This window comes from Gordonia rhizosphera NBRC 16068 (genome assembly GCF_000298195.1).
Lineage (GTDB): Bacteria > Actinomycetota > Actinomycetes > Mycobacteriales > Mycobacteriaceae > Gordonia > Gordonia rhizosphera.
The window spans coordinates 1-41,741 of record NZ_BAHC01000085.1 but is presented as its reverse complement, the minus strand read 5'-3'; the positions used below and the strand labels follow the sequence as shown (position 1 = coordinate 41,741).

Here is a 41,741-nt window from a genome sequence, read left to right as displayed (position 1 = left end):
GTGAGGGTTGATCTGCCTACGCGGACACCAGGTGCGGCTGGTGCAGGTCGTAGTACGCCACGTCGCCCATCAGCTGCATTTCCTCTTCGAACAGCGACCGTATGTCGTCGGGGATCTCCATCTTCTCGGCCTCGCGTGCTGCGGCTTCGGAGGTGAAGTACACCGCCTCGATATATGAGTCGCCATCGTCGGCACACAACAGGCCGCCGATGATTTCCGGGCGAGCTTCGTGGACACGGTCGGCGCTCTGATCGAGGAGCTCACGCATCCGGCCGATGTTGGTGGTGTGTCCCTCCATGATCTGGACGAAGCCGGCGTCATCGGAGCCGCCGCCCAGCCATTCCGTCACGTTCGGGCAATCCATGAACGTAACCGGACCCGCGAAGCATTTCTCCGTCTCGGCCCACCATTCGCCCTGTTCGGGGCGATCACTGTTGCGTCGCGCCGCCTCCGCGGATTCGAAGCGGGCCAGCGCGACCAGCGTGCCGTCGTCAGTGGTGCCGTAGGTGGTTCCGAGGTATCCGGTGGCGCCCGGCTTCAGATCCGTATCCCACCGATCGAGACACTTCTGGAGCCCGTCGGCGTCGCCGACCTTTCCTTGAATGAGTTGGATAAACATGGTTGCCTCCTTGCGGACCGCGCCCGCAGTGAGATCATCGGCGGTGGCCGACCCGTCGCAGGTCCCGTCGGCAACCGACGGCCCGTGGCCGCAGCCACTCCATGGATAATCGTGCGCCCCGGTTGGGTGAGGCGCAAGGGTGCGGTGCGGGGTGATCTCGACTGGGAAGTAGTGGCCCGAGCCTTCCGCGGAACGCAGTGCAGGATGGACCCGAACGGCTGATCGACCGCGTGCGTCCGCAACGCGACGGATGCCCATCCGAGAATCGGATCCTCGGATGGGCATCGCCGACCGTGAGTCGGTGGTCGGTCAGACTGCCGCCGGTACCGGTTCGGTCTCGGCGACCGCAACCGGCGGCACGATCACGGCCTCGACGACACCATCGGCGTTAACCCCGGCGCGAAACGCCGATGCAGGATGGGTGTCGAGCGTGCGCTTGTGGCCCGGGTAGAGCTTCTCGCGCAGCGTGACCGGGGCCTGGTCGGCCGTGCGGGCCGGCGTGACGATGCCCTCGGCGCGCAGCACCGGCAGCGCCTTCTCGATGAACTCCTCCCAGCTGGCCGGCTTGGTGGTGTAACTCAGGTTGATTCCGTCGATACCGGCTTCGTCACGCCAGCGACGCAATTCTGCAGCCACGGTCTGTGGTGATCCGACGATGGTGGAACCGGTGCCGCCGATGGCGAGGTACTCGGCGATCTGTCGCGGGGTCCACTCGCGGTCGGGGTCGGCCTTGGAGAACATGTCGACGATGGACTGCACGCCGCGGCCGTCGACCGAACGCAGCGGGATGTCGAGGTCATAGCCGGACATGTCGATCCCGGTCCAGCCGCTGAAGCGTCCCAGCGTCCCTTCGATGGTGGCGTTGTCCATATAGTGCGCGTACTTGGCCTGCGCCTCCTCGTCGGTGTCGGCGACGACGACGGTGATCAGTGCGACGACCTTGATGTCGTCGGCGCCGCGCCCGGCGGCCACGGCTGCCTCGCGGATCTTGTCCACACTGCGCTTGGCCTGGGCCACCGACGTCGTATTGATGAACGCGGCCTCCGCGTGCTTGCCGCCGAACGCCATTCCCTTGGGGGAGGCGCCGGCCTGAAAGAGCACCGGGGTGCGCTGCGGCGACGGTTCACAGAGGTGGGCGCCGGGCACCTCGAAGTACTCGCCGGAGTGGTTGATCGGATGCACCTTGGACGGGTCGATGTAAGCGGCGCCTGCAGCATCCCGAATCACGGCATCCTCCTCGAAGGAGCCCTCCCACAGTTTGTACACGACGTCCATGTACTCGTCGGCGAGGTCGTAGCGGGCATCATGACCGATCTGTTCGACCTTGCCGAGGTTCCGCGCGGCCGACTCGGAGTACGACGTCACGATGTTCCAGCCCACCCGGCCGCTGGTCAGGTGGTCGAGGCTCGTGTAGCGGCGGGCCAGCAGATAGGGCTGCTCGTAGGTCAACGAGCAGGTCACGCCGAACGTGAGGTGCTCGGTCACCGCGGCCATCCCGCTGATCAGCACGGTCGGATCGTTGATCGGGAACTGGGCGGCGTCATGCATCGCCGCATCCGCGGTACCGGCGTAGACGTCGTGAATACCGACGGTGTCGGCGAAGAAGATGCCGTCGAAGCTCGCGTCCTCGAGCATGCGGGCGACATCGATCCAGTACCGCAAATCCGTGTAGCGATGGCCCTGGTCATTCGCCTCACGCCACGATCCGGCGGTGAGGTGCGCGGGTGCGAAGACGTCGAAGGCGAAGAGGCTCAGCGGTGAATTCTTCTGGGGAGCGTTACTCATGGTGAGAGTTCTTCCTTGAATCGGGCCGGTAGAACGATGGCCGGCCGGGAATGATGTTCACTTAATGAACAGCACGTTCAGAATAGGATGTGAGCCCGATCACCGTCAAGGGTCGATTTTCGGCCCCTGAGTTGCGTGGAACCTATTGACAGCCGAATGTGGGCCATGCCATATTTTGACCACCACGTTCATTTATTGAACGTTGGCCCCCTCCATCACTGGCGACCCGCGCCGGGTCCATCAGTCTCGACGGCGCAGACAACCTCGACATCCGTCACAGCAAGGAACCTCCGTGAGCAATACACCCGTATCTCCATCTGCCCCGGCTGCGTCCGGCAATCCACGTGCAGCCCAAGACCCGCGCAAACGGCGCTTTCTGATCAAGCTCAGCGCGGTCATCGCCGGTGGCATGTTCATCGACGGTTTCATCCTCGGCGGTATCGGCCTTGTGATGCCGTCGCTGAGCGATGACCTCGGGCTCTCGGCCACCTGGCAGGGGCTGATCGGTGCATCCGCCCTGATCGGCATCTTCTTCGGCGGACCAATCGGCGGTCTGCTCGCCGACAAGGTCGGCCGCAAGCCGATGTTCACCGTGGACCTCGCGATCTTCCTGATCGGATCGGTGGCCCAGTTCTTCGTTGGCGAGGCCTGGCAGCTGTTCGTGATCCGCTTCGTGATGGGTCTGGCGATCGGAGCCGACTACGCCATTGGATGGCCGATGCTCGCCGAGTTCTCGCCGGCCCGAATTCGTGGGAAGCTGTTGGCATTCCAGGAAGTCGCCTGGTACATCGGCTACCTCGTGTCCTATGCAGTCGGCTACTTCATGCTCTCCTCGCTGCACCTGGACTGGCGCCTGATCCTCGGGATGAGCACAGTGCCGTCGCTGATCGTGTTCCTGATGCGTCTCGGCACACCGGAATCGCCACGCTGGCTCATCAGCAAGGGGCGCGCGGAAGAAGGTCACGCCATCGCCGAAGAGTTCATGGAGCCCGAGGAGGCCGCCGAGATGCATCAGGAGGCGCAGCGGTCGGCCGGCTTCATGGCGCTGTTCTCGAAAGCGAACCGCCGTGCCACCGCCTTCACCTCTCTCTACTGGGCCTGCAACGTGACCCCTTATTTCGCCATCGCCACCTTCGCACCGATCGTGCTGGAAAGCCTTGGCGTGCAGGATGGTCTGGCCGGAGCGCTGCTGCTGAACAGCGTGGTGGTCGCCGGTGCCGTCGCCGCGATGTTCCTCATCGAACGTGTCGGCCGACGCATGCTCGCCATCCCGCCGATGTGGATCGGGTCGGTGGCACTCGTCATCATCGGCCTGTTCGCACATGTCTCGCCGCTGATCATCCTGACCTGCTTCGTGGTGTTCTCCTTCGCCAACGCGGTGTCGACGGCGCTGACCGGGGTGTTCCCCGGTGAGGTCTTCCCGACCGAGGTGCGCGGCGCCGGCGTCGGCTTCGCCACTGCGGTGTCCCGGATCGGTGCGGCGGCAGGCACTTTCATTCTCCCGCTCGCTGTCGATGGCCTCGGTGTGGGCACGACGATGCTCATCGCCGCCGCGATCTGTGCCGTCGGTGCGGTCATCGCCTACTACCTTGCCCCGGAGACCAAGGGCGTCAGCCTCCATGCGGTGTCGGTGCCACATGTCGCGGTGGACCGGAGCGCACCGGAACCCAACCGGCTCTCCGCGGTGATCGCCGACTGAGAGTCACCGCCACCCCTCGGTAGCGCGAAGCGCAACACACAGGGCGCCCCGACCGGATCTCCCGGTCGGGGCGCCCTGCCTCGTCCACCTGCGACGAAACCGACCGTGACCGCCCAGCGGGACCCATATGAACGCGACGTCCGATATGTGAATATTATGGGGAGGCGACCACCGAAACTGTCGCTGTGTGACGTTGTCATTGATGCGAACCTGGGGAGTTCAAGGATGTCGGAGAGTCAAGGCGCGGAACCCGCCGTGGACGTCGGTGCCGAGGATTCGGCGGGCCTCACCAACAAGTCGGTTCTGAAGGCCACCGTGTTGCTCGGCGAGCTGGGCCGGCATCGGCCCGGCCTGACCGCGACGGAGATCGCGCAGGCGGTGGGTATGACCAGGCCGACCGCCTTCCGTCTGCTGCTGACCCTCGAGCAGGCCGGATTCGTTGACCGCGTCGACAACCGCTACACCCTTGGTTGGCAGATCGCACGGCTGGGCCGGCTCGCCGATCCGTACTCCGGCGCGGTCGCGCGCATACAGCCGGTGCTCGATGACTACGCCCGCAAGCTGAACGAGACGCTGAGCTTCGCGATGCTGCGCGGCGCCACCGAGTACGACATCGTCGCCGAGGGTTCGAGTAGCCGCTTCCTGAACGCGTCGCAGCGCTACGTCGGCGGTAAGTTTCCCCTGTATGCCAGTGCCACCGGCAAGGTCATGCTTGCCGAACTCGACGACGCGAGCGTGCGACAGGTGCTCCCGGAGCGGCTAGACCCGCTGACCGCGCACACGATCACCAGCGTCGACGAGTTCCTTGCAGAGCTGGCCAAGGTTCGTGAACAAGGCTATGCCCAACTCGACAACGAGCTCGAAGAGGGACTGTTCAGCGTCGCGTGCGGGGTTCGCGACAAGGTCGGTGCGCTGATCGGGATCGTCTCGATCAGCGGGCCGGTGGAGCGTCTGAAATCCGACCGCCTGCCCTACACGGTCGTCCAACTACGACAAGCGGCCGAGGAGATCGCCGAAGCTCTCTCCTGACGGCCGCCTGCCTGTGCGCGGGTCCCTCAGATCGCGTGACCTGCCTTGAGTCCGTCGAGCACGGCCTCCTCGACGGTGCGGGGTGCCAGGCAGTCGCCCACTGCGGTGTACGGGATGCCGGCGGCGTCCAGTTCGCAGAGCAGTCCGTCGTTCTGCTGCTGGCCAAGCGCCAGAACCAGGCCGGCGACACCGTCGAGGATGATCGGTTCACCGGTGACGGTGTCGACGAGGTACACGGTGTCGTCATCGGCGCCGAAGAGACGTGCGGTCGGGACGATCTTCACCTTCGCGTCCGCGGCGGCCCGCAGCATCGAGATCCGGGTGAACCGCTGTAGGTTCTCGCCGGCGGCGAATCCGTTGACACACAGCGTGACCCGACGGCCCGGCCGGGCCAGCATCTCCGCCACCCCGAGTCCGGTCCAGTCGCAGCGCCAATCGGCGACGACGAGCTCACCCTTCGGTGTGTTCGCGCCGTTGTCCCTGATCACGTCCCACGCCTCGAACACCGGCAGGTCGCCGTCGAGTTCGAGTGGGGGCCGGTACGGCGTCGCACCGGTGGCGACGATGACGTGATCGGGCCGCTGTGCGCCGATCATCGCCGCGTCGACCTCGACGTGGGTCTTGACGATCACGCCGTAGCGGTCGAGTTCGGCCTGAAGGTTCGTACTCGCGCCACCGAACTCCGAACGGCCGGGTAGCAATTCGGCCAGCCGTATCTGTCCGCCGACGCGGCCGGACGCCTCGAACAAGGTCACCCGGTGCCCGCGCTGCGCGGCGACCGAGGCCGCCTTCATGCCGGCCGGCCCACCGCCGACGACCATCACGTCCTTGGGTTTCGGTGTGATCGTCAGCGTGCCGAACTCTCGTTCCCGGCCGGTTTCCGGGCGCTGGATGCAGGAGATCGGGTACCCCGACTGGAAGTGTCCGATGCAGGCCTGATTACAGCCGATGCAGGCGCGGATGTCGTCGGGGCGCTCTGCCGCCGCCTTGGTGGGCATGTCGGGGTCGCAGATCAGCGCGCGGGTCATCGCACAGGCGTCGGCCTGCCCGGCCGCGATGACGATCTCGGCTTCTTGGGGCTGGTTGATGCGTCCGGCCACGAGCACCGGGATCGACACCGCAGCGGTGACCGCAGCCGCGCCGGCGGCGGTGTAGGCGGCCGCCTCGCTCATCGGCGGCACGATATGCATCGACCCGCCGATGCTTGCCGAACTGCCCTCGGTGATGCCGATGTAGTCGAGCAGCCCGTCGTCGTCGAGACATCGGCACACCTCGACGACGTCGGTGACGTCCTCCTCGGCGAAGTTGTGGTCGGTGCTCGAGAGCCGCACGCCGACGGCGAAGTCGGGGCCGACCGCCGCCCGCACTGCCGCGATGGCCTCGCGCAGGAACCGCATCCGGCCGTCGAGATCGCCGCCGTAGGCATCGGTCCGCAGATTGACTGTGGGACTGAGGAACTGGGCAGGCAGGTAGCCGTGGCTCGCGACGATCTCCACCCCGTCGAGTCCGGCCTGCTGCAGACGGCGCGCTCCGGCGGCGTAGCCGGCGATCACCTCGGCGATCATCGCCGACGACATCGGCCGCGGCATCACCCGGAAGCGTTCATTGGGTACCGCCGACGGGGCATAGGCGACCGGCAGCGCTCCGTCCTGCGATTCCATGATCTCGCGGCCCGGGTGGAACACCTGGCCGAACAGGGCACACCCGTGCGGATGCACCGCGTCGGCGACGCGACGGTAGCCCTCGATGCAGCTGTCGTCGGTGGCCATCAACACGTGCGAGGTGTAGTGGGCGGTTTCGTGGATGCCCGCCACCTGCATGATGATCAACCCGGCACCACCTATCGCGCGGGCCCGGTGGTACTCGACGAGCTGATCGGTGACCGTGCCGTCGTGCACCATCACGGTGTCGTGGCCGGAGGAGAAGATCCGGTTCTTCACCGTGACGCCGCCGATCTGCAGCGGCGCCAACAGATGGGGAAAGAGATTGTTAGACATGGAGATCCCAGACTGTACTGAAGGTGAGCAGGAGGTGGTGGGGGTCAGGTCACCCGACGTGCACGCGCCGCCCGCCGACGGTGGCGATGGCATCCATCTCGATGCGCATGCCCTCGACCAGCAGTGCGTTGTGCACGGCGGTCACCGCGGGCCATGGGCTGGTGAAGAACTCGGCACGGACCTTCTTGAACGCCTCGAAGTCGTCGCGGTCGGCGAGGTAGGCGGTCAGTTTCACCACGGAGTCCAGTGAGGCGCCGTGCTGCTCGAGTACGGCCTTGATGTTGGTCAGCACCTGGCGCGCCTGCGCTTCGAAACCGCCCTCGACGAGGTTCCCGGCGTCGTCGTAGCCGGCCTGCCCGGAGGTGAACACGAGATCGCCGGCGCGGGTGCCCTGGCTGTATTGCGCGGACTGCGCCCAGGTGAACGGGGCGGGGCGGGTCTCGACGACGTTCTCGACGGTGGTGGTCATGGGGATGTCCTTTCGGTTGGTCATGCGGTGGGGGTATTGCAGTGGAGCGGGGTGATGTATGAGCTCGGATATCAGCCGAGACGTCTCAGCGTGTGGCCGAGGCGATCACGCTTGGCCACCAGATAGGGGCGGTTGTGGGCGGTGGGTGCGGATTCGTGGGCGATCTGTTCGACCACGCGGATGCCGTGGTCGGTGAGTGCGTCGACCTTGTCGGGGTTGTTGGTCAGCAGGCGCAGCGAACGCACGTCGAGGTCGTCGAGGATGTCGCAGGCGTCGTCGTAGCTGCGGGTGTCGATGGGCAGTCCCAGCCGCAGATTGGCGTCGATGGTGTCGAGCCCTTCATACTGCTGCAGCTCGTAGGCCCGCAGTTTATGTCCGAGACCGATGCCGCGGCCCTCGTGTCCGCGCAGGTAGATCAGCACTCCTGAGCCGGCTTCGGCGATCGCGGCCAGGGCGTTGCGGAACTGGGCCCCGCAGTCACAGCGCAGCGACCCGGCGAGGTCACCGGTGATGCATTCGCTGTGGATGCGGACCAGGGGAGCGGAGTCGGACGCTGGATCGCCCATCACCAGGGCCATGTGTTCGACGTTGCGGGCGCGGTAGGCGACCGCGTCGAAGGTCCCCAGGTCGGTGGGCAGTGTGCTCTGTCCGGTCCGTTCGGCGACCGCCGGGCGTGTGGTGATGCGGGGTCGGAATTCGGCGACCTCGGCGGACTCGACGCTGCGGCGATACGTGCGCAGTGCATCGATGGTGATCATCGGGATGTCGTGGGCGGCGGCGAACGCGACGAGGTCGTCGCCGCGCATCATCTCGCGGCGATCCGGGGTGACGATCTCGCACAGCAGCGCGGCGCCGCTGAGGCCGGCCAACCGGCACAGGTCGACGCCGGCCTCGGTGTGGCCGGGACGTTCGAGCACGCCGCCGGGTTTGGCGAGCAGCGGCATGACGTGCCCGGGGCGGGCCAGGTCGGTGGGGGCGAGTCGAGGATCGGCCAGTGCACGCACGGTGGCGGCGCGGTCGGATGCACTGATGCCGGTGGTGGTGCCGTGCTGGTAGTCGACGCTGACCAGAAACGCGGTGGAGTGCCGTTCGGTGTTGTCGGGGACCATCAGTCCGAGTTCCAGGCGCCGGGCGCGGGCCTCGTCGATGGACACGCACAGGAAGCCGGAGGTGTGTTCGAGGAAGAACGCCACCGATTCGGTGGTGGCGTGCTCGGCGGCCATGATCAGGTCGCCTTCGTTCTCCCGGTCCTCGTCGTCGACGACGAGGATGGCCTTTCCCTCGGCGAGGGCACGGGCCGCTTCGGTGACGGTCGACATGATGCTGCTCCTTGCGTGGACTCGGGCCCAGGCGACCGGCACAAGTCCGTCGCGGATGGCTGCCCAGGTAATAAAAATGCGTTCAGTAAGTGAACGTCATGGTCAAAAGTGTGACACGGACCTCATGCGGCGTCAATAGGGCCCCGCGGATTGTCTACCGCGGGATTTATGGCCACCTGCCGGCAAGATGACGAAATCGGTACTTGACAGAGTGTGATCCGCGTCGCACGATCGGGGTGTCCAAAATGAACACAACGTTCAAAAAATGAACGAAAGAAGCCGTGCCATGACCGCCACGTTGCCCCTCGCTTCCGACATCACCACTCAGATCGACCAGTTGCACTACCGAACCGTGATGGGCCATCTACCCACCGGAGTGGTGGTGCTGGCAGTGATGAACTCCGACTACGACCACCCGTGTGGGCTCGTCGTCGGCACCTTCCAGTCGTTGTCGCTGGACCCGGCGCTGGTCACCTTCAGCGTGGCGCACACCTCCACGAGCTGGCCGAAGGTACGGGCCGCGGGTCGGCTGAGCGCCAGCGTCCTGGCCGCCGGGCAGGAACCGGTGTGCGGCGCGTTGTCGCGCAAGCAGACCGACAAGTTCGACGGCGTGGATTGGGCGTTGTCGGACAACGGCTCACCGCGGATCGCCGGCGCACACGCCTGGATCGACTGCGAGGTCGCCCACGAGTTCGACGGCGGTGATCACGTCATCGTGATCGCGCGGGTGCTGTCGATGGACGTCGGTATCGACAGCGAACCGCTCGTCTTCCACAGGGGCCGTCTCGGCGGCCTCCGCGACGCTGTCGCCTGACCGCTCCACTCCCGTATCACCGCATCAACCGCGTAGAAGGACACCAATGACCGCCACCGACACCATGACCGTCGACGCACTTCTTTCCGACACCACCACCGCTGAACTGGAGGCAGTGCTCACCGCGGCCGCCGATTGCGCGCCGCACTGGGAATCGGTTGCCCCCCGGGACCGCGCGCGAGTGCTCAACGTCGTCGCCGATGCTCTCGAGGCCCACACCGATCGACTGGTACGCGTGGCCCAGGTCGAAACCGGGCTGCCCGAGGCCAGGCTGTCGGGTGAGGTGAAGCGAACCTGCGTCCAGCTGCGGATGTTCGCCGACGAATTGATCGACGGCGGTTTCCTGGACGTCATCGTCGACCACGCCGATCCCGACTTCGCGCTCGGTCCGCGACCCGACCTGCGTCGCTACCAGATCCCGATCGGTCCGGTGCTGGTTTTCGCCGCGAGCAACTTTCCGTTTGCCTTCTCGGTGGCGGGCACAGACACCGCCTCGGCCCTGGCCGCCGGATGCCCGGTGATCATCAAGGCCCACCCGGGGCACCCGCAGACCTCGGCCGACACCGCGGCCGTGGTCACCGACGCCCTGCGCTCCGCCGGGGCACCCGACGGTGTGTTCGCGCTCATCGCCGGTGTCGACGCGGGTGTTGCGGCGCTGCAGGACAATCGGATCACCGCCGCTGCATTCACCGGATCGGTCGCCGGGGGACGCGCACTGTTCGACATCGCCGCCGCCCGCCCCATCCCGATAACATTTTTCGGTGAACTCGGCAGCGTCAATCCCGTTATCGTGACCGCGGGCGCACTGCACGAGCGCGCCGCCGAGATCGCCGACGGATTCGTCGGCTCGTTCACCCTCGGCGCCGGCCAGTTCTGCACCAAGCCGGGCATTCTGCTGGTACCCGCCGGGTCGACGATTGTGGACGCGATTGTCGAACGCACCCAGCAGGTTTCGCCGGCCCGCATGCTCACGAGCCGGATCGTCGACGGCTACCGGCAGCGACTCGAAACGGTCACCGCGATCCCGGTTGTCACCGTCCTGGTGGAGGGCCGCGAGCTGCCGCACCACAGCGGTGTTGCGCAGGTGAGTCCGACGCTGCTGGCGGTGTCGGTCGACAGGCTGGTCGCCGAGGCGGACACCCTGTTCGAGGAAACCTTCGGCCCCACGGCCATCGTCGTGGAGTATCACGACGACGGCGACCTGTGCCGGGTGCTGCAGCGCCTGCACGGAACTCTGACCGTCACGGTGCACACTCGTACCGAGCCGACCGAGACCGAGCGCGCACATCTGCAGCGCATCATCTCGCTGGCCGCGAGCCGGGCCGGACGGCTGGTGTTCAACGGATGGCCCACCGGTGTGGCCGTGACGGCCGCGCAACATCACGGTGGTCCGTATCCGGCGACGACCGCCGTGGCCCACACCTCGGTCGGGACCACCGCGATGCGACGCTTCCTGCGGCCCATCACCTATCAGGACGCCCCGGTCGGGTTGCTGCCGGACGCATTGCGCTAGAAACACTAGGTTCACGTCCGTTCTCACGAGGTTGGCGGAGAGCCGCACCGCGTTCCACGGAACGCGGTGCGGGATTGACCCGATCGGGCGATAGACCACGCGACACGACGCCGATAACGTCGATCCATGTTCGAATGTCCGCGAAAGCGCGTTGTGTAGTCGCAGGCGAATAGATGTCTTTCGGCGGCAGCAGAGACGGCGGCATCCCTCCTCCGGATGACCGCAAGCTCCTCCTTGACTGGATGGAGTGGCGGCCCGCCGAATCCGCGCCGGCGCAGCCCGAACGGGCCGAACCACCTGCCCCCGACGTGCCCACCGAATCGTTCGTCGCCGAGACTGCGACAACGCGATTCGCCAACGATGCGGAGCCCACCCAGCGCATCTTTGTTTCGGGGCCCACCCAGCGCATCTTCGTTCCGAAGCCCACCCCAAGCACCAGTGCTCCGAAGGTCACGCCGCCCACCCAGCCCACACCGATGGTCGGTGCATGGGCCCCGTACGGCGAGCCGTCCACGTACCCGCCGCCGGCACCGCCGCCCTGGCCGGGTGCGCCCGGACCGCGGCGGGCCGACCGGTTCCCGATCCTCGTCGGCGCCGCGGTCGTCGTCATCCTCCTGGCGATCGGCGCCGCGACCTGGGCGCTCACGATCGGGCCCCTCAAGGACTGGGGGAGTTCGGACTCCAATGTCGCGGGCGGAGGGTCAGGATCCGGAACCGTCACCGCGTGCGCGACGCCGCCGACGATGACCCCGCGCAGCGTGTCGCTCACACCGTCCGGACTCGCGGTGACGGTGACCGCGACCAGTCCGTGCGCCGACGGCGACGTCCTGTCCAACTCGGCCACCCAGGTCGCGGTCTCGTCGTCGTCGGGCCTGGTGGCGTCCGGGTCCTTCGACTTCTCGTCGACACCGATCGCCATCCCGGGCGCGGGGACGGCGGGCCGCGACATCACGATGACCTTCCCGTCGGGCAGCTACTTCGGCCTGCCCGGGCCCGGTGTGGTGGGGATGTCGGTGAGCGTCGACCCGGTCGGTACCGCGACGACCCAGGAGCTGCCCGCAGCCTCGGCATCCGCACCGGTCTCGGTGTCGCCGTCGCAGACCTATGTCCCTGCGGGCACCGACACCGACCAGGCGGTCGTCCAATCTCTCCGCGCGCAGGCCGCCGCCGACCGCACAGAAATCCTCGCGTCCAGCAACAACACGTGGGTCGCCCAGCTGAGTTCGAAGCAGCCAGGTCTCGTCGCGGACGGCAAGGCCTGGACGAATCAGGACATCCTCGACGAATTCGCCTCGAACTACCAGCGGTTCTCGGGAACACGCCTGCTCTGGAGCGACGACTGGCCGGTGTTCAGCTCATCCGGCTGGTGGGTGACGATCACGTCGCAGACCTTCCCGTCGGGGCAGGCGGCCGTGTCCTGGTGCGCGCAACAGGGTTTCGACCGCGACCACTGCATCGGCAAGCTGATCTCCAGTACCTCCGGCCCCGCAGGGACCACGGTGTATCTGCCGTGACCCCGCCGAACACTCCCGCGATCCGACGACCAACCAGAAGAGGTGTTCGATGACCACAGCAACCCCGCCCGCTCTCCTCGCCGGTGAAGTCGTGCGATACCAGGGACAGTTCACCCCGCACCTGATCCTGACGCATATCAAGACGACGGTCACCATCACCGACCGCCGCGTCATCGTGCACGACCCGCACCTGCTGTTCGGGTTCATCCCGCACGGCTACATCCAGCACGAGGCTCCGCTGCGTCATATCAGCCAGATCTCAAGCGGCAACGCGACGTCGGGCAGGCACATCTTCTACGGCGTGGGCTTGGTCATCGTGGCGCTGTGGATGTTCACGACGGACTTCTTGGGTGGCCCTTTCATGATTCTGCAGGTACTTCTGGGATTGGTGTTCCTTATCATGGCTGCCCTGCTGTTCTTCACCGCGTCGACGACCGGCATCTTCTTCCACAGCACTGGTGGCGGCCGACTCGTCGCCGCAGGGTCCAGGTCCGAGCTCCCGGAGATCCAGCGGGCGGGCCACGAGATCGGGCAGTTGCTGTTCAGTTGACCGAGATGGATCAGTTGACCGAGATGGAGCTGCCGAAACACTTCGTGAGTGTCGCCGGGGTCGTGATCGACGACTACGGCCGAATTCTGGTGATCAAACGCCGCGACGACGGTACGTGGCAAATCCCCGGTGGCGTCCTCGAATTGGACGAATCCATCGAGGATGGAGTCAAGCGGGAAATCGAGGAGGAGTCCGGAATCGTTGTGCGCGTAGGCCGTCTGAGTGGTGTCTACAAGAACCTGACGCGCGGTGTGGTCTCACTCGTCTACCTTTGCGAACCAATCGGAGGCCACGGGCGGTTGTCCGAAGAGTCTTGCGCGGTCGAGTGGGTCCGCGTCGACGAGGCGCGCAGGAGGCTCGACGAGATGTTCTGGCTCCGGGTTGCGGATGCGCTGTCGGGGCAGGTGCGGACGCGGGCGCACGACGGTCGACGCGAGGTCGGGGACCGTCCGTCTGTCCACGTTCCCCGCCCTGGCGATGAGTAGGTGTCGAACGGCGCCGCGACGTGGTTCTCCGCCTTTTCTCGGGTGCATCCTGATCTCCTCGGTACCTGACCGGACGAGGGCTGCAGAGTCGAGTGAGGGGATAGTCTCTTGTCCGAATATTCCGTGCATGGAATAATCTCTGCGTGATCGCCGACATGCTCCGAGAGGTTCCTCGTGTCGGCGCCCGAGTTGACGCGGTGATAGAGGGATCGATTCTCAAGAGCGAAGGTGAGTGGAATCGATGACCGAGAACAATAAGGCGCGCCGGTCGTTTCGGCGCGGCAACGAGCGCATCGCGCAAGTGGCGGCGAACCCGGCGATCGCCGAACAGGTCGAGCAGGTGCGTGAGGCGACCGCGCGAACGGACCTAGTGTTTGTGCAAACACTCGCCGAGATCCGCAAGGCCGGCGATCTGACCCAGACTGATGTGGCCCGGGCAATGGGGGTGGAGCAGGCTGCTGTGTCGAAGATCGAACGCCGCCATGACCTGTTGCTCTCGACGTTGCGCGAATATCTGGCCGCAACCGGTGCGCAGCACGCCCGCATCGTCGTCGAGAAGGACGGTGTCGAGGTGTCCTTAGACCTGGATACCTTCGCCGACCGGCCCTGACTCCCTGACGTCGTGGGCGAACCGACCCGCATGAACGCCGAGGACTTCATCGCCATCTCTCCCGACGGACGGTTGATGACGGTCAACAGCAAGGCGTCGGCGAGTCGGCGTTCGTGTCGGATCACGGTGAGCGGTGACCTGTCGCGACCACGCGTGGCACGCGGTCAGGCAAGCATCGAGTACGCGACCAAACGGGCGAAGCTCATCTCACCGCTCGACGGGGACGCCTTCTCGCAGGTCGTGAAGGTCGACCTCATCCACATGCTCGCCCAGGTCTTCGAGGTCGACGACCACCAACGCATGTCGGCAGCCGGACCGCCGCACGACGTGGCCGAGTTGGCTGCCGACGTCCTACGCGAGCACCCCGACGACATTCCCGCTCCGCAGGCATGGGATCTGATGGAATGAACGACGACACCGCTGTGCGGGTACGCGGGTGATTGAAGCAGAACGGGAGAGGGCACCGATGCCCGACGACGACACTGTCCCGCAGCCACGCAACCTGGTGATCTGCCTCGACGGCACGACCAACGAACCTGAAACGGGATTCACCAATGTGGCGCGGATGTTCGACGTGTGCGTCAAGGACGATCAGCAGCTGGTCTACTACGACCCCGGTGTGGGCACGATGGGCTCGCGGGCCGCCGTCACCCAACTTGGTCGATCGGCCACGCGAGTGGCGGGCATGGTCGCCGGGCACGGCATCCGCGACAACATCGAGGAGGCGTACGGGTGGCTGTGCACCCGTTATCGCCCGGGAGACCAGATCTACGTGTTTGGGTTCTCGCGGGGCGCTTACACGGCTCGCGCGCTGACCGGGATGATCCGCACCGTGGGGCTCCTGCATGCCGACGCCCTCAACCTGATCCCTTACGCACTGAAGCTGTACGTCCAGTCCGGTCCCGACACCGACTTGGCCGGCGAACCCGACCCGAACACCACGACTCAGGAGAAGGAATTCTGGAAGCTCCGCAACGACTTTCGCAAGAAGTTCGGAAATCCGCACTTCCCCGGCCCGTTCCAGAAGACTCCACAGATCAGCTTCCTCGGCGTGTGGGACACCGTGAAGTCGGTCGGCTGGCTCAACGGTCGTGCACGCTGGGAGGTCGCACGATGGCCGTTCACCGCCAACATCGACCGGGTCCAGACGGCACGGCACGCGCTGGCGATCGATGAACGTCGTCGGCCCTTCGCCGAATACCGATTCGGCGGAAAAGGTCTCGAGAACCGCGACGTGCAGGAGGTGTGGTTCGCCGGGGTACACGGTGATATCGGCGGGGAGTGCCGAGACGACAACCGGCTACCGGACATCGCACTGGATTGGATGATCCGGGAGGCACATACCGCCGGCATCCGCATCGATCACAACGCCTATCGACGGTCGCTCGGGATCAAATTCGGTGCGCCACTGCCCGACGATGGCGCGTTGGGAGTGATCACCCCCAACGCGATGCAGTGGCGGCTGGCGCGCGGATGGCGCCCGAGAGTGCTTCGGCCCGACGACGTGCTCCATCCGAGCGTTCTCTATCGCGTTGAGGCGACCCGGAATACGTCGACACCCTACCAGTCGCCGTTCGATCTATGAGCTGTCTCAGTCCCGCAAGAACTCCAGCACAGCCGAAGCGAAATCCTCCGGAGCTGCCAGATGCGCCATATGTGTCTGACCGTCGAGCACCCGAATCCGCGCATCGGGTATCGCTGCCGCGACGATTTCGGGGTCGGCTTTGACCTCATCGGTGCTCTCGGAACCCACGAGCAGCATTGTCGGCACGGAAATGCCTGCGGCTGTGCGTGGATCGAAGGCACAGTGGCCGAACGCGCGGACCTCACGGGGCACGGTGGGCGCGGCCGCGACCCGCGCCGGCCACGAGGGTGCCGCCTCGAGTTGTGCGAGTTCGTCGGCGGTGAGTCCGGCGCAGTCCCGCAGGAACACTCGCAGCATGTCCTCCGGACGGGTCGTCGCGAGTTCCTCCAGCGTCGTGTACATCTCGGCGGGGAAGCGGCGATGCTCGGGATTGGGAGGCGGCCAACCCTCATAGAGCATGAGTCGGCGAATGTTCTTGGTACGCAAGCCAGCCCCGAATGCAACGTTGCCGCCATACGAGTGGCCCAGCAGGTCGACCGGCGCACCGTAGGCCTCCGCGGCCGCATCGACGACCGCGACCGCGTCGTCGTACTCCGCCTCGATCGTGTACTCGCTCCGGTCTCCGCTGAGGCCGCGGCCGCGTCGGTCGACGCGAATCACCCGGACGTGTGGCTCCAGCCATTCCGCCGCCATGCGCCAGGTCGAGCTGTCCGACGATGCGCCGTGCAGCAATACCAGCGGACGGCCTGAGCCGGAGACATGTGCGCCGATCGGGGTGCCATCGGCGGACATCACGGACAGGGTGGCCACATCGTGGGTCTGGGTGGTCATCGGAATCTCCTCTCGTGCAGGGTGTGATTCCAGAATCCTGCGCCGGGTCGGCGCGCACATCGGTAGACCTACCCATCTCCGTGGTCTGTCGGTGTCAGAAGCTGGTTCTCGACGGCGAACAGGGTGGCCGCGGCGCGGCTCGACACCCCGATCTTGGTGTAGATGTGCTGGACGTGATGTTCGGCGGTGCGCCGGGAGATCACCAGGCGAGTACCGATCTCGGCGTTGCTGCAGCCGTGCGCGACGAGGCGGAGCACCTCGATCTCGCGGGCGGTCAGACCGGCAGGAGCCGGCACTGCGGGTGCAGGGGCGGCGAGGTCGCCGCCGACGACCCCGCGCACGGCGTCGAGATCCAACGCACCCGCCGCGGCGCGATCCAGCACGGCCCGCTCGGCGTCGGACGCGGTGAGGGCCGGACGATGCGGCCGCGGCTCGCACAACGTCTGGTACGCGTCGGCGGCGGCGAGGATCCGCATCGGCATGGTGAGGTCGACGGCGGTGCAGCCGTGCGGATATCCGGTCCCGTCGAGGCGTTCGTGATGGCGGCCGACCAGCGGTGCGAGGTGGGCGAGTTCGGCGGATCCGGCGACGATGCGTTCGGAGTAGTACGGATGTAGTCGCACCTGCTCGATCTCGTCTGTGGTGAGTGGAGTCTGCTTCTCCCACACCGCACTCGATATCGCCACCCGGCCCACATCGTGCAGCAGTCCGGCGAGGTGCAGATCGCGGCGGTCGGCCTCCGGCAGTCCCAGCCGGGTGGCCGCACTCAGGCACAGCGCTGCGACGGCCCGCGAATGCCCGAGGAAGAACGGCGACTTGAGATCGGCTAGATCTGCGAAAACCTCTGCAACGCAAGTGATATTGTCCACCCACACCACTGGCTCGGGCTCCGCGTCGAGAACTGTCTGACGGAGATCGCCATCCGGCTGGGCTGTGATTCCGGCCCGCAGGAAGGCATCCACCAGTGCCGGGTCGAGCATCCCGCCGGCGCGGCGTCGCAGGGCGTCGGAAACCTTCGACCCGACGTCGTCGGCGAATACCGCCGCGATTCCGGCGAGACGCGCGACTCGGGCCGCCAGCGGGATGTCGTTGCCGCCGTGTCGCCATTCGTCGTAGACATGCAACATCCCGGCTTGCACCGTTTCGGACAGGTGCATCCGCCGGGCGGCGTCGCGGCCCACCTCGCAGGCCGCCGTGGTGTACGCCTCACCCCACGAGGAGCCCCTGGTGAGCAGGGTCAGCGCGATCCGCGCGCGGGTAATCGGCGGTCGGCCGCGCGTGAGCATCGGCACGAAGGTCGCGAAGGTGTCGGTGACCGACGCATGGTCGGCGTGGGCGGCCGCCGCATTCGCGGCCAGCTCGTCGCCGAACAGCCGGGCCGTTTCGCTGGCGTACCCGACGCAGCCGACATGAGTCAATAGGGCGACGTAGAAGCAGGCGCTGGCCTCCGCTGAATCAAGATTCAGTTCCCGGGCCAGCCGTGCCGCCAGCACACCCGAGGTTGCCGCAGTACCACCCTCGAGACCGAAGCCCAGGTCGGCAAAGCGGGACAGCCCGACCAGCAGGTCGGTGAGGCGCGCCCTCATTGTTCTCACTCTGGCACGTCGGCCGCGGCGGGAACAGGCTAAGTGATCAACGCAGTCATCAATCCCACGGACTGGTGCAATGCCGCGGCGCCGACGTTGCCGATTGGGTCGTCGAGGGCTGTGACCGGAAGCCATTGCACCAGTTCGGGAAGTGCCACACCCTCAGGTTCTCCGACGGCGACGGCCATTGGCCATCGTGCCTTAAGGGATCGGTCCGGGAATGTCGGGGCACACGATGATACGTCCGGTATCCGCCGCGATATTGATCGAATTCGACAGCACCACAGCGTATATCGCGTTATCGGTGTCGCGGCGAGGCGCGATGACACCGGGAGCGATCACAAGCCGGCAGCCTTGTTTGCCTGATAGATCATATCGGCATAGCGGTCGATGTTCAGCGCCGGAACCGTGTGCGCCGTGTGGTTCGTGAGAGCAATCCGAAGATGCTCATGTCGTAGCGCGCGTTCGATCAGCTCGGACCGATTCAGACCCTCTGCCTTTGCGTCGGCGTCGGCAGTCGCCAAGACCTCGCTGTCGAGAGTGATTGACACCTTGTCTTTGGCCATAGCTTCATCGTACGAACGGTAGGACGAATATCCGGCCACATGTCATCCGCCACCGTGAGCACCGCGCGGCCGGTGACCGTCAAGCATCCGCCGATCATTCGGTGACGCGGTCGGCTCAGACGAGTCCGGAGGTACGTTCGCGGCTCAGCCGGCAAGCCCCAGATCGGCGCGGGTGAGCATCTGCACCGCCCAGCCGGAGGCGATGAGTTTCGGCACCCGGCGTCGTTCTTGCTGGGATCGGGGTGCGCGGGGGCCCGCGGGGATGTCAACCGGAGGGGCGGTCGCTTCGTTCCGCAGGTGCCGACCGAGGATTTCGGCGAGTTGGAAGTTGCGGTTGACGCGGGGCGGTGCGGGTGGGATGGAGCCGTCGGTGTTGAGGGTCCAGGCGGCGCGGCCGGTGTCGGGTCCGTCGGTGACCATGGAGGTGGTCCATTGTCCGGGTTTGGGGCCGACAGCCCGGTTGTGTTGTGGGCAGGCGGCGGCCATCGCGTTGACGTCGGTGTATCCGCCATCGGCCCAGTCTCTTTCGGCGTGATGGATTTCGGAGAGGGTCATGGGCTTGGTGCAGCCGGGGCAGGAGCAGCCGGCGCCGTCGCGGGCGAGGATGGCCAGGCGTTGCGACCGGTTGGCCAGGCGTTTGGCCTCACCGAGGTAGAGGATTTCGGCGGTGTGATCGGCGAACACGGCCAGGTGCTGCTGGGCGCGGGCGGCGAGTTCGATGACATCGCTGATCGGGAGGAACCCGCCGGTGGCCGTTTGGCCGATACCGGCGCGCTCGCGCAGTTCGGATTCGCTGATCGTGACGATCAGGTGCGGTGGCAGACCGCGGTGACTGCCGCCGAGTATGCCGCCGTCGAGCGCGGCGGTGAGCAACGCCTTGAAGGCGTCGTGGTTTCGTTGATCGTCGGAGCGGTCGTCGCGATCGGCGGCCTCCTTGAGCACCTTGGGGTCGATGTCGTCTTTGATTCCGCGGGGCGAGGTTTCGTCCTGCGGGTTGTTCATTCCGGGGGCGGCCCAGGCGGCGAGGACGACGTCGAGCATGGCCCGGGTGGTGGGGTCGAGCACGCCGTTGAGCTTGCTCATGCCTTGTGCGTCTTGACGTCCGACGCGCAGGCGGCGTTGCCGGGCGCGGTCGCGGTCATCGGTGAGGGTGCCGTCGGGATCGAGGTAGGCGAGGATGCGGGCGCCGAGTTCGGTGATCTGGCGAGGGGACAAGGTGCGGGCGTAGTCGGCGAGGGTGGCTTCGGCGGCGTCGCGGTCGTCGGCGGGCACCGACTGCGGGATACGGCGCAGCGCGTCGATGATGGCTTGGGCGTGGGCCGATCCGATCGCACCCTCGCTCAGCGCGTCGGCGGTGTTCGGGCAGCGCGGCGGCAGCAGCTCGCCCTGCAACGTGTAGGACGGTGCGACCTCATGCATCTGCTGCAGGCGTTTGCGCGGATCGGTGATCCGCAGCGCTTCGGTGAGGAAGGTGGTGACCGACCGATGACCGGACTTCGCGTGCGCGTCGCGGTTGATGACCTCAAGCACTCGACGATGACCGATCGCGCTCATCCGACGGACCGCGCGCTCATGGGATTTGGCGGCGTCGACGATGTCGGTCGGTGTGGCCGACGTGGTGTCCACGTCGGCGATCCGATCGAGCAACGTGTGCAGCTCGTCGTAGAGCACCATCACTTCCGACGGCGGGATCTCGGTCTCCAGCATGGGCCACCCCTTCACGAATCAAACTGATGTGCAAAAGATTACGCGGGGGGTATGACAGTCTCGACCACGTCGCACGGGGCGAGTGGTTCGGGATGTCGCCGCCGCGTTCGCCGCCAGTTCGCCACAGAAAAACGCAGTTCTCCACCTCACGAGCGCGGCAGAGGCGCAGAATTCGACCCATGCCCAACGAGGGACGGATCGTCCTGCTCACTCACGGCGTGAGCGGCACATCATCCGAGGTGATCTTGGACTCGGCGCGGGTGGTGGCCGTGCCCGGGACGGTGCAGAGGGCCGTGCCCGGGACGGTGAAGTCGAAGCGCTATCGAGGCGACTTCACCACCTACCCGACCGCCCCCGGGCACGTCGAACGTCCGGACATCCGGTACGCCTATCGATGGGGCGGAATGACATCCGGCCTCAAGTTCCAGGCGCTCTGGGCGTTGTTCGCGCCGTTCGCGCTGGTCAACGTCGCGGGCTGGATGCTGCCCCGCGCCGCTCCTCAGATGGCCTGGTGCATCGACCTTCTGCGCGCGGTGTTCCGGCTGATCGGGTTGGCGCTCACCGCGATCCTGGTCGCGCAGGCGACCTTCATCGTCACCGATGTTCTCGCCATTCAGTGCCGTCAACTGCGAGGCGGGGTGGGTTCGACATGCTGGACGTGGCTGTCGGCGGATTGGCAGTGGGGGATGTCCGATGGCCTCTGGCGGTCGTCCGCCGTTTTCGCCTGTCTTACAGTGCTGTTCGTCGGTGGCGGATTCGTGGCGCTCTGGCACGACAACGACGACGATCTCCGCAAGAAGTTCACTGACGACGCGAAGGAGTCGCTCGACGAGGCCTATATGCGTCAGTTCGCCATGACCGAGTTCGGCGAGGAGTCGCGAACCGCATCGGCGGACACCCCGGGCATCGCGTCCGACGACTTCGTGTTGCCGCAAGACGCGCGCGCCACCCTGCTGCTGACAACGCATGCGATCGTCGGAATACTCACCGCGGCAATCATGCTCGGCGGCGGTTCACAGGCTCGGTGCTTCGTTCTGGTTCCGTCGCTCGTCATCATCGCCATTGCCGCGGTGGTCACGGCCCTGTGCAACGACCCCCGCGCGTCCGGTGACGACAACACGTTCGGCGGTCCCGCATCGCGGCTTGCCTGGGCGCGCCGGATGTGGTGGCTTTTCGTGTCCTGGCGGGCCATCGGGTGGCTCATCGTCGTCTTCGTGATCCTCGGTCTGGTGTCGTTTCTCGTGCTACCCGGACGTCTCGACGATGCGCCGGTGAACGCTGATCTCGTCGACGGCGACGACCGGGTCGTCGCGGTCCTCTTCGGCGTCGTCGCCGTGTTGGTGGCGATCGCACTGGTCTTCACCGTTGTCACCGTGGTGTTCTCGCCGCGCGTGACCGGGCCCACCCGACCGTGGTTGCTCGGCGTGCACGCACCCCTCGTCGCCGCGCTCGGGGTCCTTCTCGGTGTCGGCGCCGGTGTCGCGCTGACCCGACTCGTCATCGGTGCGGTGGCATCCACACCCGACCCGGGCGACCGGTCGGCCAGCCTCTTCGACAAGGTGTCCTCGTGGCTTGACCAGTTGTTCGGTGCCGGGACGCTCAGCGACACGTCCGTGCGTCTCCCTCCGATCTATGCGGCGACGACGTGGATGTGGGGGATGACGGCCCTTTTCTGCGTGGCGGGGACCCTGTTGATCCTCCTGCCGTACGTGCTGATTCGCGGTCGTTGGCGCTTCGGGCCGGCGTCGGCGTTGCAGGCGACGGCGCCGTCGTCGGTTAAACTCAGGTGGATCGTGGCGGCCGGGAAGTTCGCGATCCCCAGTGCGGTTGGCTTCTTCGCGGTCACCGCCATGATCACCGGATTCATCGCCTGGAATAACCGATCCCTGGTCGAAGCCTCCGAGCCGATCCAGACCCTGGGTACCGTGGCGTTGGTGGCGATCGCGGCATTCCTGCTGCGGGCGGTGTTCAACGCATTCCAGAATCCCCGCAAGGACGGCCGCAGCCTCGGTGTGCTGTGGGATCTGGCGTCGTTCTGGCCACGCGAATGCCATCCGCTGGTACCGCCGGCCTATGCGCCGCGGGCGATCCGCGACCTGATCGCCTTCATCGACGACAAGTGTGGCGAGGACAAGACGCTCGTACTTGCCGGCCACAGTCAGGGCTCGCTGATCATGTACGCGCTGGCCCATCGGCTGTGCGCGCAGGACAGAGACCAGGATCGTCGGATCTCTCTGTTGACCTATGGTTCGCAGCTGGGCTGGGCGTACGGTCGCGCCTTCCCGTCGGTGCTCGATCACCAGGCCCACGAAAGGCTTCGGACACGACTCGATCACCGGTGGATCAATATGGTCCGGTTCACCGACTTCATCGGCGACGGGGTGGTCGCCTACGCGGGGCGCACAGGCCTCGCGGCGTACGTGCCCGGAACGTTTGTCGGCGACCCTGTTCCCGAGAACACGGACACCGACCCGAGATACGCACTGCGCGGCCCCGACGGCCGGCTGCTCGAGGTGTGGCTGCCCGACCCGTCGCCCGGCGACTTCCCGGCGACCGCGACGCACCAACACTCGGCCTATACCTCGGACATCTCCTGGGGCGACTGGGTGTCGGCGTTGTCGGGCGAGGAGTCGGGCGGCAGCCAGCCCACGCAGTAGCGGGCCTCGGCACAACCGTATGAATCCAGCTCCGGCAATCGGAGCTGGATTCATACGATCCACTTCAGGTGAAACCTCAGGCCGCCACGTGCACGGCGTTCTGCGTCTCGTCACCCATGTCCGAGGCACGCAGTCGGATCATCGAGAGCGCCACCAGCAGCGCGAGAACGAAGAACCCTGCACCCCAATAGAATGCGACATCGTAGCTGTAGATGCTGGCCGCCTTGAACGCGGTGGCGTCGACGGGGACCGGGTGGCCGGTTGCCGGGTCGACGGTCATGGCGCTGCCCGGGTGGCGGGCGAAGACCTGCGCGACGATGGTGCTGAGCAGCGCCAGCCCGACCGAGCCGCCGATCTGCTGACCGGTGTTGAGCAGGGCGCTGGCCACGCCCGCGTCACGTTCCTCGATGCGGTGCAGCGCCACGGACTGCATCGCCACGAAGATGAATCCCATACCGCCTGCGATCAGTACCTGGCTCGGGAGCACGGTGCCCAACCACGTGCTGTCGGAGTCGAGTTGAGCGAGGTACAGCAACCCGGCGACACCGAGCGCCGAACCGGCGATGGTCGGGATGCGCGGACCCACCCGGGGGAGCAGTGAGCTCGAGATACCGGCGGCGACGATGATGGCGGCAGGGAAGGGCAGGAAGGCGACACCGGCGCCGAGTGGTGTGTAGCCCAGCGTGTTCTGCAGGTAGTAGCTCAGGAACATGAACACCGCGAACATCGGGATCGGGATGATCAGCGAGAGCAGGAACGCGCCGCCCCGGTTGAGATCGCCTGGGATGCGCAGCGGCAGGAGCGGATTCGCGGATCGGGCTTCGATGTAGACGAATGCGACCAGAAGGGCCGCGGCCAGTACGAACAGGCTAACGGTGGACGCCGACGACCAGCCGACCTCGGCAGCTCGGGTGAATCCGTACACCAGGCTGATCAAACCGATCGTGGCGGTGATGGCGCCGGGGATGTCGTAGCCGCGCCGTCGTACCGACGGGCGGTCGTGGGTGACCAGGGCGATCGCGCCCACCGCGGCGATGGCCGCGATCGGGGTGTTGACCAACAGCGTCATGCGCCAGGACACGTATTCGGTCAGCGCGCCGCCCGCGATGAGGCCGATCGCCGCGCCGCCGCCGGACACCGCCGCATACACGGCGAAGGCCCGGGCACGTTCCTTCTGTTCGATGAAGGTGACGGTGATCAGCGACAGCGCCGCCGGGGCGAGGATCGCCGCGAAGGCGCCTTGCAGGGCGCGGCCGCCGAAGAACGACACGCTGTTCCACGCGAGGCCGGCGACCGCCGAGGACGCGGCGAACCCGATCAGGCCGATCAGTAACATGCGCCGTCGGCCCAGGTAGTCGGCGAGGCGGCCACCGAGCAGGAGCAGGCCGCCGAAGATCAGGGTGTAGGCGGTCATCGCCCACTGCCGGTTGGCATCGGAGATCTGCAGGTCGACCTGCGCAAACGGCAGTGCGATCGTGACGATGGTGGCATCGAGGACGACCATCAGCTGGGCGAGTGCGATGACGCCGAGGGCCCACCAGCGTCGTCGGGAGTGGTCGACGATGACGCGTTCTTCGAGAGTGTCGTCGGGTGGGGAGGGTTGTAGGACTTGGGTTTCCGACATGATTGCCCCTGAGATTCGGGATGGATTTGTGTGGTCGGGAAGGTCGGGCGGGCTGAGTCGCTGCACCGGGACTGGTGTTCGCCGCCGACATGAGTAATAATGGCAGAGTCAGACAGAAGTCGTCAAGAGACAAAAGTAGGAAGGCGACAATTGACCTAAAATGTCCGTTTATTTATCGCATCGCAACGTGGGGCGGTTAGTATCGCGAACCATGGAAGGTGCGTGTGCGAAGCCCGGGCTGCGGGAGCGTAAGAAGCAGCAGACCCGCTCGGCGTTGATCTCGGCGGCGCTCGAGCTCTGTGACCGTCAGGGTTTCGACGCCACGACGGTCGAGCAGATCGCCGACGCCGTCGACATCTCGCCGCGCACGTTCAATCGCTATTTCGCCACCAAGGAGGACGTGGTCCTCGGTCCGATCGAGGAGATGGTGACCGCGGTGGTCGCCGCGCTCGATGCGCAGCCGCGCACAGGCAACGAGCTCGAGGCGCTGCGTGACGCGCACCTGCAGGTGTTCCACAATGCCCTCGACGATGAGTCGCCGTCGCCCCTGCTCGAGCAATTCATGACGATGAATCGAATCGTCGCCGCGTCGCCGGCGGTGCGGGCGCGCAGCGTCGAGATGGGCGAATGGAAGACGCAGTCCATCCGGCGCAAAGTCGCCGAACGGATGGGTCTCGACGAGGACGACCTGAAGGTTCGGGTGGTGATGTCGACCTACGGTGCCCTGATGCAACTGGCAATGGATCAGTGGCAGCCCGATTGTCAGCCGACCGATCGGGAGGCGATGGCGCGGTGTGTCCAGTCGATCGAGTCGACCTACGCCACGTTCCGGGAGATGGTGCCGGGGGCATAGGCGGCATCTCGGTGCCGGGCATCGCACGTCGGGCCACCCGGTACCCGAGATCACGCGGATCGGTCCCAATTTGCCAATCACTTCTCGTACGGGCGCCTAGCATTGCTGACAGCGGCACTTGTTTCAGTACCTGAAAGTGAGTGGACCAAAGGGGAACCCCGTGACGCCGATCGTCGGTCCGATAGAACAGTTCGACCTTCCTGATGGTGCGAAGGCGCCGCTCTTCGTCGTCAAGTTCGATGCCGACGGCTTGTGCACCACACCGAAGACGAAGACCTCTCTCATTGATGCCATCCAAGGCGGTGCGTTCACCGACCTGTATCTGCTCAGCCATGGCTGGAACACGACCCCCAAGAGCGCGATCGCCACCTATCGGGAATGGACAGCGGGTCTACTCGACCAAGCCCAGGCGCATCCGATCGGGCGGAAGTACCGGCCCGCGTTCGTCGGGGTGGTCTGGCCGTCGGTCTGGATCGTTCCGTGGTGGGAACGCGGCCCGCAAATCGGCGCTGCCGGTGCCGATGTCGAGGACGAGCGTGACGACGCCATGATCCTCGAACTCGCCCGCTACGTCGGAGAAGCTGACCGCGAGCGGTTCTACGCGCTCACTCAGGCCGAGCGGCTCGACGACGACGAGGCCCGAGAATTCATCACGTTGCTCGGACGCCTGCACGGTCACGGCGATGACGATGTGGGCGAGGACGACGGACCGGCGGTCGACGCATTGCTTGCGTCCTGGGATCGAATCGCCCAGTCGTCGGGGCCCAGTCCCTTTGTCCCCGACGACGAGGAAGAACCGGCCGTCATCCGGCCGGGTGGCGACAATGAACCCGAAGCCGCGGGGGCGGTGGGACGGGCGCCGCTGGACGCCATCCGGCTGTTCTCGGTGTTCCAGATGAAAGACCGCGCCGCCACCGTCGGCGGGAAGGGCGTGGCTGCCCTGCTGCGCGACCTGTTGGCCGCCTCCGGGGAGCGGCCCGATCGTGCCGCTGTCCGGTTCCACCTTGTCGGTCACTCGTTCGGTGCCAAGGTGATGCTGTCGGCGATCTGCAGTGGTCCAGAACCGGATCGGCCGGTCAACTCTCTGCTACTGCTGCAGCCGGCGATCAATCAATACGGACTCGCAGACGCGGGCCAAGTACCGCAGCGGGCGCAGCCTGGTGGGTACAACACCGCCCTGACGCGGGTTGCCCAACCCATCCTGTCCACCTTCACGAACAAAGACGCACCGCTGCGCCTCTTCTTTCACATCGCGCTGCAACGGGATCGAGATTTGGGTGAGCTGCGCATCGCGGGCGACGAACCGCCGAGCATCTACGCCGCCATGGGCGGCTACGGCCCCCGCGGTGTCGCTTCGATGGGCACGATCGACATACCCGCCCCCGGAACGGACTATCCGCTGGGACCCGGTGAACCGGAGGTGTACGCGCTGCGTGCTCACTCCGTCATCCTTGGCCATGGCGACGTGGGTAAACCCGCCACCTACTGGGCCCTCCATGCCCTCGTCCGAGCGAGCTGAGGAGCGCTCATGGCAGAGTTGATCGCGCAACGCTGGTCGCTGGGGGTTCTGCGCGTGACGCTGGACGAGTCACCGCAGGAACCGATTGTGACGTGCGAGGTCGTCGTCAACGACGGCACGGAACACCGGGTCAGCCTCCGCCTCGATCTGCAGCTGACGTCGTTCGGTTTCGAGGACCATGTCGGTCGGCCACGGTCGCGCGAACCTCAGCTCGTGGTCCCTCCAGAGCTGGTCGCTCAACTCGCCGATTGGGTGAAGGGAGGCGCCGACAACCGGGCAGTGCTGTGGATCCACCTCGTCAAGCCTTACAGCGTACTCGGTGGCGTCCCGTGGGAGGAGATGCAGGTCGACATCGGTGTCCCGGTCCTGCGGTTGCCCGATGTGCTTCCCGACCAGCGGCCCCCGCGCGGGACGATCGACATTGCCGTGTGTGCGGCCGTGGTGGAGGCCAAGGGCGATCTTCCCCTCCTGCTGGCGACCCGGCAGATCGTGCGCGCGGCCGACTCGTTGGGTGACGCCCGTGTGCACTTCTTCGTCGACGAGGCGACTGCTGCGCAGCTTGCCGATGACATTAAGACGTGGCCTCCGACGAGCGCGGAGCCGATCGTGCACCGGTGGGAACCCGCTGCGGATGGCGACGCGGTCGGCTCTTCGAGGTCGCGTCGTCGGGTGGGGGTGCCCAACCGCTGGCTGGCCTGGATTCAGGACGCCGCCGGCAAACAGAACTTCGACGTCCTCCACTTCGTCTGCCACAGTTTCGTCACCGGTCAGGGCGATCAGGGCGTGCTGTCGCTACCTCGTTCCCCCTCGGAGGTCGACTTCATCACCGCGAGTCACGTCACGCCTGCGGACGTGCTCGACGTCGCCCGCACAGTCGGTGCCTTCGCGGTGGGGTTCAGCTCCCTGCCCGGCAATTTCTCGCCGACTGGGATGCGATTGATGGCCGACGCCGTCGGCGCGAACCGGGCCGGCCCTGTGTTCATGTACGACTACACGCAACCCGGCGGCGATCTTGGGGACACCCGAGAACTCGAGTACGCCTACCAACTGGTGCTGGGCCGAAGGCCCGAGTCCAGTCTCGAACGCCGGCTGCTGTTCTATCTCCAACCTGACCTCGTCTCCGTCGACGAAGAGAGGGCCGAGCACACGATCGACTACGGTGTGGCGCTGCAATCTGTGGCGGCCACCGATGTCGAGTCGAAGTTCCAGAGCGTGACGCCGGAGGTGTCCGAGGCAGAGCTTCCGCCCTGGGCCACGGTGATGGCGCGATACGTGGACGAAAAGCGAAGCGATCTTGCGGCGCTGATGACCCAGCAGCGCGCGGGGACGCTCGACCAGGAGGGTCAGGCCTACATGGAAGGGGTCGAGGAGGCACTCAAACACCTCGACGATGTGCTGGCCCGCCATACGACGGACCGGTCATGAGAGGTATCGAGCTCGATATCAACGGCGCGGGTGCGGGCGGCGCCAACGTTCGGGTCGGCATACCGCCCCCGGGTTTCGTCTGCGACCGCAGGGAGTGGCCGCTGAACACGGAATCATTGTCGGCCCAGGGGCCAAACCCGGTCCGAGCTACGGGTGAGGCTCTCTTCCAGCGACTGGAAACGGCGAACCACGAGATCGCCGGCGCAATCAACGGACTCCTCGACCTGCCCGCGGCGGAGGTGAACCCCCTGTACTTGCGGATCAACGATGCACAGGCGGCAACCCTCCCGTGGGAGACCCTCTATGTCAAAGACGATTTCGTCGCTTTGCAGCCCGCATGGCCGATTGCCCGCATCACCGACCCCGCCGGGCGTCTGCCCGATGCGGATTTCGTGGCACCGCCTGAACTGAAGGTCCTGGCTGTGCTGTCGGCCCTCGGTGAGCACGCATGCGACGAGTGGCTTGCACTGCGAAAGGCGGTGGCGGATGCGCGGACCGCGGTTCCGCCGCTCAACGTCAAGCTCGCCCTGCTCATCGGCGAGCCTGATCTCCGTCGCGAGATCCAGAAGGAGATCGACGGTGGGACCGACTTCGTGTCGGTCGATGAGATTCCGCCGACCACCGCCAGACTGCTCGAACGCCTGCAGAGCGAGACGCCGCACTTCGTACACCTGTATTGTCACGGCTCGGTGGAGCCCACCCGGCGGCTCCATTTCGCAACGAACTCCGAATGGCTCGCATGGCGCGAGGAAGACAAGGGAACCGGTTCGATCAACGTCTCGATCGACAGTCTGGCCCAGGCGACGGTCAACGGACGGAGTTGGCTGGTCGTCATCAACGCCTGTAAGAGTGCCACCGCCGGCGCGCAGCAGGACTCCCTGGCGAGTGGGCTTGTGCGGCAGGGAGTTCCGGCGGCGGTGGGGCACCGGCAGGCGATCAGCCCGCTCGACGCACATCGGTTTGCGAGCGAGTTCTATTGGAGTCTGTTTCGGATAGTGTCCAGGGAGTTCGAGCGTGGCGGCCGGCGCGAGATCGAATGGGCTGAGGCACTGCATGCTCCGCGCAGCGGACTACAGGTCAGGCATGGTGATGCGGCGAACAGCGAGAACTGGTCGGTACCGATCTTGTATGTCGGCTCGATGGCGTTCAAGGTGACGATCGTGGACAACAAGGATGAGGTCCCCGCCGCCAGCCGCGAGAGCGCTCAGAAGGGTGTCCTGGCCGAAGCACTGAGCGCGGTCGCCGCCCTGGACGTGCCCGCCGAGGTCATCGACGCCGTGCTGGAACCCCTCGACCCCGGTTCGGCCGCCGAACTGCGTGCAGACGTCTGAGAGGACATGATCGTGCTTCCGGCCAAGCTCTCGATCAACGCCTGGACCGGCCCAGGCACCCAGGTCAGCGCCGAGGTCAACGCGGAGGACGCGCTGCGCTGGTCGGTCAGAGCCAAGTTCCCCGCGGCGGGCCGCAAGCTCGGCCCGGAGATCGAGGCTCCGGAGCAGCAGTGGTGGCACGAACAACACGGCTGGGGCGTCGTCCTTCCCGAGCCCGCCGACGGCGCGTGGTCCCACGAGGACAAGGCGTGGGCGCGGGATGCCCCGCCCGCAGTACAGAGGCTTGTCCAGCACCGGCTGGGGGAGCCGTACCGGCCCGCACCGGTCTTCCGTTTCGACCCGGCACTTCCCGACAACTACCTGCGGCGCTACTTCCCCGACGGCACGAAGAGTGAGCCGAAAATCGGCCAGGATATCGGGTTATCCGGCAAGAACAGCGTTCCGCGCTACCTGCTGATCGTCGCCGATCCCGAGGCGGTGCCATGGCGAATCCAGTACGCGCTGGCCCAGTCGCACCACGTGGGTCGGCTCGACCTCGACGACGAGGGTCTGTCCAACTATGTGGACGCGTTGTTGTCGGACTGGGCCGACTGCGACGCCGATCCGCAGTCGGCCACGGTCTGGTCGGTCGACCTCCAACTCGACGCCGACATCACTCGCGAGATGCGAAGGACCATCGCCCACCCGGTCTACAAGTTGCTCAACGGTGACACCGAAATTGGCGCCGGCGTCGACTATCTGTCGGACGACCGCGCGGTGGTGACCGAACTCGTCTCGTCGTTGCGGCGCGGCCCGGCATTGGTCGTCACCACCAGCCACGGGAAGACGAGCCCAATCGACGAAGCCCGGCGCGACGAGCTTGCGGCGTCTCTCGGTGTCCTGGTCGACTGCCAGGATCACTTCGTCGACGGGGCCGCTCTGGACGGATGGGACCCCAACGGCGCAATCTGGTACGCCCATGCCTGTTGTTCGGCGGGCTGCGACCACGGTACGAAGTACAAGGGCCTACTCACCGCCGGCGACTACGCCACCACCGTGGTCGAGGCGGTGGCCGCGCTGCCGGCGCAGGTGGCGCCGCTGCCCGCGTCGCTTCTTGGTCGACCAAAACCGTTGCGGGCGTTCATCGGGCAGGTCGAGCCGACATTCGACTGGACACTGCGCGACGAACTCAACCGGCAACCGCTCACCACCGCTATCACGAAGGCACTCTATAACCGGCTGTATCAGCCGTGGCCGGTGGGCTTCGCCTTCGACCCTTACTTCCGAAGTGTCGGGGAGCTCTACACGCAATGGGTGAAGCTCAAGGACCGGATCGACGAGGGAGCGGACGAGAGGATCATCCTTCCGGACGCGGCGCGCGTGCGCCTCACCGCCGTCGACCGCGAAAGCCTTGTCGTCCTGGGTGACCCGACCGCGACGCTGCCCCCACTGCCGTCGAAGCGAGGGGTCTAAGAACTACGGTTGCCCCGACATCCCCGCGACCCCCGTGCGAAACGCTTCCGTACTCGCGACCGAGGAGTTGAACCGCCAGTCCCGCTCCTTGTCCATCTGAAACCACAGAAACCCGTCGACCCGCGGCTCGCTCTCGACGATCCCGAAGAAGTCCCGAATCCACTGAGCCTTCATCTCGGCTTGCAGACCCTCGGCGCACCCGACCTCCGTGATGAGGATCGGTTGGTCACCGCCGAGGCCGCGGAGCGCCGCGAGGCTGCCGGCGAACAACTCCGATGCCGACTGCCATCGATGCCCGGGGACGTCGCCCCAGTTGTAGCCGTCGAGGCCGAGATAGTCGACCTGGTCGTGGCCGGGGTAGGCGGCGGTGAAACCCGAGGTGCCGAGCGTGAGAACGTTGGGCGCCCAGACGAACTGCACGTTCGTAGCGCCGGCGGAGAGGATGACCGAGCGCATCCGGGTCCAGGCGGCGCGGTAGTCGGCGGCGGTGTTGCCGTTGACGCCGATCGACCACGGGTACCAGGTGCCGTTCATTTCCTGTGCGAAGCGCAGCAGCACTGGCTTGTTCCACGACGCCAGCTCGGTGCCCCAGCGGGTGAGGTCGGCGTCGAAATCGCCGGCCGCGATGCGGGCGAGGGCGTAGCGGGGTTGGTCGACACCGAGGCCTGCCGTCCACGGTTCGAGGGTGAGGAGCGGGGTGGCGCCGTAATCGGCGATCGCGTCGAGGTCGGTGATGGGGACCGAGTCGCCGATGGCGGCGAAGCGGTGCAGATACCGCGGTGGGGCGCCGGCCAGCGTGGCGAGTTGTTCGATGGGGGAGCGCGTCGAACCGGGGGCGGGTGTGACACTCGGGATGAACGCTCCCCACGCGCGTTGGGTGCCGACGGTGGACGTTGGCTCTTCGGCCGTGCACGCAGGGAGAACCAGCAACGGGCCGACCGACATCAGGCGCAGGACGTCGCGTCGCGACCAGCGGTTCCGCGCTGGTCTCCGAGTGCTGTCCATGACGATGATCATTCCCTGTCGACACGGAAGTCTCTCGGATGGTCGGTGGGGAGGCGGGTGGCAAGGAGGTCTCAGGTGAGGGCGCTCCGAATCGGGAGGAGCGCGCTGGAATGGATCAAGGCCCCGGGTACGCCGGTGGGTGCGCTTTCTCTGGCCCAGATCAGGACCGCGCGAACTGCACCACCAGTGGATCGCGTGCTCGAGCGGGATGGCCGAGGGCGCCAGAGATCGCCGCTCCGTGTGGCTGGCGTGCAAGGTAGTCCACGAACATGCCGACAGTTGCGTTGGGTGCTGGACCTTCCCCCTCAACAATGCCGCAATCCGGGGAGGGAGTTGTCGACGGACATGAAAAACTGCCCATATACGGTCACGAAAGTGCCCGCTGACGGCCAATAAGGACTGCCCACCTGCGGTCAGGAAAGTGCCCGTCGGCGGACACGATTTTGCCCACACCTGTCTTATCCGACGGCGCGTCTGCGCTGTGCGGGCCTCTCCCGTGGTTTCGATGGCGATGCCACTCGTATCGACAACCAACACGGGAGAGACCCTTCTTGAAGTCTGACGGAGAACTGATGGAGATACTCAATGCCTACGACCTGACGGGGTCGTATCGGGCTGCGGCCGAGTTGTGCGGCTGCAGCCATCACACGGTCAAACGGGCCGTCGACGAGCGCGCTGCCGGTCTGGTGCCGGCGGTGCGGCGGGCCCGCTTGATCGACGAATTCTTGCCCCATATCGAGGGGTGGGTGACCGATTCGAACGGCAAGATCGGTGCCGACAAAGCACATGACAAGCTTGTCACACTGGGCTATACCGGCACCGAACGTACCACACGCCGGGCCGTCGCGGAAGTGAAAGCCCAATGGCGACTGGGTAATACGCGGGTGCACCGCCCGTGGGTGACCGAACCCGGGTTGTGGGTGCAGTACGACTTCGGCGACGGACCCCTCGTCGGTGGCCGTAAGGTGGTGTTGTTGGTGGCGTGGCTGGCGTGGTGTCGCTACCGGGTGGTCATCGCCCTGCGCGATCGCACCGCGCCGAGCGTGTTCGCCGGCCTGGACCGGGTGTTCTGCATCCTGGGCGGCGCCCCGACGTATGTGCTGACCGACAACGAGAAGACCGTCACCACCGGCCATATCGCCGGGGTGCCGGTGCGCAACCGTGACGCGGTGTCGTTTGGCCGCTTCTACGGCGTCACCGTGCTCACCTGCGAGCCCGCGGACCCGGCGACCAAGGGCGGGGTGGAGAACGCGGTGAAACTGGCCAAGGCCGATATCGTGCCCACCGACACGAACCTGCTGCAGGCCTACGAGTCGTTCGCCGACGTCGTCGCCGCGTGTGAGCAGTTCATGCTCGAGATCAACGATCGTGAGCACCGCATCACCGGGCGCCGGCCGGTCGAGATGCTCGCCGCCGAACGCCCGCGGCTGCATCCGATCCCGGATCTGCCGCACACCGCAGGGTTGGGGGTGACCCGCCAGGTGCCCAAGAACACGCCGATGATCACCTTCGAACACTGCCAATACTCCGTTCCGGCAACACTGTTAGGTCAGTCGGTATGGGTGCGTCACCACCCGGGCAGCGATGAGGTGATCGTGTGCGCCCTCGATGACGGCGGCCCGCTCGAGGTGGCCCGCCATGCCCGTGCCACCCGCGGGACCCCGGCGATCGACGACGCGCATTTCCCCGGGCATCAGCCGAAAACACCGGGCGACTATCGGATTCGGGCGCGTACCGCCGAGGAGGAGGCGTTCCTGGCGATCGGGGAAGGCGCCGGGTTGTGGTTGAAAGAAGCCGCCGCCGTCGGCACCGAACGGATGCGGGAGAAGATGCGCCACGCGGTGTCGCTGGCGGTGTTGCACAGCAGCGCCGACGTCGACTGGGCATTGGGGCATGCCGCGGTGCACGGCCGGTTCGCCACCGGCGACCTCGACTCGGTCCTGACCGCGAAAGATCTCGACCCGACCCGCCACCACGCCTCGGAGACCACCTCCCTGGCCCAGGGCACCAAGGGCTGGAACATGTTGGGCACCAACACCATTGACGACGACGAACTCTCCGACGAGGAGGAGCAGCGATGACCGACACCCTCACCCACGCCACCCTCACCCCCGAGGTGGAGGCGTTGATGCGACAACTCCGTCTGCCCCATGCCCGCGCGATCGCCGGTGATGTGGTGGCGACCGCGCGTGCCCAACGCTGGGACCCCGCCGAGGTGATCAAAGCCCTGTTGACCGAGGAAGCCGCCGGCCGGGCCCGCTCCATGCTCGCCTCCCGACGGAAATCGGCGAACTTCCCGACCGGCAAAACCTTCGACGTGTGGGACGAGACCGCGTCGTCGATCCCGGTGCCCACCCAGCATGCCCTGCAAACCCTCGAATGGGTACACCGGCGCGAGAACCTCGTCGTGTGTGGGCCCGCCGGCACCGGTAAAACGTTCTTCCTCGAAGCGCTCGGGCAGAAAGTGATCGAGGCCGGCATGCCCGTGGCCTGGTTCAGCCTCGAACAACTCGGCACCCTCGTGCGCGCCCACCGTGCCGACGACACCCTGGGCAAGGCCATCGCCAAGATCGTGCGCGCCGAGCTCGTGGTCATTGACGACGTAGGGCTGCTCCCCGTCGGGACGGATGCCGCCGAGGGCCTGTACCGGGTCGTGGAAGCCGCCTACGAACGCAAATCGGTGGCGGTGTCGTCCAACCTGCACCCGTCAGGTTTTGACGAGCTGATGCCCAAAACACTGGCCACCGCCACAGTGGATCGGCTGCTGCACCATGCCCACCTGTGCCAGACCACCGGCGACTCCGTACGCCTGGCCCAAGCACTCGCCGGGAAGGGGGTCACCGCCCTGAACTGACCATCCCCGGTGGCGGACCAGCGGGCAGATTCATGTCCGCCACCGGGCACCCCTTCGTGACCGCCTACGGGCAGCTTTCATGTCCGCCAGTGGGCACTTCCCGATGTCCCTTGACAGGGAGTGGCGCAGGATTCATCGATAACAGAGACAATCCGCACGCGGCCCTCGCCCTGCACGAACAGGTTGGCCGCGCCGCCGACCGCCCGCAGTCGCCCGAGAACGCTGGACATGGTCTCGTCCTCGAGAGCGACGACCACTGCGTGACCACCGTCGTGGGAAGTCACGGGGAAGGCGATATCAGCCACCGATCCGCAGGCGAGGTGCCAGTTCACCTGATTGCGAAACTCGTCGAGTCGGTGCTGCAGGTCGCTCATCTCTCTGGTCATTCCGCGGCGGGGGGACCGCCGTCGGCACGCCGTGCCAGTGACCGGCGATGCTTTGCCCGCGGTTTGGGCGGTCTGCGAGAGCGGACCAGCGCACCGGGAGGAGCGTCCAGGACCTTCTGGATTCGCTCCGGCACGGGCCTGCCGCAGAAATGACTCAAGCTGGCGGCGTTCTGCGCGGCGTGACGCAGAGACTGCTCCCAGGCAGCGTCGTCGACAAACTGCTCGTCCGCGTGGCGCATGGTTCGAAGCCCTTCACTCTCGACAATTCATGATGGCTGAATATCGGTCAGTACGCACGGGTGTTTCCTCAGCGAGACATCGACGCTCTTGGTCTCATTCGGCATTGTCAGGGCCACGAGACTCCTCTTCGGTGATTGCATCGAGCGAGTCATAGTTGATAGCGTCATCGAAATCGTCGACAGTGAACTCGACGATCATCCAGGCCAGTTCGGTTTCCCCGCATTCGCGGGCGACGTCTGAAACGCCGTCGATGACTGCGTTCCACTGCTCGTTCGAGAGGTCGTCGCGCCGCTCGTAGGCCCATTCGAACCGCTTCCATGCCTGCTCTATTCGTTCTGCACGCCGTCTGTTATTGGTCTGATACAGCACTCCTGTGGCCGCGACGAGTGCGGCGAGGACAGCCATGCATCCCCCAAAACCTGTTGATGTGACGAACTCCGCGAACGTCGGTCCCTGCAATGCCGGAAGTCCCCTCTGCGCAATGGCGGCACCCGACTGCGGAGTTTGAAAGCTGTTATCGTGCTATGTCTTTCAGTCCGCATAGTGGCTGTCGAGTCGGGCTGTTAGGTCCCGTCCATGCCTGCAATGGAACCACCGATTCGCGGCAGGCCGTTCGGACTATCCACGGGGGCCTGGCTCCGTGTTGATCGTTGCATGTGCGGATCTCGTTCGTTTGATTTCGACATCTGCCCAGTGCTGCTGACCCCGCCGGCCGAGAATAACTGGACCCCGGTGCATTTCGGCGCGCCCGTGCCCGACCCTGGTGTAGGGTGCCATTGACGCGTTCGTCCGCGAGGTCACCGTCACGAAGGTCTGACCGAAACGCGCTGATGGGGCTCGGACCGTATGAACATAGCACCAGGGATCGGAGTTGGATTCATACGATCTGGGGGCGCGGTCAGGAGCGAGTCCGGCCTACGTCCGGCCCGCGAGCGCAACCATCACATGGCCGGCGGCGCAGTGCTCGGGCTCCGACGCGCCGACGACCACCGTCAACTCCAACGCGTCAGCAACTACCAGATCTGCACCCTCAAAGACTCCACCCCACGCGGTCGTCGTCACACGCGGAGACGGTCAACACTCGAGTCCGGAGACTGCGGCTTTTTGATGCCCATCCGTTGCGCCAGCTCGGTCTGGGTCAGCTGAGCCGCGCTCGGATCGTTGCCAGCCCCATCGCGAGGGATGGTTCCGCTCGGTTCCCGCGATTCAAGCAGGCCACCGCGGTGCTGACGAGCAGTTCTTCGGCGATGTGCTCCAAGCGCCTCGCTTCACCCCGACGTCTCGGGTTGGCCTTGAGCCGGATGCCTGTTCACTCGTTCGGGTCATTCTTGCTTCGATATCTTCAATCTCGATTTGCGCAGCGGGAATAGTTAGTTGCCTCAAATGGCAAACATCAAAGAGTTGTTGTCCGTCGCTGAGTATGCAGACGATGCCGTCATCTGTGTTGCCGATGATGTCGATGTGGAGGGGCCCCGGCCGCGGTAGCGGTCGGGGCCCGTGGTCTGTGTGGTGACGCCGTGGTCTGTGTGGTGACGTCGCAGGGTGGGTGAATCAGTCGTGACCACTTTCGGTGACGGCGATCCGAGCGGCTTTCTCATCGACGATCGCCGATTTCGCCGCGAACGCGGCGGTGAGTGCGTGCACGGCGAGGTTGTTCACTGCCCGGGGATGACCTCGGGCGGCGTTGTGGATCAACGACACCGCGTCGCCGGAGAACAACGGATCTGAGCGGCCGGCGATCTTGAGGTGGTGGGTGATGTAGTCGGCGGTGTCGGCCGGGGCCATCCCGCCGAGCGCATAGCGGACGGCGATGCGCTGATCGAGTGCCGCCAACACTCCGAGCTTGAGCCGGTGCCGCAGTGTCGGTTGCCCGACCAGCAGCGCCGCGAACGGTGACCCCGAATCCATGTCGTGGTTGGTGAGCATCCGAATCGCTTCCATCTGCGCGTTGTCGAGCAGGTGCGCCTCGTCGATGACGACCACCCGGGGTGCGGTCGCGTTCGGCCTGCTCGACTGCGAGTGCTTCGGCGGCTTGGGGTGCGAGGGTGGCGGTGTAGAAGTTTGGGACTTGCCCCAGTGCGGTGACGATGTGGTGGAGCATCCCGCGAACCCCGACCGACGGGTTGGGCAGGTAGATGATGACATGGCGGGCTGGGTCCAACGCGGCTGTCGCGGAGCGGATCGCGACGGTCTTGCCCGCACCGACCTCACCGGTGATCACCCCGATCGCGTGTTGATCCACGCACCAGGTGATGCGGGCGACCGCTTCGGCGTGACCGGGGTGGCGGTGCAGCATCGACGGTGCGAGGTTGCGGCCGAACGGCATCCGAGTGAAACCGTAATGTGCTTGTAGCCGTTCGATACTCATTCCGATCCCTCCGGTCGTTCGGTGCTGGTGGGTCGGCCGGTGTGGGTGCGCTCATCGCAGATGTCGGTGGCTGCGCTGGTGAGGTCGTCGATGCTGAGCTGGCCCGGGATCTCGGTGTCGGCGGCAGTAACGGCAGTGTCTGTGTCGGCGGCGTCGGCGAAGAGTGCGTCGTAGCCGATGCGGTGGTCACGGCGGATCTGCTCATGATGGGTCTGTGCGGTCAACCTCAAGTAGTCGATCCCCGTCGCCGCGGGTTGCGCCGGTGGCTCGGGTATCTCGGGTCGAGCTTTGGGATGGACGTGCCGAGTGATGTTGTGCGGCAACGCCTGACCATGCGAAGCATCTTTGTAGCGGACCTCGATGGTTTCCATGTCGAACGGGGAGAACACCAACTCCACCTTCCGCCCGACCAACGCGCCGTCGACCTGGTAGGTGTTGCCGTGCAACGACACCGTCGCCGTCTTGGTGACCGTCCGATACTCTGACCACAGGAATGCTTCGGTCAGGTCGGCGGCCGACGCCATCGCCGGGGTCCGACCCAGCCGCGCCCAGCCCGCCTCCCACCGATCCAGCGGGGCCTGCCCGGTCTCGGAATGGGGCTGCCGGTGGTATTGGGTTTCCACCCATCCGGTGAACAGCCGGTTCAACTCCAGCAGGGCGGTGCGATGATCGGTCCCGGCTTCGGTCAACTGCTCGGGGGTGGTGTCGGTGATCTCGACGAGGAACTGCTCCCGCACCGTACGAAAAAACCGTTCGATCTTCCCGCGTCCTTGGGGGCGGTGCGGCATCGAATGCACCAACCGGACACCGAGTTTCGCGCACGCCCGCAGCAGCCACGCATCGACGAACGCGGACCCGTTGTCGACATAGACCGACCCCGGGACCCCGCGTGCCGCGAGCGCCGGCTCGAGGGCGACACCGAGTCGAACGGCGTCTTCGGAGAACCCGAACCGGTATCCGGTCAGCAGACGTGAATGGTCGTCCAAGAACGCGAACAGATAGCTCTTGCGGCCACCTATCTTCGGGCCGTGGAGGGCATCCCCGACCCAGCGGTCATTCGGGTTCTCCGCCTCGAACCGCCCGAACACCGGCGCTGTGTCCCCGGCCGCCGGGCCGATCAACTCCAGGCGGTGGAAGTGACGCAGCAGCGTCGATTCCGACGGTGACCACCCCGACGATGCCCGCAGGATCCGCGCCACCTGCGCCGCGGTGCGGGCCGGGTTCTCCCGCTTCAACGCCGCTGCCATGTCCAACACTGCGGCGTCGGTGCGCACGCTCGCCTGCCGCGTTGCCGGCACCAACGCCTCAAACCCGTCGGCGTTGTAGCGGCGGATCCACCGATCCAAGGTGTCGCGCGAGTACCGCACCGTCGTTCCGAACGGGTCGGTGTGCTCGCGTGCGGCGATCTCACGCACGACCTTCCCACGGGCCTTGGTCGACAACCCGGCATCGAGCGCCGGGCAGATCACCTGATAACGGAACAACCCCACCTTCTGACGCCGTTCCCGTTCCTTGTCTTCCACCATCGACAACTCACACTCCCCAACGCTGATGCTGCCTGAACCCTGGTGTCAGACAGTCGCATCCGAGGATCGTTGACCGTCACCACACACCGGCAGAGGCAACTCGTGTTGCATCGGCGACCCCACACCCGCCGGCCACCCGGGCGCCAGAAGCCGACCACCTGAGAGCGCCACCGACACACTCGCCGCCGTCACCTCACCGACCGAGTCCCCACCGAATCGGCTGCCCACTGCCGACCGTGCCGCATCGATCGCCGCGAGCGCGTCACCGCACCGACTGCCGGTCGCCTTCGGCACGCGAACGTCGACACCCGCGGCGACCGCAACGGCGAGGAAGTGATTGCGCACCGCATCCGCCCGTGAGGTCAGCACCCGGATCCACCCGCGCACCGTTGTTGCCGGCACGCCCAAACCGGCACCGATCGACCGGTGCCCCGACCCTGTCGCCGCAGACTGCAACGCCGCATAGATCCACTCCGCGAGATAGGCCCTGCGCAGCAGCAACACCACCGGCAGTAACACGTGCGTCGCCGAACACCCCCGGCACCGCGACCGACGTGGCCGAATCGGACCGGTTGCCCCAACAACGCGCCGAACCCGTGCGTGACCCCACCCGCCGAGCACCCCAGACGGGCACGACGGACAGTCGATCTCCCCGGACAGCAGTCGGGACTCGACGTGTGCAGGATCGACCTCTACGGTGACCATCAGTGCCCTTTCGCACTACGCACGGCACCCCCGAACAATCTTGCCGGAGAGGGCGGGGGTGCCGGGCAACCATCAGTTCCTCGTCACCCTGACGACGCCGACGACCACCGTCAACTCCAACCCTCACACGAACCCCTGATCGGCACCCTCAACGACGAACCCCCACGCGGTCGTCGTCACACGCAGAGACGGTCAACAAAGAGTGAGCCATGCGAGAGATATTTCAATCCGGCATGGTCGTCGTAGCCTTGGATCCGCGATGGTGATCGCCGGAGCACCTGGCCAGGCCGCCCGTACTCTACGGCGGTCATCACCTCCCTCGCGCCCAACACGATCGTCTACAAAGTCACACAACATTTCCGATGGGGCTCGAAGTGCGACGGCCGATACAGCCACACGAGTTACACCACCCCGAGGGCGAGGATCGCGCCGAAGAGCACTGCAACCACCACGGTGACGGGAGTGCCCGCCGGGAACGTTTCGACATCGTGGTCCTGCGATAGCTTCAGCGGTGGCCATCAACTGGTCACGGTGACAGGATCGCCCAGCGGTACTCCGACGGCGTACCTGACACACCAGTGACTCCGGGGTCGCACGTGGAGCTGCATGCAGACCCCCACCAACTAACTGACTCGAACTGAAGCCACCCAGGGAGCCACTCAGGCCGTGCGACCCCCACCTTTCCGGTGCCATTAGCAGACGCAGACGGGTAGAACCCCGTAAACTTACCTACCTGGATTGTGCTACTCGGACTCGGAGGATTGAGACTTCGGCAATTCGAATCATCCCAGGTCAGGGCGCATTCTTCATTGATTTGTGCCAAATAGAAAGCGTGCTTGACTTGTGGCCAAGGCATCAGATTGTGCCCAGCAACATGACACGCCGAATATCAGCGCTGAAAGGACTAGTATGCCTGACTGAGCTTCTGTGCCGCGCTGTGGCCTTGCTCCGGGCTAGCTCGCGCACAATGGGTAGCTCGAGATCAACATCGCGGATTTCCAATCATCGCGGATTTCTAATCGCTGGGAGACGAAGCATGACACAGGTACAAACACAGACCCTGACTGTAACGCAGTCTGATGTTCTCTATGTAAACACGCAAATCATATTTGACCTAA

At 65.9% G+C, this 41,741-nt stretch carries 35 protein-coding genes and 1 pseudogene; 18 read left to right on the top strand and 18 right to left on the bottom strand.

From position 1 onward, the window contains the following. Positions 1-16 precede the first annotated feature (16 nt). Both GORHZ_RS10435 and GORHZ_RS10430 read right to left on the bottom strand, forming a co-directional pair. Complete coding sequence (locus GORHZ_RS10435; protein WP_040531238.1) at positions 17-619, bottom strand: hypothetical protein; 603 nt, start codon at positions 617-619, stop codon at positions 17-19. 309 nt (positions 620-928) lie between these two features. Then, positions 929-2,404 (bottom strand): LLM class flavin-dependent oxidoreductase, encoded by a 1,476-nt coding sequence (locus GORHZ_RS10430; protein WP_006332799.1) that lies wholly within the window; start codon positions 2,402-2,404, stop codon positions 929-931. Positions 2,405-2,696: 292 nt separating this feature from the next. Here GORHZ_RS10430 and GORHZ_RS10425 point away from each other — a divergent pair, with 292 nt between their 5' ends. After that, the gene (locus tag GORHZ_RS10425; RefSeq protein ID WP_006332798.1) at positions 2,697-4,103 is read left to right on the top strand and encodes an MFS transporter; all 1,407 of its coding nucleotides are present in this window, start codon (positions 2,697-2,699) and stop codon (positions 4,101-4,103) included. A gap of 225 nt (positions 4,104-4,328) precedes the next feature. Beyond that, positions 4,329-5,132 carry an IclR family transcriptional regulator gene (locus GORHZ_RS10420; RefSeq protein ID WP_006332794.1) on the top strand — a complete coding sequence of 268 codons (804 nt, stop codon included), beginning with the start codon at positions 4,329-4,331 and terminating at the stop codon, positions 5,130-5,132. 26 nt (positions 5,133-5,158) lie between these two features. On the opposite strand, the gene GORHZ_RS10415 is transcribed toward GORHZ_RS10420, so the two are convergent. The 3 genes from GORHZ_RS10415 to GORHZ_RS10405 all read right to left on the bottom strand — a co-directional run bounded on the left by GORHZ_RS10415 (position 5,159) and on the right by GORHZ_RS10405 (position 8,917). After that, positions 5,159-7,129, bottom strand: a complete 1,971-nt coding sequence (locus tag GORHZ_RS10415; RefSeq protein WP_006332793.1) for an oxidoreductase — start codon at positions 7,127-7,129, stop codon at positions 5,159-5,161. Between the two features lie 49 nt (positions 7,130-7,178). Then, positions 7,179-7,598, bottom strand: coding sequence for a RidA family protein (locus GORHZ_RS10410; protein WP_006332792.1), 420 nt, complete (start codon positions 7,596-7,598; stop codon positions 7,179-7,181). Positions 7,599-7,669: 71 nt separating this feature from the next. Next, complete coding sequence (locus tag GORHZ_RS10405) at positions 7,670-8,917, bottom strand: bifunctional 3,4-dihydroxy-2-butanone-4-phosphate synthase/GTP cyclohydrolase II (protein ID WP_006332787.1); 1,248 nt, start codon at positions 8,915-8,917, stop codon at positions 7,670-7,672. Between the two features lie 286 nt (positions 8,918-9,203). Between GORHZ_RS10405 and GORHZ_RS10400 the strand changes: the two genes are divergently transcribed. The 8 genes from GORHZ_RS10400 (at position 9,204) to GORHZ_RS10365 (ending at position 15,988) form a co-directional block, all read left to right on the top strand. Then, on the top strand, positions 9,204-9,731 hold the full coding sequence (locus tag GORHZ_RS10400; protein WP_006332786.1) for a flavin reductase family protein: 528 nt from the start codon (positions 9,204-9,206) through the stop codon (positions 9,729-9,731). A gap of 46 nt (positions 9,732-9,777) precedes the next feature. Then, positions 9,778-11,244: an aldehyde dehydrogenase (NADP(+)) gene (locus GORHZ_RS10395; RefSeq protein WP_006332785.1), complete on the top strand. Its 1,467-nt coding sequence runs from the start codon at positions 9,778-9,780 to the stop codon at positions 11,242-11,244. Positions 11,245-11,417: 173 nt separating this feature from the next. Continuing rightward, positions 11,418-12,758, top strand: a complete 1,341-nt coding sequence (locus GORHZ_RS29495; RefSeq protein WP_006332784.1) for a hypothetical protein — start codon at positions 11,418-11,420, stop codon at positions 12,756-12,758. Positions 12,759-12,807: 49 nt separating this feature from the next. Continuing rightward, positions 12,808-13,308 carry a UbiA prenyltransferase family protein gene (locus tag GORHZ_RS10385; RefSeq protein WP_006332783.1) on the top strand — a complete coding sequence of 167 codons (501 nt, stop codon included), beginning with the start codon at positions 12,808-12,810 and terminating at the stop codon, positions 13,306-13,308. 5 nt (positions 13,309-13,313) lie between these two features. After that, the gene (locus GORHZ_RS10380; protein ID WP_006332782.1) at positions 13,314-13,793 is read left to right on the top strand and encodes an NUDIX hydrolase; all 480 of its coding nucleotides are present in this window, start codon (positions 13,314-13,316) and stop codon (positions 13,791-13,793) included. 241 nt (positions 13,794-14,034) lie between these two features. Beyond that, positions 14,035-14,403: a helix-turn-helix domain-containing protein gene (locus GORHZ_RS10375; RefSeq protein WP_006332781.1), complete on the top strand. Its 369-nt coding sequence runs from the start codon at positions 14,035-14,037 to the stop codon at positions 14,401-14,403. Positions 14,404-14,415: 12 nt separating this feature from the next. Then, entirely contained in the window at positions 14,416-14,811 is a 396-nt protein-coding gene (locus GORHZ_RS10370) for a hypothetical protein (RefSeq protein ID WP_040531207.1), read from the top strand. Between the two features lie 58 nt (positions 14,812-14,869). Next, positions 14,870-15,988 carry a T6SS phospholipase effector Tle1-like catalytic domain-containing protein gene (locus GORHZ_RS10365; protein WP_006332777.1) on the top strand — a complete coding sequence of 373 codons (1,119 nt, stop codon included), beginning with the start codon at positions 14,870-14,872 and terminating at the stop codon, positions 15,986-15,988. A 6-nt stretch (positions 15,989-15,994) separates the two neighbouring features. Here the strand turns inward: GORHZ_RS10365 and GORHZ_RS10360 are convergent, their stop codons facing one another. The 6 genes from GORHZ_RS10360 to GORHZ_RS10340 form a co-directional block, all read right to left on the bottom strand. After that, on the bottom strand, positions 15,995-16,819 hold the full coding sequence (locus tag GORHZ_RS10360) for an alpha/beta fold hydrolase (RefSeq protein WP_006332775.1): 825 nt from the start codon (positions 16,817-16,819) through the stop codon (positions 15,995-15,997). Positions 16,820-16,887: 68 nt separating this feature from the next. Continuing rightward, entirely contained in the window at positions 16,888-18,405 is a 1,518-nt protein-coding gene (locus tag GORHZ_RS10355) for an HD domain-containing phosphohydrolase (protein WP_006332774.1), read from the bottom strand. A 38-nt stretch (positions 18,406-18,443) separates the two neighbouring features. Beyond that, the gene (locus tag GORHZ_RS32095; RefSeq protein ID WP_494516565.1) at positions 18,444-18,668 is read right to left on the bottom strand and encodes a hypothetical protein; all 225 of its coding nucleotides are present in this window, start codon (positions 18,666-18,668) and stop codon (positions 18,444-18,446) included. Continuing rightward, positions 18,607-18,747 carry a hypothetical protein gene (locus GORHZ_RS32385; protein ID WP_494516564.1) on the bottom strand — a complete coding sequence of 47 codons (141 nt, stop codon included), beginning with the start codon at positions 18,745-18,747 and terminating at the stop codon, positions 18,607-18,609. The genes GORHZ_RS32095 and GORHZ_RS32385 overlap by 62 nt, the downstream gene beginning before the upstream one ends. Continuing rightward, complete coding sequence (locus GORHZ_RS10345) at positions 18,744-18,971, bottom strand: ribbon-helix-helix domain-containing protein (protein WP_006332772.1); 228 nt, start codon at positions 18,969-18,971, stop codon at positions 18,744-18,746. Before GORHZ_RS10345 ends, GORHZ_RS32385 begins: the two co-directional genes overlap by 4 nt. A gap of 144 nt (positions 18,972-19,115) precedes the next feature. After that, positions 19,116-20,678, bottom strand: a complete 1,563-nt coding sequence (locus GORHZ_RS10340; protein ID WP_006332766.1) for an HNH endonuclease signature motif containing protein — start codon at positions 20,676-20,678, stop codon at positions 19,116-19,118. A 179-nt stretch (positions 20,679-20,857) separates the two neighbouring features. Here GORHZ_RS10340 and GORHZ_RS10335 point away from each other — a divergent pair, with 179 nt between their 5' ends. Continuing rightward, positions 20,858-23,335: a sulfite exporter TauE/SafE family protein gene (locus GORHZ_RS10335; RefSeq protein ID WP_006332763.1), complete on the top strand. Its 2,478-nt coding sequence runs from the start codon at positions 20,858-20,860 to the stop codon at positions 23,333-23,335. 76 nt (positions 23,336-23,411) lie between these two features. On the opposite strand, the gene GORHZ_RS10330 is transcribed toward GORHZ_RS10335, so the two are convergent. Next, complete coding sequence (locus tag GORHZ_RS10330; RefSeq protein ID WP_006332761.1) at positions 23,412-24,959, bottom strand: MFS transporter; 1,548 nt, start codon at positions 24,957-24,959, stop codon at positions 23,412-23,414. Between the two features lie 211 nt (positions 24,960-25,170). Between GORHZ_RS10330 and GORHZ_RS10325 the strand changes: the two genes are divergently transcribed. The 5 genes from GORHZ_RS10325 (at position 25,171) to GORHZ_RS10305 (ending at position 31,539) form a co-directional block, all read left to right on the top strand. Continuing rightward, positions 25,171-25,812, top strand: a complete 642-nt coding sequence (locus GORHZ_RS10325) for a TetR family transcriptional regulator (RefSeq protein WP_006332753.1) — start codon at positions 25,171-25,173, stop codon at positions 25,810-25,812. A gap of 160 nt (positions 25,813-25,972) precedes the next feature. Continuing rightward, a complete protein-coding gene (locus tag GORHZ_RS10320) occupies positions 25,973-27,331 on the top strand; it encodes a hypothetical protein (protein ID WP_006332751.1) in 1,359 nt (452 codons plus the stop codon). A 9-nt stretch (positions 27,332-27,340) separates the two neighbouring features. Further along, entirely contained in the window at positions 27,341-28,756 is a 1,416-nt protein-coding gene (locus GORHZ_RS10315; RefSeq protein ID WP_006332749.1) for a hypothetical protein, read from the top strand. Then, complete coding sequence (locus tag GORHZ_RS10310) at positions 28,753-30,087, top strand: CHAT domain-containing protein (RefSeq protein WP_006332747.1); 1,335 nt, start codon at positions 28,753-28,755, stop codon at positions 30,085-30,087. Before GORHZ_RS10315 ends, GORHZ_RS10310 begins: the two co-directional genes overlap by 4 nt. Before the next feature lie 6 nt (positions 30,088-30,093). Next, positions 30,094-31,539, top strand: coding sequence for a hypothetical protein (locus GORHZ_RS10305; RefSeq protein ID WP_040531204.1), 1,446 nt, complete (start codon positions 30,094-30,096; stop codon positions 31,537-31,539). Positions 31,540-31,542: 3 nt separating this feature from the next. Here GORHZ_RS10305 and GORHZ_RS10300 read toward each other — a convergent pair whose 3' ends face one another. Continuing rightward, positions 31,543-32,544 (bottom strand): glycoside hydrolase family 26 protein, encoded by a 1,002-nt coding sequence (locus tag GORHZ_RS10300; protein WP_051998829.1) that lies wholly within the window; start codon positions 32,542-32,544, stop codon positions 31,543-31,545. Between the two features lie 551 nt (positions 32,545-33,095). Here GORHZ_RS10300 and istA point away from each other — a divergent pair. Both istA and istB read left to right on the top strand, forming a co-directional pair. Continuing rightward, positions 33,096-34,625 (top strand): IS21 family transposase, encoded by a 1,530-nt coding sequence (gene istA / locus GORHZ_RS10295; protein WP_040531201.1) that lies wholly within the window; start codon positions 33,096-33,098, stop codon positions 34,623-34,625. Then, positions 34,622-35,398: an IS21-like element helper ATPase IstB gene (gene istB / locus GORHZ_RS10290; RefSeq protein WP_006332728.1), complete on the top strand. Its 777-nt coding sequence runs from the start codon at positions 34,622-34,624 to the stop codon at positions 35,396-35,398. The genes istA and istB overlap by 4 nt, the downstream gene beginning before the upstream one ends. A gap of 77 nt (positions 35,399-35,475) precedes the next feature. Here istB and GORHZ_RS10285 read toward each other — a convergent pair whose 3' ends face one another. The 5 genes and pseudogenes from GORHZ_RS10285 to GORHZ_RS10265 all read right to left on the bottom strand — a co-directional run bounded on the left by GORHZ_RS10285 (position 35,476) and on the right by GORHZ_RS10265 (position 40,623). Beyond that, on the bottom strand, positions 35,476-35,772 hold the full coding sequence (locus GORHZ_RS10285; RefSeq protein ID WP_006332727.1) for a hypothetical protein: 297 nt from the start codon (positions 35,770-35,772) through the stop codon (positions 35,476-35,478). A 345-nt stretch (positions 35,773-36,117) separates the two neighbouring features. Beyond that, complete coding sequence (locus GORHZ_RS10280) at positions 36,118-36,429, bottom strand: hypothetical protein (protein ID WP_006332724.1); 312 nt, start codon at positions 36,427-36,429, stop codon at positions 36,118-36,120. Between the two features lie 1,146 nt (positions 36,430-37,575). Beyond that, positions 37,576-38,392: pseudogene (locus GORHZ_RS10275) on the bottom strand (ExeA family protein). Then, a complete protein-coding gene (locus tag GORHZ_RS10270; RefSeq protein WP_006332721.1) occupies positions 38,389-39,918 on the bottom strand; it encodes a DDE-type integrase/transposase/recombinase in 1,530 nt (509 codons plus the stop codon). The pseudogene GORHZ_RS10275 and the gene GORHZ_RS10270 overlap by 4 nt, the downstream one beginning before the upstream one ends. 45 nt (positions 39,919-39,963) lie before the next feature. Then, complete coding sequence (locus GORHZ_RS10265; protein WP_051998827.1) at positions 39,964-40,623, bottom strand: hypothetical protein; 660 nt, start codon at positions 40,621-40,623, stop codon at positions 39,964-39,966. Positions 40,624-41,741 lie beyond the last annotated feature (1,118 nt).

Excerpts from the sequence above, each read along its gene's own strand:
- GORHZ_RS10435 (WP_040531238.1), bottom strand. The coding sequence starts at position 619 with ATGTTTATCCAACTCATTCAAGGAAAGGTCGGCGACGCCGACGGGCTC.
- GORHZ_RS10430 (WP_006332799.1), bottom strand. The coding sequence starts at position 2,404 with ATGAGTAACGCTCCCCAGAAGAATTCACCGCTGAGCCTCTTCGCCTTC.
- GORHZ_RS10420 (WP_006332794.1), top strand. The coding sequence starts at position 4,329 with ATGTCGGAGAGTCAAGGCGCGGAACCCGCCGTGGACGTCGGTGCCGAG.
- GORHZ_RS10415 (WP_006332793.1), bottom strand. The coding sequence starts at position 7,129 with ATGTCTAACAATCTCTTTCCCCATCTGTTGGCGCCGCTGCAGATCGGC.
- GORHZ_RS10410 (WP_006332792.1), bottom strand. The coding sequence starts at position 7,598 with ATGACCACCACCGTCGAGAACGTCGTCGAGACCCGCCCCGCCCCGTTC.
- GORHZ_RS10405 (WP_006332787.1), bottom strand. The coding sequence starts at position 8,917 with ATGTCGACCGTCACCGAAGCGGCCCGTGCCCTCGCCGAGGGAAAGGCC.
- GORHZ_RS10400 (WP_006332786.1), top strand. The coding sequence starts at position 9,204 with ATGACCGCCACGTTGCCCCTCGCTTCCGACATCACCACTCAGATCGAC.
- GORHZ_RS10395 (WP_006332785.1), top strand. The coding sequence starts at position 9,778 with ATGACCGCCACCGACACCATGACCGTCGACGCACTTCTTTCCGACACC.
- GORHZ_RS29495 (WP_006332784.1), top strand. The coding sequence starts at position 11,418 with ATGTCTTTCGGCGGCAGCAGAGACGGCGGCATCCCTCCTCCGGATGAC.
- GORHZ_RS10385 (WP_006332783.1), top strand. The coding sequence starts at position 12,808 with ATGACCACAGCAACCCCGCCCGCTCTCCTCGCCGGTGAAGTCGTGCGA.
- GORHZ_RS10380 (WP_006332782.1), top strand. The coding sequence starts at position 13,314 with ATGGATCAGTTGACCGAGATGGAGCTGCCGAAACACTTCGTGAGTGTC.
- GORHZ_RS10375 (WP_006332781.1), top strand. The coding sequence starts at position 14,035 with ATGACCGAGAACAATAAGGCGCGCCGGTCGTTTCGGCGCGGCAACGAG.
- GORHZ_RS10365 (WP_006332777.1), top strand. The coding sequence starts at position 14,870 with ATGCCCGACGACGACACTGTCCCGCAGCCACGCAACCTGGTGATCTGC.
- GORHZ_RS10360 (WP_006332775.1), bottom strand. The coding sequence starts at position 16,819 with ATGACCACCCAGACCCACGATGTGGCCACCCTGTCCGTGATGTCCGCC.
- GORHZ_RS10355 (WP_006332774.1), bottom strand. The coding sequence starts at position 18,405 with ATGAGGGCGCGCCTCACCGACCTGCTGGTCGGGCTGTCCCGCTTTGCC.
- GORHZ_RS10345 (WP_006332772.1), bottom strand. The coding sequence starts at position 18,971 with ATGGCCAAAGACAAGGTGTCAATCACTCTCGACAGCGAGGTCTTGGCG.
- GORHZ_RS10340 (WP_006332766.1), bottom strand. The coding sequence starts at position 20,678 with ATGCTGGAGACCGAGATCCCGCCGTCGGAAGTGATGGTGCTCTACGAC.
- GORHZ_RS10335 (WP_006332763.1), top strand. The coding sequence starts at position 20,858 with ATGCCCAACGAGGGACGGATCGTCCTGCTCACTCACGGCGTGAGCGGC.
- GORHZ_RS10330 (WP_006332761.1), bottom strand. The coding sequence starts at position 24,959 with ATGTCGGAAACCCAAGTCCTACAACCCTCCCCACCCGACGACACTCTC.
- GORHZ_RS10325 (WP_006332753.1), top strand. The coding sequence starts at position 25,171 with ATGGAAGGTGCGTGTGCGAAGCCCGGGCTGCGGGAGCGTAAGAAGCAG.
- GORHZ_RS10315 (WP_006332749.1), top strand. The coding sequence starts at position 27,341 with ATGGCAGAGTTGATCGCGCAACGCTGGTCGCTGGGGGTTCTGCGCGTG.
- GORHZ_RS10310 (WP_006332747.1), top strand. The coding sequence starts at position 28,753 with ATGAGAGGTATCGAGCTCGATATCAACGGCGCGGGTGCGGGCGGCGCC.
- GORHZ_RS10305 (WP_040531204.1), top strand. The coding sequence starts at position 30,094 with ATGATCGTGCTTCCGGCCAAGCTCTCGATCAACGCCTGGACCGGCCCA.
- GORHZ_RS10300 (WP_051998829.1), bottom strand. The coding sequence starts at position 32,544 with ATGGACAGCACTCGGAGACCAGCGCGGAACCGCTGGTCGCGACGCGAC.
- istB (WP_006332728.1), top strand. The coding sequence starts at position 34,622 with ATGACCGACACCCTCACCCACGCCACCCTCACCCCCGAGGTGGAGGCG.
- GORHZ_RS10285 (WP_006332727.1), bottom strand. The coding sequence starts at position 35,772 with ATGAGCGACCTGCAGCACCGACTCGACGAGTTTCGCAATCAGGTGAAC.
- GORHZ_RS10280 (WP_006332724.1), bottom strand. The coding sequence starts at position 36,429 with ATGGCTGTCCTCGCCGCACTCGTCGCGGCCACAGGAGTGCTGTATCAG.
- GORHZ_RS10270 (WP_006332721.1), bottom strand. The coding sequence starts at position 39,918 with ATGGTGGAAGACAAGGAACGGGAACGGCGTCAGAAGGTGGGGTTGTTC.
- GORHZ_RS10265 (WP_051998827.1), bottom strand. The coding sequence starts at position 40,623 with ATGGTCACCGTAGAGGTCGATCCTGCACACGTCGAGTCCCGACTGCTG.